General features: G+C 49.1%; 60 protein-coding genes and 2 pseudogenes (1 of these 62 only partly in view). 26 read left to right on the forward strand and 36 right to left on the reverse strand.

Annotated elements, in window-relative coordinates:
- The 5 genes in view from METMK1DRAFT_RS05040 to METMK1DRAFT_RS05060 are tightly spaced (at most 35 nt apart) and all read left to right on the forward strand, a layout consistent with a single transcriptional unit that may run on beyond the window.
- Nucleotides 1–361 carry the 3' portion of a MoaD family protein gene (locus METMK1DRAFT_RS05040; RefSeq protein ID WP_009071443.1) on the forward strand. 338 nt of this gene lie to the left of the window's left edge, so 361 of the gene's 699 nt are visible here — the last part of the coding sequence; the start codon falls outside the window, past its left edge; its stop codon occupies nt 359–361.
- A complete protein-coding gene (gene thiD / locus METMK1DRAFT_RS05045; RefSeq protein ID WP_009071444.1) occupies nt 358–1,698 on the forward strand; it encodes a bifunctional hydroxymethylpyrimidine kinase/phosphomethylpyrimidine kinase in 1,341 nt (446 codons plus the stop codon). Before METMK1DRAFT_RS05040 ends, thiD begins: the two co-directional genes overlap by 4 nt.
- On the forward strand, nt 1,695–2,234 hold the full coding sequence (locus METMK1DRAFT_RS05050) for an HD domain-containing protein (RefSeq protein WP_009071445.1): 540 nt from the start codon (nt 1,695–1,697) through the stop codon (nt 2,232–2,234). Before thiD ends, METMK1DRAFT_RS05050 begins: the two co-directional genes overlap by 4 nt.
- A 35-nt stretch (nt 2,235–2,269) precedes the next feature.
- Nucleotides 2,270–2,785, forward strand: a complete 516-nt coding sequence (ppa, locus tag METMK1DRAFT_RS05055; RefSeq protein ID WP_009071446.1) for an inorganic diphosphatase — start codon at nt 2,270–2,272, stop codon at nt 2,783–2,785.
- Between the two features lie 35 nt (nt 2,786–2,820).
- A complete protein-coding gene (locus tag METMK1DRAFT_RS05060; protein WP_245544555.1) occupies nt 2,821–4,041 on the forward strand; it encodes a glycosyltransferase family 2 protein in 1,221 nt (406 codons plus the stop codon).
- On the opposite strand, the gene METMK1DRAFT_RS05065 is transcribed toward METMK1DRAFT_RS05060, so the two are convergent.
- From METMK1DRAFT_RS05065 to METMK1DRAFT_RS05095, 7 genes are all read right to left on the reverse strand, one after another.
- On the reverse strand, nt 4,031–5,689 hold the full coding sequence (locus tag METMK1DRAFT_RS05065; protein ID WP_048087635.1) for a type II/IV secretion system ATPase subunit: 1,659 nt from the start codon (nt 5,687–5,689) through the stop codon (nt 4,031–4,033). The two genes, METMK1DRAFT_RS05060 and METMK1DRAFT_RS05065, sit on opposite strands and share 11 nt — an antisense overlap.
- Before the next feature lie 94 nt (nt 5,690–5,783).
- Entirely contained in the window at nt 5,784–7,622 is a 1,839-nt protein-coding gene (locus METMK1DRAFT_RS05070) for a type II secretion system F family protein (protein WP_009071449.1), read from the reverse strand.
- 545 nt (nt 7,623–8,167) lie between these two features.
- A complete protein-coding gene (locus tag METMK1DRAFT_RS05075; RefSeq protein ID WP_009071450.1) occupies nt 8,168–9,241 on the reverse strand; it encodes a TGS domain-containing protein in 1,074 nt (357 codons plus the stop codon).
- Nucleotides 9,231–9,869 (reverse strand): ribonuclease HII, encoded by a 639-nt coding sequence (rnhB, locus tag METMK1DRAFT_RS05080; RefSeq protein WP_009071451.1) that lies wholly within the window; start codon nt 9,867–9,869, stop codon nt 9,231–9,233. The genes METMK1DRAFT_RS05075 and rnhB overlap by 11 nt, the downstream gene beginning before the upstream one ends.
- Nucleotides 9,866–10,567, reverse strand: a complete 702-nt coding sequence (locus METMK1DRAFT_RS05085; protein ID WP_009071452.1) for a 60S ribosomal export protein NMD3 — start codon at nt 10,565–10,567, stop codon at nt 9,866–9,868. The genes rnhB and METMK1DRAFT_RS05085 overlap by 4 nt, the downstream gene beginning before the upstream one ends.
- A gap of 5 nt (nt 10,568–10,572) precedes the next feature.
- Nucleotides 10,573–10,869 carry a DUF424 domain-containing protein gene (locus tag METMK1DRAFT_RS05090; RefSeq protein WP_009071453.1) on the reverse strand — a complete coding sequence of 99 codons (297 nt, stop codon included), beginning with the start codon at nt 10,867–10,869 and terminating at the stop codon, nt 10,573–10,575.
- A gap of 4 nt (nt 10,870–10,873) precedes the next feature.
- Complete coding sequence (locus METMK1DRAFT_RS05095; RefSeq protein ID WP_009071454.1) at nt 10,874–11,296, reverse strand: translation initiation factor IF-2 subunit beta; 423 nt, start codon at nt 11,294–11,296, stop codon at nt 10,874–10,876.
- A 47-nt stretch (nt 11,297–11,343) separates the two neighbouring features.
- Between METMK1DRAFT_RS05095 and METMK1DRAFT_RS05100 the strand changes: the two genes are divergently transcribed.
- The 6 genes from METMK1DRAFT_RS05100 (at nt 11,344) to METMK1DRAFT_RS05125 (ending at nt 16,818) form a co-directional block, all read left to right on the forward strand.
- Complete coding sequence (locus tag METMK1DRAFT_RS05100) at nt 11,344–12,600, forward strand: tRNA (N(6)-L-threonylcarbamoyladenosine(37)-C(2))-methylthiotransferase (RefSeq protein WP_009071455.1); 1,257 nt, start codon at nt 11,344–11,346, stop codon at nt 12,598–12,600.
- Between the two features lie 33 nt (nt 12,601–12,633).
- A complete protein-coding gene (locus METMK1DRAFT_RS05105) occupies nt 12,634–13,824 on the forward strand; it encodes a thiolase family protein (protein ID WP_009071456.1) in 1,191 nt (396 codons plus the stop codon).
- Between the two features lie 162 nt (nt 13,825–13,986).
- Complete coding sequence (locus METMK1DRAFT_RS05110) at nt 13,987–14,310, forward strand: translation initiation factor aIF-1A (protein WP_009071457.1); 324 nt, start codon at nt 13,987–13,989, stop codon at nt 14,308–14,310.
- A gap of 90 nt (nt 14,311–14,400) precedes the next feature.
- The gene (locus tag METMK1DRAFT_RS05115) at nt 14,401–15,063 is read left to right on the forward strand and encodes a serine protein kinase RIO (RefSeq protein ID WP_009071458.1); all 663 of its coding nucleotides are present in this window, start codon (nt 14,401–14,403) and stop codon (nt 15,061–15,063) included.
- Nucleotides 15,064–15,067: 4 nt separating this feature from the next.
- Nucleotides 15,068–15,616: a KH domain-containing protein gene (locus METMK1DRAFT_RS05120; RefSeq protein ID WP_009071459.1), complete on the forward strand. Its 549-nt coding sequence runs from the start codon at nt 15,068–15,070 to the stop codon at nt 15,614–15,616.
- A 92-nt stretch (nt 15,617–15,708) separates the two neighbouring features.
- Complete coding sequence (locus METMK1DRAFT_RS05125) at nt 15,709–16,818, forward strand: transposase (protein WP_009071460.1); 1,110 nt, start codon at nt 15,709–15,711, stop codon at nt 16,816–16,818.
- A 73-nt stretch (nt 16,819–16,891) separates the two neighbouring features.
- On the opposite strand, the gene METMK1DRAFT_RS05130 is transcribed toward METMK1DRAFT_RS05125, so the two are convergent.
- From METMK1DRAFT_RS05130 to METMK1DRAFT_RS05140, 4 genes are all read right to left on the reverse strand, one after another.
- Nucleotides 16,892–17,416, reverse strand: a complete 525-nt coding sequence (locus METMK1DRAFT_RS05130; RefSeq protein ID WP_009071461.1) for a hypothetical protein — start codon at nt 17,414–17,416, stop codon at nt 16,892–16,894.
- A 23-nt stretch (nt 17,417–17,439) separates the two neighbouring features.
- Nucleotides 17,440–18,042 (reverse strand): DUF1152 domain-containing protein, encoded by a 603-nt coding sequence (locus METMK1DRAFT_RS05135; protein ID WP_009071462.1) that lies wholly within the window; start codon nt 18,040–18,042, stop codon nt 17,440–17,442.
- Complete coding sequence (locus tag METMK1DRAFT_RS16255; protein ID WP_009071463.1) at nt 18,018–18,218, reverse strand: hypothetical protein; 201 nt, start codon at nt 18,216–18,218, stop codon at nt 18,018–18,020. The genes METMK1DRAFT_RS05135 and METMK1DRAFT_RS16255 overlap by 25 nt, the downstream gene beginning before the upstream one ends.
- An 80-nt stretch (nt 18,219–18,298) precedes the next feature.
- On the reverse strand, nt 18,299–18,706 hold the full coding sequence (locus tag METMK1DRAFT_RS05140) for a DUF1152 domain-containing protein (RefSeq protein ID WP_009071464.1): 408 nt from the start codon (nt 18,704–18,706) through the stop codon (nt 18,299–18,301).
- Nucleotides 18,707–18,843: 137 nt separating this feature from the next.
- Here METMK1DRAFT_RS05140 and METMK1DRAFT_RS05145 point away from each other — a divergent pair, with 137 nt between their 5' ends.
- On the forward strand, nt 18,844–19,386 hold the full coding sequence (locus METMK1DRAFT_RS05145; protein ID WP_009071465.1) for a hypothetical protein: 543 nt from the start codon (nt 18,844–18,846) through the stop codon (nt 19,384–19,386).
- Nucleotides 19,365–19,679 carry a hypothetical protein gene (locus METMK1DRAFT_RS05150; protein ID WP_009071466.1) on the forward strand — a complete coding sequence of 105 codons (315 nt, stop codon included), beginning with the start codon at nt 19,365–19,367 and terminating at the stop codon, nt 19,677–19,679. Before METMK1DRAFT_RS05145 ends, METMK1DRAFT_RS05150 begins: the two co-directional genes overlap by 22 nt.
- Here METMK1DRAFT_RS05150 and METMK1DRAFT_RS05155 read toward each other — a convergent pair.
- The gene (locus tag METMK1DRAFT_RS05155) at nt 19,676–21,031 is read right to left on the reverse strand and encodes a vWA domain-containing protein (RefSeq protein ID WP_009071467.1); all 1,356 of its coding nucleotides are present in this window, start codon (nt 21,029–21,031) and stop codon (nt 19,676–19,678) included. The genes METMK1DRAFT_RS05150 and METMK1DRAFT_RS05155 overlap by 4 nt on opposite strands.
- Nucleotides 21,028–22,173, reverse strand: coding sequence for an AAA family ATPase (locus tag METMK1DRAFT_RS05160; RefSeq protein WP_216586089.1), 1,146 nt, complete (start codon nt 22,171–22,173; stop codon nt 21,028–21,030). The genes METMK1DRAFT_RS05155 and METMK1DRAFT_RS05160 overlap by 4 nt, the downstream gene beginning before the upstream one ends.
- A gap of 390 nt (nt 22,174–22,563) precedes the next feature.
- Here METMK1DRAFT_RS05160 and METMK1DRAFT_RS05165 point away from each other — a divergent pair, with 390 nt between their 5' ends.
- Genes METMK1DRAFT_RS05165 through METMK1DRAFT_RS05185 form a run of 5 tightly spaced genes read left to right on the forward strand, consistent with a single transcriptional unit; the run spans nt 22,564 to nt 27,119 of the window.
- Nucleotides 22,564–23,031 (forward strand): single stranded DNA-binding domain-containing protein, encoded by a 468-nt coding sequence (locus tag METMK1DRAFT_RS05165; RefSeq protein ID WP_009071469.1) that lies wholly within the window; start codon nt 22,564–22,566, stop codon nt 23,029–23,031.
- 53 nt (nt 23,032–23,084) lie between these two features.
- A complete protein-coding gene (locus METMK1DRAFT_RS05170) occupies nt 23,085–23,366 on the forward strand; it encodes a PqqD family protein (RefSeq protein ID WP_009071470.1) in 282 nt (93 codons plus the stop codon).
- Between the two features lie 28 nt (nt 23,367–23,394).
- Nucleotides 23,395–25,041, forward strand: coding sequence for a molybdopterin-binding protein (locus METMK1DRAFT_RS05175; RefSeq protein ID WP_009071471.1), 1,647 nt, complete (start codon nt 23,395–23,397; stop codon nt 25,039–25,041).
- A gap of 34 nt (nt 25,042–25,075) precedes the next feature.
- Entirely contained in the window at nt 25,076–26,011 is a 936-nt protein-coding gene (locus METMK1DRAFT_RS05180) for a homoserine kinase (RefSeq protein ID WP_009071472.1), read from the forward strand.
- A complete protein-coding gene (locus tag METMK1DRAFT_RS05185; RefSeq protein WP_048087646.1) occupies nt 25,995–27,119 on the forward strand; it encodes an aminotransferase class I/II-fold pyridoxal phosphate-dependent enzyme in 1,125 nt (374 codons plus the stop codon). The genes METMK1DRAFT_RS05180 and METMK1DRAFT_RS05185 overlap by 17 nt, the downstream gene beginning before the upstream one ends.
- A gap of 89 nt (nt 27,120–27,208) precedes the next feature.
- Here METMK1DRAFT_RS05185 and METMK1DRAFT_RS05190 read toward each other — a convergent pair whose 3' ends face one another.
- Genes METMK1DRAFT_RS05190 through METMK1DRAFT_RS05215 form a run of 6 tightly spaced genes read right to left on the reverse strand, consistent with a single transcriptional unit; the run spans nt 27,209 to nt 32,205 of the window.
- Nucleotides 27,209–27,553, reverse strand: coding sequence for a hypothetical protein (locus METMK1DRAFT_RS05190; RefSeq protein ID WP_009071474.1), 345 nt, complete (start codon nt 27,551–27,553; stop codon nt 27,209–27,211).
- On the reverse strand, nt 27,550–28,422 hold the full coding sequence (locus METMK1DRAFT_RS05195) for a CoB--CoM heterodisulfide reductase iron-sulfur subunit B family protein (protein ID WP_009071475.1): 873 nt from the start codon (nt 28,420–28,422) through the stop codon (nt 27,550–27,552). The genes METMK1DRAFT_RS05190 and METMK1DRAFT_RS05195 overlap by 4 nt, the downstream gene beginning before the upstream one ends.
- Nucleotide 28,423: 1 nt before the next feature.
- A complete protein-coding gene (locus METMK1DRAFT_RS05200) occupies nt 28,424–29,392 on the reverse strand; it encodes a succinate dehydrogenase/fumarate reductase iron-sulfur subunit (protein WP_009071476.1) in 969 nt (322 codons plus the stop codon).
- A gap of 1 nt (nt 29,393) precedes the next feature.
- Nucleotides 29,394–31,094, reverse strand: a complete 1,701-nt coding sequence (locus tag METMK1DRAFT_RS05205; RefSeq protein ID WP_009071477.1) for a succinate dehydrogenase flavoprotein subunit — start codon at nt 31,092–31,094, stop codon at nt 29,394–29,396.
- A gap of 48 nt (nt 31,095–31,142) precedes the next feature.
- Nucleotides 31,143–31,931 (reverse strand): HAD-IIA family hydrolase, encoded by a 789-nt coding sequence (locus METMK1DRAFT_RS05210; protein WP_009071478.1) that lies wholly within the window; start codon nt 31,929–31,931, stop codon nt 31,143–31,145.
- The gene (locus METMK1DRAFT_RS05215; protein WP_009071479.1) at nt 31,915–32,205 is read right to left on the reverse strand and encodes a hypothetical protein; all 291 of its coding nucleotides are present in this window, start codon (nt 32,203–32,205) and stop codon (nt 31,915–31,917) included. The genes METMK1DRAFT_RS05210 and METMK1DRAFT_RS05215 overlap by 17 nt, the downstream gene beginning before the upstream one ends.
- A gap of 29 nt (nt 32,206–32,234) precedes the next feature.
- On the opposite strand from METMK1DRAFT_RS05215, the gene METMK1DRAFT_RS05220 reads away from it, so the two are divergent.
- The gene (locus METMK1DRAFT_RS05220) at nt 32,235–33,833 is read left to right on the forward strand and encodes a DUF2070 family protein (protein WP_009071480.1); all 1,599 of its coding nucleotides are present in this window, start codon (nt 32,235–32,237) and stop codon (nt 33,831–33,833) included.
- Here the strand turns inward: METMK1DRAFT_RS05220 and METMK1DRAFT_RS05225 are convergent.
- Entirely contained in the window at nt 33,804–35,165 is a 1,362-nt protein-coding gene (locus METMK1DRAFT_RS05225; RefSeq protein WP_048087650.1) for a digeranylgeranylglycerophospholipid reductase, read from the reverse strand. The genes METMK1DRAFT_RS05220 and METMK1DRAFT_RS05225 overlap by 30 nt on opposite strands.
- A 41-nt stretch (nt 35,166–35,206) precedes the next feature.
- Nucleotides 35,207–35,584: a DUF5751 family protein gene (locus tag METMK1DRAFT_RS05230; protein WP_009071482.1), complete on the reverse strand. Its 378-nt coding sequence runs from the start codon at nt 35,582–35,584 to the stop codon at nt 35,207–35,209.
- Nucleotides 35,585–35,691: 107 nt separating this feature from the next.
- Here METMK1DRAFT_RS05230 and METMK1DRAFT_RS05235 point away from each other — a divergent pair, with 107 nt between their 5' ends.
- A complete protein-coding gene (locus tag METMK1DRAFT_RS05235) occupies nt 35,692–35,925 on the forward strand; it encodes a hypothetical protein (RefSeq protein ID WP_052300188.1) in 234 nt (77 codons plus the stop codon).
- Here the strand turns inward: METMK1DRAFT_RS05235 and METMK1DRAFT_RS05240 are convergent.
- Together METMK1DRAFT_RS05240 and METMK1DRAFT_RS05245 are read right to left on the reverse strand one after the other, a co-directional pair.
- Nucleotides 35,915–36,454, reverse strand: a complete 540-nt coding sequence (locus METMK1DRAFT_RS05240) for a metallophosphoesterase family protein (protein WP_048087437.1) — start codon at nt 36,452–36,454, stop codon at nt 35,915–35,917. The genes METMK1DRAFT_RS05235 and METMK1DRAFT_RS05240 overlap by 11 nt on opposite strands.
- A gap of 2 nt (nt 36,455–36,456) precedes the next feature.
- Nucleotides 36,457–37,266 carry an isoaspartyl peptidase/L-asparaginase gene (locus METMK1DRAFT_RS05245; RefSeq protein WP_048087651.1) on the reverse strand — a complete coding sequence of 270 codons (810 nt, stop codon included), beginning with the start codon at nt 37,264–37,266 and terminating at the stop codon, nt 36,457–36,459.
- A gap of 58 nt (nt 37,267–37,324) precedes the next feature.
- On the opposite strand from METMK1DRAFT_RS05245, the gene METMK1DRAFT_RS05250 reads away from it, so the two are divergent.
- The 3 genes from METMK1DRAFT_RS05250 to METMK1DRAFT_RS05260 are packed head-to-tail and all read left to right on the forward strand — an operon-like array spanning nt 37,325 to nt 39,293.
- A complete protein-coding gene (locus METMK1DRAFT_RS05250) occupies nt 37,325–37,825 on the forward strand; it encodes a hypothetical protein (RefSeq protein WP_009071486.1) in 501 nt (166 codons plus the stop codon).
- A gap of 11 nt (nt 37,826–37,836) precedes the next feature.
- Nucleotides 37,837–38,829, forward strand: coding sequence for an NAD(P)/FAD-dependent oxidoreductase (locus tag METMK1DRAFT_RS05255; protein ID WP_009071487.1), 993 nt, complete (start codon nt 37,837–37,839; stop codon nt 38,827–38,829).
- A complete protein-coding gene (locus METMK1DRAFT_RS05260) occupies nt 38,826–39,293 on the forward strand; it encodes an Lrp/AsnC family transcriptional regulator (RefSeq protein ID WP_009071488.1) in 468 nt (155 codons plus the stop codon). Before METMK1DRAFT_RS05255 ends, METMK1DRAFT_RS05260 begins: the two co-directional genes overlap by 4 nt.
- A gap of 48 nt (nt 39,294–39,341) precedes the next feature.
- Here METMK1DRAFT_RS05260 and METMK1DRAFT_RS05265 read toward each other — a convergent pair whose 3' ends face one another.
- From METMK1DRAFT_RS05265 to METMK1DRAFT_RS20015, 8 genes and pseudogenes are all read right to left on the reverse strand, one after another.
- Complete coding sequence (locus tag METMK1DRAFT_RS05265) at nt 39,342–40,238, reverse strand: ATP-grasp domain-containing protein (RefSeq protein ID WP_245544557.1); 897 nt, start codon at nt 40,236–40,238, stop codon at nt 39,342–39,344.
- Between the two features lie 16 nt (nt 40,239–40,254).
- Nucleotides 40,255–41,103, reverse strand: a complete 849-nt coding sequence (gene gdS-2, locus METMK1DRAFT_RS05270) for a hexaprenyl pyrophosphate synthase (RefSeq protein WP_009071490.1) — start codon at nt 41,101–41,103, stop codon at nt 40,255–40,257.
- A 6-nt stretch (nt 41,104–41,109) separates the two neighbouring features.
- Complete coding sequence (locus METMK1DRAFT_RS05275) at nt 41,110–41,886, reverse strand: hypothetical protein (RefSeq protein WP_009071491.1); 777 nt, start codon at nt 41,884–41,886, stop codon at nt 41,110–41,112.
- Nucleotides 41,856–42,662 (reverse strand): S-methyl-5'-thioadenosine phosphorylase, encoded by an 807-nt coding sequence (locus tag METMK1DRAFT_RS05280; RefSeq protein WP_009071492.1) that lies wholly within the window; start codon nt 42,660–42,662, stop codon nt 41,856–41,858. The genes METMK1DRAFT_RS05275 and METMK1DRAFT_RS05280 overlap by 31 nt, the downstream gene beginning before the upstream one ends.
- Before the next feature lie 45 nt (nt 42,663–42,707).
- On the reverse strand, nt 42,708–43,220 hold the full coding sequence (locus tag METMK1DRAFT_RS05285) for a class I SAM-dependent methyltransferase (protein WP_009071493.1): 513 nt from the start codon (nt 43,218–43,220) through the stop codon (nt 42,708–42,710).
- 234 nt (nt 43,221–43,454) lie between these two features.
- Nucleotides 43,455–44,513, reverse strand: a pseudogene (locus tag METMK1DRAFT_RS20010) (IS701 family transposase).
- A gap of 248 nt (nt 44,514–44,761) precedes the next feature.
- Nucleotides 44,762–47,971: a S53 family peptidase gene (locus METMK1DRAFT_RS05295; protein ID WP_009071495.1), complete on the reverse strand. Its 3,210-nt coding sequence runs from the start codon at nt 47,969–47,971 to the stop codon at nt 44,762–44,764.
- 293 nt (nt 47,972–48,264) lie between these two features.
- A pseudogene (locus METMK1DRAFT_RS20015) lies at nt 48,265–48,450 on the reverse strand (hypothetical protein).
- Nucleotides 48,451–48,881: 431 nt separating this feature from the next.
- Here METMK1DRAFT_RS20015 and METMK1DRAFT_RS05300 point away from each other — a divergent pair.
- Entirely contained in the window at nt 48,882–50,114 is a 1,233-nt protein-coding gene (locus tag METMK1DRAFT_RS05300) for an NADP-dependent isocitrate dehydrogenase (RefSeq protein ID WP_009071498.1), read from the forward strand.
- Between the two features lie 351 nt (nt 50,115–50,465).
- Here METMK1DRAFT_RS05300 and METMK1DRAFT_RS05305 read toward each other — a convergent pair whose 3' ends face one another.
- Complete coding sequence (locus tag METMK1DRAFT_RS05305) at nt 50,466–50,657, reverse strand: hypothetical protein (protein ID WP_009071499.1); 192 nt, start codon at nt 50,655–50,657, stop codon at nt 50,466–50,468.
- Nucleotides 50,658–50,845: 188 nt separating this feature from the next.
- On the opposite strand from METMK1DRAFT_RS05305, the gene METMK1DRAFT_RS05310 reads away from it, so the two are divergent.
- Nucleotides 50,846–51,655 (forward strand): slipin family protein, encoded by an 810-nt coding sequence (locus METMK1DRAFT_RS05310; RefSeq protein ID WP_009071500.1) that lies wholly within the window; start codon nt 50,846–50,848, stop codon nt 51,653–51,655.
- Between the two features lie 77 nt (nt 51,656–51,732).
- Here the strand turns inward: METMK1DRAFT_RS05310 and METMK1DRAFT_RS19435 are convergent, their stop codons facing one another.
- From METMK1DRAFT_RS19435 to METMK1DRAFT_RS05320, 3 genes are all read right to left on the reverse strand, one after another.
- Entirely contained in the window at nt 51,733–51,864 is a 132-nt protein-coding gene (locus METMK1DRAFT_RS19435; RefSeq protein ID WP_009071501.1) for a hypothetical protein, read from the reverse strand.
- A gap of 138 nt (nt 51,865–52,002) precedes the next feature.
- A complete protein-coding gene (locus METMK1DRAFT_RS05315; RefSeq protein WP_245544560.1) occupies nt 52,003–52,323 on the reverse strand; it encodes a DUF6788 family protein in 321 nt (106 codons plus the stop codon).
- Nucleotides 52,304–53,494 carry a Cdc6/Cdc18 family protein gene (locus tag METMK1DRAFT_RS05320; protein WP_009071503.1) on the reverse strand — a complete coding sequence of 397 codons (1,191 nt, stop codon included), beginning with the start codon at nt 53,492–53,494 and terminating at the stop codon, nt 52,304–52,306. The genes METMK1DRAFT_RS05315 and METMK1DRAFT_RS05320 overlap by 20 nt, the downstream gene beginning before the upstream one ends.
- Before the next feature lie 452 nt (nt 53,495–53,946).
- Between METMK1DRAFT_RS05320 and METMK1DRAFT_RS05325 the strand changes: the two genes are divergently transcribed.
- Nucleotides 53,947–54,234, forward strand: coding sequence for a 4a-hydroxytetrahydrobiopterin dehydratase (locus METMK1DRAFT_RS05325; RefSeq protein WP_048087655.1), 288 nt, complete (start codon nt 53,947–53,949; stop codon nt 54,232–54,234).
- A gap of 230 nt (nt 54,235–54,464) precedes the next feature.
- Here the strand turns inward: METMK1DRAFT_RS05325 and METMK1DRAFT_RS17460 are convergent, their stop codons facing one another.
- Nucleotides 54,465–54,641, reverse strand: coding sequence for a hypothetical protein (locus METMK1DRAFT_RS17460; RefSeq protein WP_155812301.1), 177 nt, complete (start codon nt 54,639–54,641; stop codon nt 54,465–54,467).
- Nucleotides 54,642–54,926: the final 285 nt, after the last annotated feature.

Raw genomic sequence — 54,926 nt, forward strand, 5'->3', positions numbered from 1 at the left:
CTCAATGGTCGTCTACATAGGTTTCGTCAAGGGAAAGGTAGAGGGACATACAGTCCACGAGTTACGCTATGAGGCATACCAAGAGTACACTGCCGCGAGACTGAAAGAGATCGAGGAGGAGATCAAGAGGAAGTATAATGACGTTGTATCCATCAGGATAATTCACGCCGTTGACGAGATGAAGCCTGGAGACGACGTGATCCTTATCATGGTATTGGGGAAGGGCAGAAAGGAGGCTATAAGGGCCGTTGAGGATTCCATCGAGTTGGTTAAGCATACTACGGGGATCTGGAAGCTGGAAGTCAGAGATGACGGAGAGTACTGGGTGGTAGCAGGGAACACCAGGGTGAGAAGAGAGTGAAGAAGAAGGTCAGCATGGCAGTAGGAGGGTTCGATACAGGCGGTGGGGCCGGAATAGAGAGTGACATTAAGGCGATGGAAAGCGTAGGGGTTCACGGAGTCGGAGCCATAACTGCCATAACGTCTCAGAACACCTTGGGAATAAGGGAGATATTACCGGTCAGTCCCAAGTTCCTGGCCTCACAACTCAGTGCCATACTGGAGGACTTTGACGTGAGGACCGTGAAGACAGGCATGATACTGGATGCTGACCAAATGAAGGTAGTGTCCGATCTACTCTACCACAAGCCGATGGTCGTGGACCCTGTCATATATGCCAAGGACGGCACCAAATTAATAGGCGACTTGGACGCTTTCAAGAGTATCCTCCTCACAAAGGCCAGAGTAGTGACACCAAATGTGCCGGAAGCTGAGGCACTCTCAGGAGAGAAGATAAGGAGCGTGGAAGACTCAAGGAGAGCTGCCAAGAAGATCCACGAAACGTACTCCGTTCCTCTCGTAGTAGTAAAGGGCGGCCACCTCCAGGGAGAGGAGGTGGTGGATGTGGTGTACGATGGTTCGTCCTACCTTGTCTTGAAATTTCCCAGGATAGAACAGAGGCACACCCACGGGACTGGAAGCGTCTTCGCCTCACTCATGGCAGCGTTGATGGCTAAGGGTCTAGATGAGTACAGGGCCTTGGAGAGGGCCAGTTCGCTGATCAAGGATGCCATATACTCTGGACTAGAGATAGGTAAGGGCGTAGGGCCTGTTGACCCTATGGCGAGACTGGAAATAGAGGCGATGAAATATAGGGTATTTGAGGAGATGAGGGAGTTTGCAGACTTCGTGGAGAGGAGGGAGAACTTCCATAGGTTGATCCCAGAAGTTCAATCAAACTTAGCCCACGGAGTGACGCCGAACTACGTGAGGGGATTACAGGACATCGCTACGTTCAGGGGAAGAATAATCAAGAGGTGGGATGGAAGGGTAGTTGTAGGTCTACCTCCTGTTTTCGGCTACCCCACCCACACGGCAAGGTTACTACTTTCAATAATCCAAAAAGGCGAAACGGCTGATACCCTGATGAACATTAGGTACGATTCTACGCTAGTTGGAATATTCCGAAAGATCGGTTATGATGTAGTAGAGGTGGACAGAACTAAAGAACCCCCTCATGGAGAGGGGAAAACAATGGGTTGGCTCGTGGAATACGTATACTCAGAATACGGCAGAATCCCAAACGTAATTTACGATAGAGGAGCAGTAGGTAAGGAAGCCATGATAAGGTTCTGGACCAGTTCCATCCAGGAGATGATGGACTCATTGGACTCATTACTAAAGGAGTGGAAGCCATGAGACTGGAGAGAGCTTTAGAGGCATGTAAGAACTTGGTGAGGACGGGCTGGATGCAGAGAGGGGTCCCCCCAGCACTGGGAGAGACTGTTGCCTCCCATAGCTTCGAGGCCGCAGTGATAGCCTACCTAATTTCTGAGGAGCTGAAGGAGATAGGAGTAAATGTTAATCCAGAGCACGCAACTGTCATAGCACTATTTCACGACATAGGCGAGAGTGTATTGGGCGATCTCCCCAAGTGGGCCACACAGAGAATAGATAAGAACCGTGCTGAAGAGGAGGCTTTCGTTCACCTGGGAATGCCGAGAGATCTCTTCGCAGAATATCAGGAGAGGAAGTCCTTGGAAAGTAGGATAGCCAAGATGGCTGAGGAAGTGGCTACCCTAAAGCAGGCCCTGAGATATAAGGCCATGGGTTTCAAGGTAGAGGAGATAATTAAGACGTATGAGGATTCTCTCTCGAAGATGTGGGAGGAGGAGCCCTTCAAGTCCGCTAAGCCCAGGCTTGAGAAGATTCTCTTCAACGATTCAGAAAAATAATTTAAAGGCTTTGATACCATTTCATGGTGATTAGTATGAAGGTAGGTCCAGGGAAGAAGGCCCCTGACGTCATTAATGTCCTGATAGAGATACCCATGGGATCTAACATAAAATATGAGTACGACGAGGAGGAAGAAATAGTGAAGGTAGATAGAGTGCTTTACACCTCAATGGTTTACCCATTTAACTACGGATTCGTACCAGGGACGTTGGAGGAAGACGGCGACCCTATAGACGTACTGGTTTTAGGTAACTACTCGTTGATTCCTGGGACAGTAATAGAGGCCAGACCCGTTGGGTTAATCCACATGCAGGATGAGGAGGGTACAGACGAAAAGATAATTGCAGTACCTAAGGATAAGACGGATCCTTCGTTCAGTAGGATAAAGGACGTCACAGATATAGATGAGCCCACGAAGAACAAAATAGTCCATTTCTTTGAGCATTACAAGGAATTAGAGCCAGGCAAGTGGGTTAAGATCTCAGGGTGGGGAACGGCTTCAGAGGCGAAGGAGAAGATCATGAAAGCCGTTCAGAGGAAGAAACAGTAATGGATTTTTTAGGAGCTATCCTTATCCTTAGTTCTTTGATAACCTCATCGTGGTTGATACTCCAGGCTTTATATTCACCCCATGATGAGCGAGTGGAGAGATGCGAGGATAAGAAAATTACTTATTCCATAATTATTGCAGTAAAGGACGAGGATCCTGAGGTAATTGGCAGTTTAGTTGAGAACCTAAAGGGTCTGGAGTATCCTGAGTTCGAAGTCATCATTGTCTCAGACGACAGTCCAGAAAGATTTAGAGAGATAGAGAAGCTGGAGGTACCCAAGAACTTCAGGATAGTCAGGAGAGAAGCTCCCACAGGAAGAAAGGCTGGGGCATTGAATTATGGGGTATCTCTAGCCAAAGGTGAGGTGCTGGTCTTCCTGGACTCTGAGGCTAGGGTCGAGAGAGATTTCCTTAAGATACTCTCTAGAACGCCCTGGGAGGATGCAGTGGCCCTAAGACTGAAGGTTAGAGAATCCAAAGGGAGACTTCAAAGGCTATATAGTCAAATGACCGACTACTCAATGGAACACCTATTCTTAGGGAGAGCCGTGAGGGGATTCCCAATATTTCCCAACGGCTCGGCTTTCGCTATAAGGAGGGAAGTCCTTGCGTCTCTGGGAGGATGGAATGAGGGGAAAGTCGCCGAAGATCTGGACATGGGAATAAGGCTCTTTCTACACGGCTATCAAGTACGTTACATACACGACATCGTCGTGGAAACACTGGCTCCCTTCACGTGGAGAGACCTTTTCCAACAAATTAGGAGGTGGGCCTATGGATCTGGAGAGCTTTTGGGATCGAGTCTCAAGATGCTGACTAAAGGAGGTAGGGGTCTAGAGGGATTTGTTTACGCTAACCAGTGGGGAATATATCCCTTGTTCCTTTTAACTGCACTGGTGGTGGGTGCACTTGATATATGGTTCAGACCCTCGCTTTTGGCAGTTGCAACGTCTTTTGGCATCTACGCAATCTCAGCCCTAATATTCTCCCTTAGTTCGAGGACAGTCGAAAGCGACCTTAGGCTGCCAGTCATGATACTTGCAGCCTCACTTATAGGGTACCTTTCGGGCTTGCTCAGGATCAACTTCAAGTGGAGTGTAACTCCGAAAAGGCCTAAAGGAAATGAAGAGACGCCTCTCATATTGAAGGTAATATCGTGGACATATTACATTATAGGTATATTCTCAATCAGGGACGACGTTATCATGGGGTTGGTCTTGGTGGTAGTCTCACTACTCATGCTGTCTATACCGTAACCTTCAGTGACGACATTCTGGCTACCTCTCTCATTGCCTCCTCTGGTCTTAAGCTGTACTTGATTATATATTTTTTAACTAACTTATAACTATCTGGACTTTGAACTATATCCCTAGACGCCGCCATGAGTTTGAGATAAAGTGCCCTCTTTTCAATCTCCTCCTTAACCTCAGACAATGCCCTTCCAGACTCCTCTAACCTAGTCTTCATGACCTTCGCGTTATCTAGATCTACTGTCTGGGTGTCCACCTTTGGATCCCACGTCACTACTCTCCTGAAATCTGAGGATGTGACTACCTCGTCCACAGCAACCACTCTCCTTTTCAATAACAGCTTATCACCCACAAAGACTGGTAGCCTCCTAACGTTTATGACAATGTTGTTCATGGGTATCCACTCCTGCGGGATGTTAAGGGGCGGATTCATCAGCCTCTTCACAGCACTCTCTGTATCGTATGCATGGAAGGTAGTGGCACCTCCGTGTCCTGTGGAGAGAGCTTGGAAGAGGATATAGGCCTCAGCACCCCTTATCTCACCTACAACGATTATATCTGGCCTATACCTCAAGGATAACTTCAGTAAATCCATGAGGGTTATTTCCTTGCTCGTTTCCCCATAGGCTTGTCTAGCGTAAAGCTGTACCCAGTTCTCTTGGGCTAACCTTATCTCTGGGATATCCTCAATGGAAACGATCTTCATGGACTCCTTAGCTAAGTTAAGGATGGAACCTAGAACTGTGGTCTTTCCTGCTCCAGTTACTCCTATAACCATGAAGGACATCCTTAAGTCAATAGAGTACCAAAGGTAGGCGGCAGTCTGCGGAGACATTACACCGCTATTTATCAAGTCCAGGATGGTGATAGGCCTCTCACTGAACCTCCTGATCACGAAGGATGACCCCCTGGCACTAACTTCGTATCTAAAGGTAGCCGCTATCCTATCTCCCTTAGGGAGTATGCCATCCGAAATGGGATTAGCAATTGAGAGGGTTTTACCAGAGAGTGAGATCAATCTGAGAACTAGCTGGTCAAGTAATTCCTGACCGCTTATATCTTTGTCCAAGACCCTCATTGTAGGGCTTATGATGAGGTTCGTGGGTACATAATCGTATTCCCTGTGATATACAAATAAAGGTAAACCGATACCGCTACATGAAATGTCTTCCACCTTAGAGTCAGCTAAGAGTGGAGTTAGGACATTATACCCGAACATATTCCTCAGAAGGTAGTAAAGGGCCACTTTCCCCTTAGTGGTGAGTTTATAAACTCCTCCCACCTGGCCTTGAATGAGCTCTGTGGAAGGCATCTTGGAGTGTGTCTCCAAAACGATCCTTGCTACGTCTATCTTCTCCTCTTTAGAGAGGAGGGCCCTCTCTATCTCCTTAATTAGCGTTAGGTAAGCGTTGAAAACACTATGATCTATTGGTGGTTCAACTAACACATATTTGTATATCCCCTTGTCTTGATCAAAGACAATGAACGTGTGAGGATTGGCTATTGATAGTTCCAAGTTATTGTTCACGAACGTTTTCTTGACGTCTTCCGGGATTATGCCCATCAGATCTACTTCGTATTCGGAGACTATCTCTGGCAACTCCTCGTAGGGTAAAGTTATGGGATATAGACTTATAGGAAGGTTATAATCCATTGAGCTAATAGATTTGGAAGTAGACCTGTCCCCGAACTTAGGTAAAGTAAGTTTCACATTAGAAAAATGGTGGTTTATTCTTTATAAACTATTCCTATCCTGTGGGAGGAACTGCAGGACCGAAAGTGAAATGCACATGAACAATTATTAATATCAGAATGGCAGTCATAATTGTCATAACTCCAGCGTGAAAGAACCCTGACGCCACTTTTCCTCTCCCCAACTTTCCCACCAACAATCCAGCGAAGAATGCATTGATTATTGAGGCTATTGAGGTAATGAAGACTGCCTCTGGGAGGAGCACCCTCGCCTGACCCAAAACCCCTGTGGAGAACGCGTAGGCGTTCCCGGTGATGAGACCGAGGATCGCGGCAGACAGGAGGTTCACAGCTATTATTGAGATGATTACCCCAATGTAAGGTGTATATAGAAGTATCTTTACTTTACTTTCGTATTCTCTCTTTATTTTTATCTGATTACTGATCTGATCTGCTAAACTCTCTATACTATCTGGCGTTAAACTACCTATTTCTATCATATCAGCCAAGGAAATTATGGAGATCCTAGACGAGAAGTCCATTATCTCCTCAGCACCTTTCATGAACGCATCCTTTAGTGGGTAACCTAGAGAAATGTAGGCATATATTCTCTTTAGCACCGTTGAAAGCTTGCCCATCTCTCGGCTGTCCTTAACGTTCCTTATTATTGCCTCTGGTGATAGGCCCGCCCTTATGCCCTCAGAGATGGCTCTGAGTAAGTTCACCACATAGGGATCGTATCCAGTACCCTTCTTGAGTTCTCTTGAGGTTATGATAGCTGGAGGAAGGGAAGCTATTAGCAAACCGATGGTCATAGCTATGGTTACAGGCGTAACATCAGACAAACCTCCACTTAAGGTGAAGAAGGTTCTCAGCTCCCTAGTAAGACCTAAGAGTATTATCATAACCACAATTCCAGCACCCACTGAAATGTAGAAGACCTTATATGAGGATAGCTTCTTCTCGGGAAACCTCAGTTGGGACTGTTCTGCCAATAGGATGAAGACTCCGTCCACAAGCGGAAGAATTAGTATTAGAAGTGCCCCGAAAGCCGGAACTGGAATTGAGCCACTTAGACCTGGGAAAAGGGCTTGTAGCAAAAGAATCAGAAAGAAGGTTATGTAACCAGAGGCCAACCATATTACGTACGTCTCTCCAACTCCTGAGAGCTTATCAGCTGCTATGCTGGCTGCGAGTTCCAACTGCCTCAAGATGTCCCTGGATTTAGCCTCAACAGTCTCAACAACCGGAGCACCAGTCCTTACTGCCGTCACATAGCTTACAAGAAAGTCATTAAACATCTTGGAAGGTGAGATCTTTATTGCATTAAGTAGGGCATCTTCTACACTCTCCCCCAGATAGTTTATTCTCTTGGAAACATACAATGTCATTTGAACGACATAGTTGAACGCAGCAGTCTTCGATATCCTCTCAAATAGTATCCTAGGACTCAGTCCGCTCTTCAAGAAAATAGTGAAGACTGCGGAGAAGGCTGCCGTCTCAGCATCTATACCAACTCTCCTGTTTTCGATGGACTGGGAGATATTGACGATGAGCAGAAGATAGGTGACCAGAGGTATTATTATCGCAAAGACGAGGAGCATGAGGCCCAATACGACGAACTTAGCGAGTCTGAAGACCAAGTAAAGCTTCACAAGCACGTAGATGCCGAAGAACGCCAATATACCTGAAAACGCGGTTGAGAGTAATAAATAAAAGAAGGTCTGTGCAGCGAAAATCCTCGGATCTACATTCATCCCAGCTAGGAGTAACTTTCTCTCGACCGACTTGGCCATCGACTGAACTATACCCAACCCGTAAAAGCTAGCCAGCAATCCACCTCCAGAGTTGACCATGTTGTTTGTCTTTCCTCTCTTGGGTAGCTTAAGGGCCATAATTAACTAAATTAATTGTGTACTAAACAGCATTATAAATAATGATGTCCTCACGGTGCTCCCTTATACAGCCCTTAAGAATCAACTATATTTCTCTCTAATAATTGTAAACCTATTGATTAGAGAACTTTTACATTTAATTCTATTATCAATTTGACTGAAAAATGAATACTGTATCTTTCAAACAGAATCATAATTTAATTGGACTACTCAGTTATGCTTACTCTCATCCTCGGTGAGCTGAATTAGGGTCTACGGTAATGGAGTGGGGGCAAACAACGTTAGGGATACATCCACAGTAAACGGTTCACAAACTTATGCACGTAATCCCTAACACGGTTCCTCTTACGACGAGAGTGTTTCCTCATCAGGCTGGTTTGACTCAGTTACGAGATGAAGCGGAGGAGATCGGGCTCGAATTTTCCTCACAGCCCAAGGGAAGTTAATTTCCATTGAAGGTTTGGGAAGCTAGAAAGCGAGAGAGGGACCCTAAGGTACTGAGTATGAAACTCCCTAGGTGAAGAACAGACCCACTTAATGGTCTCTCACTTAGTGTGAATCTCAACTATGTCCTTATCCTCGAGCACGTGATCCTCTCCGACTCTTTGGCCGGGGAATTTGGCTGACTTGCCCCACACCCTAGCATATTTGAAGTTTTCAGAGAGGGCACTATGAAGTTTCTTGGCAACGTCGAGCACTGTAGAACCCCTCTTCATGATCATGGGATCCTTGGTTGGTTCCTCGAGGGGCTCCTTAGTGTACACTCTTATGATGTCGAGGCTCACGAACAGCTCACGCCTGAGGTCGTCCAACTTGTCAAGTTGAACTACAGGAACTTGAGGAAAAGAGAAGGAGTTTTGAGAGGCCACGACTGCAGGCTTGAAGGAGATTGCCTCAAAAAGAGATTTCTCAACGTCATCAAGGGTAACTTCGCCCAAAATTTTAACTATTGCGGATTTTATCCCAAAACTCTCCAAATAATGTTTTACCTCGTTCTCATCTGTCCCCACCAACTTTCCCATCATCACGATCCTTATACCCTCTTTACTACTTCTGGAACGTTCCACTACTACCCTACCTTTGGGTCTTCCTAGTATTATGTTATTGTTCTCCAGGAACTCCTTCATCTTAGTGAACTCGTCCCTGTCCTCTACGACGAACAGGATGGAATCCGCGTTCCTCACCAGGCCCAAGATCTTGCTCACTATCAACCTGGAGTCAAGGATGAGCTGTGGCGGATTGACCAATTGAATGGCTACGTCTTCATAATACGTCATCGCCGGAACTGGCAGGTCTCTTGGCTCTGCCTTGACGTTCGTGAGGGATCTCATGAGGGAATTCTTGAGGTCTTGTCTCCCCAGAAGTAATACCTGACCTGCGCCTTCCTTCTCAAGGAAAAAGGAGATGCCTCCCCCCTTTGACTTCTTTCTCTGCTTCTCTGCCTCCTCCCTCAGCTCCGCTAACCTTCTCTTGGCCCAATAGACTAGGTTCTCGGTCCCCTTATGCTTAGGTACACTACTGAGGAAGTCCTGTATGGCACGGATCTTCTCCTCAGGTGTCTTGGCCTCCATAACTCGCAACCATTTGCTCCTAGCCTCTGCAGGTAAGTTAGTTACCAAGTGAAACCACCTTCTCTAGGTAATACTGGGGGGCACTCTTCTGTAATAGTTTCCAAGTCCTCCTTATAATGGTTGGTGGGGGTTTTCCTTCCTTTGCAAGCCTCTCCACCCACTTCCTTGTCTTGGGATCAGATGGATAACCACTCCCGAAATCGCCATATTGCTCCCTAAGCTCCAATACTATCCTGTCCCTGACGACTTTGGCCACAATGCTGGCCGCGCTGGCCTCCAGGAAATTCTCGTCAGCATGATACACTACATTTGGTCTAAGCCCTAACCTGTATATCTCCTCTATGACCTCAACTTCCTTCCCTACTCTGTCCACGGTCACAGTGTCTATGGGAAAGGCAGATAAGGCCCTCATGACCTCCAAGACCTTTCTGTAGGTTAACTCGTTCAAGTTGTTGGTGTCTATTTCATCTGGAAGGGCCTTAGCTATTGCTACTGCTTCACTCTCCTCCAAAATGAGGTGAAAGAGCTCCTCCCTCCTTTTCCTAGTAAGCTTCTTGCTATCCTTTACTCCTACCGCCCTGAGCCTACCCATTCCCTTCTCGCTTAGCACAACTCCCGCTACCACCATGGGGCCTATGAGGCATCCTCTTCCTGCCTCGTCTATCCCCAACCTCATAGCCTCAGGGATATAACTAATTTGGCGTCCCTTTTACCCCTTTTGATCCTCTCGTTTTGATAGCTCTCCTTTACCTCAACTCTGACCTCACTCATCACCTTCGTCACGAGCCTCTTGGCAACCGTCTTGCTGATGAAGTAGTAGTCAACTCCTTCCTTTCCCTCCACTACGTCGGATAAGTTGGACATCTCGTCTTTTGAGAAGAACGACTCAAAGAACCTTCTCACGTCCCAGCTCATGACGCCATCCCTACCCCTCAGTTGGACTATGGCCTCGTAGTATTTTCCCCTTCTCTTGATACAGGAGTCACAGAGCACGTAGTCAACCTTGAGCGGTACCTCCTGATAAAGGTTGAACTTCTCTCCCAGGACAGTCCCCTCCACCCTCACAGGGAGACGCACCCCAAATTTATCAGAACGCTGGGTTCCTATCTCCACTCTATAATCGTTGATGTTGTGGTCAAGTTTTAAGGAGTTCATCAGGGCATCCTCAGCGGCCTCAGTCACTGGGTCTGAATCGGGACTAGGTGTAACCCACCTTCCGTATTCCTTCCTGGCACCGCACACTCTGCACACTTCGACCCTCAGGAATTTCGGGAACATCACGACACTCCTGTTCTTAATGTAGCAGCTAGGGCACATCCTATCGATTAAGGGCACGTCCTCAGCTCCGCACATTACGCAAAACTTACCCGCCATTTCCATCACAGATTGTATATCTGAGCAAATTTGATCCCCGACACTGATAGAACGGAATCCTTATGTACAAGTCCCCTCCTTATGGCCTCTTCAACCAACTGATTTCCCACTAGGCTTACCACAGTGGCTTCCTCTACCAGATCGAAGGCAAAGTTGACGTCTACCTCTTCTCCCCCATAGAACTCATGGTTCACATTTAGGATTGCCCTACCGTCCCTGAACACTTTTCCCAGCACTTCCCTTTCACAGATGTTTACGAAAACGTGACCTTCTCCCCTTATTACGTTAAGTACAACCCTCATTGTCTCACAGTGGCTTCACTGGGGTCTTAGCACCACAAGCCAAGCACTGGATGTACCATATCTTCTTCTCCTTGACCAAGACTGTATCATAGCTCTTGCAAGTGCTACATTGTACGTAAGTCTTCAGGAATCTGTCCATGAAGGTGTTGACAATGGCAGAGGAGAACTTCCCTTGGATTATTAACTGGCCGTTCTCTCCTATAGAGCCTGCTGCAGCGAGTTCCTTAAGGAGGTATCTCATGCAGAGCTTATCCTCTCTCCGTATCCTGTCGCAATATTCTCCGAAATTCCTTATAATGGTAGTATTCCCGACGTTAATGATGCTGAGGGTTGGAAGGGTTTGGGTCTCACTTGCCCCACCCTTCTTCGGCAATTTGACGTAAAGCCTCTCCAGCAGAGCCTGATACCTTTTTCTGTTCTCTGACATGAAGTTCAACAACTCTATATAACTACACGATTAAATGTGTAACGAGCATGAAGGTATACTTCGAGACCTACGGTTGCACATTGAACAAAGGGGATACCCTGACCATGATGTCCCTACTTAGGGAGAGAAAGCATCAGCTTACCAACGACATAAGTTCAGCCGACGTGATAGTCATCAATACCTGTACTGTGAGGATGGAGACCGAGGAGAAAATGAAGAAGAGAATTAAGGAACTCGTATCCACCGGAAAGAAATTGGTAGTAGCAGGTTGTCTTGCTGGAGCGGAGCCTGCACTGGTCACCTCCCTGGCCCCATCGGCTTCACTGATAGGGCCGCAGAGCCTTGAGAGCGTAGTGAAGGCTGTTGAAGGGGACTCCAGAGTAGTAGAGATAGGAAGCAAACCTCCCACTTTGCTCCCCAAGGTTCATGAGGGTCTCATAGCCGTGATACCGATAGCTGACGGTTGCGCGGGCCACTGTAATTTTTGCATCACGAAACTCGCCAGGAGGATCCTGAGGAGCTACTCCATGAGGGCTATAAAGGAAGCGGTGCAGGAGTCCGTTAGGAGGGGAGCTAAGGAGATAGAGTTGACGGGGCAGGATACTGCAGCGTACGGACTTGATCTAGGGGGGTTGGTGGGACTGCCAGACCTGGTGAGGGAGATCTCTTCGGTGGAAGGGGACTTCATGATAAGGGTGGGAATGATGACCCCTGATCTGGCCATGAGACGTTTAGATGAGATCATAGAAGCCTGGTCTCATCCGAAGGTCTACAAGTTCTTCCACATCCCCGTTCAGAGCGGTAACGATAGGGTCCTCAGACTCATGGGCAGAAAATACACAGTGGAAGAGTTCAAGGCTCTCGTAAAGGAGATAAGGTCCAGAATTCCTCAAAGTAACATTACAACAGACGTAATTGTGGGCCATCCCGGTGAAGATGAGGATGCGTTCAAGGACACGCTAGACCTCATGAGGGAGCTCAAGTTTGAGAGGATACACATAGCCATGTACTCCCTGAGGCCCAACACGAGGAGTTCCATGATGCCACAGGTTCCAGGGGACGTCAAGAGGAGGAGACTAAAGGAGGCAGTGTCGCTCTACGAGGAACTCTCCCTTGAGGTTCACAAGAAGTACGTTGGAAGGGAAATGAGAGTTCTAGCCCTCGAGAGAGGGAAGGGAGAAAGCGTATTAGCCAGGACGGAGAATTATATACCGGTGGTCCTCGACATGGTGGAATTGGGGAGGTGGTATGACGTGAAGATAATAGACTCCTCGTTCTTTGACTTGAGGGGGATGATTATTTAAAAAGTTTAAATTGTTCTATACAGGGATGTTGTTATGCCTGAAGTTTATGTGGTTTCAGCTGTAAGGACACCAATAGGGAAGTTCGGAGGATCGCTGAGGGAGGTAAAACCACAGGAGTTGGGAGCACTTGTGATTAAAGAGGCCCTAGAGAGGTCTGGTGTGAAACCTGAGGAAGTGGAGTTAGTAGTAATGGGGAACGTACTCAGGGCGGGACACGGGCAAGATCTGGCGAGACAAGCCTCTCTTAAGGCAGGTATCCCTTGGAATGTGGACGGTTACTGCGTTGACATGGTCTGCTCCTCGGGTATGATGAGTATTTCCAACGCTTATCAGATCATCAAGTCAGGTGACGCGGACTTGGTGGTGGCTGGCGGGATGGAGAGCATGAGCCAGGCCATGTTTGCCCTGAGGGCTGACCTAAGGTGGGGAATTAAATCACTGCAGGGGAGGAACGTGGAGTTTATAGATACCATGTTATTTGATGGGTTGACTGACCCTTTCAACCTCAAGCTCATGGGGCAAGAGGCAGACATGGTGGCGAAGGAGAGAGACATATCTAGGAGAGAGCTGGATGAGGTGGCATATGAGAGCCACAGGAGAGCTGCCAGAGCCTGGGAGAAGGGTTTCTTCTCTCATGAAACGGTTCCCGTGAGCTTGCCTCAAGGGAGGCTCGAGAGGGATGAGGGTTTCAGGCCAGACACTAGCTTGGAAAAGTTGAGTTCCCTTAAACCAGCGTTTAGTGAAGGAGGTTTGCATACAGCGGGCAACTCTTCGCAGATCTCAGATGGGGCGACAGCACTGGTGCTCATGAGCGAGAAGGCAGTGAGGGAGAGGAGGATTGAACCTATAGCGAGGATAATGGGGCACTCGTGGGTGGGGATTGAGAGTTGGAGGTTTACCGAGGCTCCAATCCAGGCAGTGAGGAAGCTCCTGACTAAGCTGGGCATGGAACTGAAAGACTTCGATTACTTTGAGAACAACGAGGCCTTTGCGGTGAATAACGTGTTAATGCACAGATTCCTCGGAGTTCCCTATGAACGGCTAAACGTGTTTGGGGGAGCGATAGCTCTAGGTCATCCCATAGGGGCCAGCGGAGCTAGAATAGTTACCACTCTCATAAACGTGTTGAGCAGGATGAAAGGTGAGAGAGGCATAGCCAGCATATGCCACGGTACTGGAGGTTCTACTGCAATAGGGATAGAGCTGATTAAACCTCTCCCCTGAACCATCGAGAATTACTCCGTATGTAGCTCAGGTTTTTCGTGTCTGCTGTTCTTGACGCAGGAACGAGGAGCCGATCCCTCAGGGCTGGATGACTCACAAGACCTGAGCTAATGTAAGCTTTAATACCTGACCTTCCCTTTAAACGCAAAGGTGTCGAAGTAGTTGCCTAAGAAGGACAAGAACGTTCAGTCCACCAGGGACGTCCCTAAACCGGGGGAAGGAGAGGTCATATGTGTAGTGAAGAAAATGTTAGGGGCAGAGCACATAATCGTGTCCTGTCTCGACGGTAAGGAAAGAACTGCAAGGATACCTGGGAGGATGAGAAAGAAGACTTGGATTAAGGAGGGAGATGTTGTTCTGGCAGCACCGTGGGATTTCCAGCCGAATAAGGCAGATATAGTGTACAGGTATATGAACGACGAAATCAAGAAACTAGTGGAGGAGAAAGTAATAAACAGGGAGATCATAGACCAATTGAGAGGCTGAAGACCCATAGAGAGAAGGAAGGAGGAGAAGAGGAGGAAAGATGAGGATCTTTTCAAGACGGTAGATTCGACAATAGACTCTACTACTTATATGGCAGTACTCCAGGTAAGCAGGAGACTGAGAATAGATGTAGTACTGGGTTCCTTAGCTTCAGGAAAGGAGGCCAAGATATATCCAGCGAGAACCCTTAAGGGCGAATACATAGCCTTGAAGATATACTACACGTCGACGGCTTCCCATAAGAGAGCTGTAGTCAAGTACACCACATCAGACGCTAGGTTCAAGAATCTGAAGAGCAAGGGTACCAAGGAACTCATATACACTTGGGCGAGGAAAGAGTTCAGCAACCTCAAGAGAATGTACGAGAACGGAGTGAGAGTTCCGAAGCCACTCCTCTTATACAAGAACGTGCTGGCGATGGAGTTCTTGGGCGAGGACGGTATTAGAGCCCCACTACTAGTTGAACTGGAAGATGAGGAGGTAACCGAGGAGCTCTACAGGGAAATTTTGAACCAGGTGGAACTCTCAGTGAAGAGATCTGGACTAGTCCACGGTGACCTGAGCGAATACAACGTAATGATAGTGAACAGATTGCCCTATCTCATAGACGTAGGCCAAGCTATCCTGGTTGAGGACGAGACGGCGAGGGACTTACTGCGTAGGGATATTGAGAACGTCAATAGGTTCTTCTCTTCCAAGGGAGTAGATGTACTGGCCGTGGAAGAAATATTAGCCAGGCTTGGCTTTGAATAACTCGATGTTCGTTTCTGTTCCGGACGAGAAACTAGAGGACGTGAAGAGGTTGATCCCTAGGCTTAAAGAGATAAGTGGAGTTGATGTGGAGTATGAACCTAGGGGGAAAAACTTCATTGTGGACGCTAAGAACGTAAGCCCCTATGAGGCCATGAAAGTCGTGAGCGTTATAAAGGCAGTGGGATATGGAGTGCCTTCAGAGGAGGCTTTAAAGCTCATGGGGGAGGACTACATACTTGAGGTAATAGACCTCAAGGAGAGCCTCGGGTCGAAGGAGTCCCTAATCAGGGTCAAGGGACGAATAATTGGAGAGGATGGCAAAACTAAGAGGATAATTCAGGAGTATACGGGGGTCAGAATACACGTGGGTGACCACTTCGTGGTCATGCTGGGCACGTACGAGCAGTTACCCATAGCCAGAAAGGCCATAGAGCTCCTGATAAAGGGCAGGGAACATTCCACGGTTTATAAGTACCTCAACAAGGCCGAGGAGGAACTCATGAGGTACAGATTATCGAAAGTGAGGACAGGTAGGGAGAAACTCATCAAATGATCAGCAGCAGTTATGGGAATCTTAGGGAGGTAATACGGGAAAGTCGGTATTAGCGAGAAGTTTTTAATTTTCGACGTCTTCCTGCTGAAAAGATGGCAAACCGGAAGGGACAGGTCGAACTGGCTAAGGAGGATCTGATCAAGGCGGTCAACCAGGTCCTGGGCATAGTGAGGAGGAACGGGAGGAGCAGGAAGGTCGGGTTGGCACTCGTCTTGATGGTCCTGCTAGGTGGGAGGGCCAGCGTGAGGAACGCTGTTGAGACGTTCGGGTTGGACTACGCAAACCTGCTGGAGGCGTTGGGAGAACTCGACGGCGCGTGGAGGGACTACCTGGAGGTCCTGTCGGGGCTGGTGAAGGGTCAGGTGGCCGTCATCATAGACGACACCGTGGACCACAAGGAGTACTCCAGGGGGAGGGACGTGAGCCCCCACGGGAACTACTGGATCTACTGCCACGCCCACGGGAGGTTCGAGAGGGGCGTGCAGCTCCTCACGGTCGCCATAGTGGACCTCTCCACGGGCAGGACGTTCATGATGGGAGCTTTCCCCTACGCCGTGAGGAAGATGTTGGACTTGGGGATGGTCACCGAGTTCAAGACCAAGATCGAGATGGCCAGGGAGATGTTGGACGTGCTCAAGGGGTACTTCCGCGTGTCCAGGGTCGTCTTCGACTCGTGGTACTGGTCAGAGAAGCTCGTGAAGGAGAACGTGGTGTCTGAGCTCAAGTCCAACCGGAGGCTCCTCAGGGTCGAGTCGGCCCAGGGGACCCTCGAGGAGGTGGAGGGGCACCTCCGAGTGGGAGACCTACCCCCCGGACTCTACTACGCCGACCTGACCCTGGGAGGCCGACCCATTACGGTAAAGTTGCTAGTCCGGGAATATAAACGTGACTCCGGGACACAGGCCAGGTGCCTCTACACGACCGACCTCTCGCTCAGCGAGGAGGAGATCGAGGAGGCCTGGAGGATGAGGTGGGAGATCGAGGAGCTCCACAGGGACGTCAAGGCCTTGGGACTGGAGGACTCCTCGTTCTGGAGGAGGGAGAGGCTCCAGGGCTACCTCGCGATCTTTACCATCATGACCAACGTCGTCAGGGAGCTGATAGGGGCTCTTAACCTGAGGAGCGTGGAGGCGTTCCTCAGGTTCGTTGAACGTCATTTAGGCGGATCGCCGGGGCTGATGAAAATCTTTAAGTTACGTTAAAGTCCCATAACTGCTGTGATCAGGAAAGACCATCATACCCCATTACTTGACAATAGATGAGTGTAAGATGTCTCTAGTAAAGAGATTCCGTTCTCAAAGGCGTGTCATGTAGGTATGCTTGAACCACCTTATCATAAAACATTACTATCTTCTTATTCTTTTCGTCCTCCATGAACCTCCTGAGGTCTTCTAACTTGTTATTTAGGGCAAGTTTGAAAAAGTTCAATAAGATCCTTTTGGGCTCGCTCAGGATCTCCTCGGTCAGAAGCAAACTAGGCCTAGGAGTCATGAGAAGAGTAAGGTGTGTGCCGTTGAGTCTTGCTATCATGGCCAGCTTGTAGGCACTGTACTCTTTCGTAGGTGATCTCTTGCTGGCCTTAACCTCAACGAAGTACTTGTTCCCGTCCCTCTCAGCTTCGAGGTCGTGGGTGGGGAGATCCACTGACCTTATGTTCACGAAGTTCATCGACTCTAGGACCATTCTCGCCCTGTACTCCATGGCAAACCCCATGATAATACCTCTGGCCCTGTTGATTGCGTACTCCAATTCCTCCTCAGTGAAACCGTACTGTTCCTTAAGGACCTGAAGGGTGTTCACAGTGAGTATGGTTCCTTCATTTGTTAAAAACGTTTCTGAACTCTCCTACTTCTCAACGATTTAACGACTTCAGGGGGTATTTCGGAGGCCTTCTCCCCGAACATGGCGTAGATGTCCCGCTCCAGGTCCAACTCGGTGTAGAGATTGAGCCTATTGAGGGAAGTGTCAGCTTCGTCAATCGAGTTGGACTCGTATACTGCCTTTGCCGTCATGGAGTCCCGTATGACAACTTCAGGATCTAGAGTAAAGGAAACGGCCTGCAGAGGAGATACGAACACCTTTGCCAATCCCTGCCTGATGGTGATCTCCCCGTATGTGCCCCTGAAAGCCAGAAGAGGGATCCTAGATGCCTCAGTATTAACGTTAGCGAGAACGTCTTCCAGTAGGAGTGCCATGTCCCTGTCCAGTCCTCCCACCTCCAATAAACCTCCCATGGAGGCTATCTTGCTGATCCTGGAAAGCAAGTAAGCTGGATCTAGTTCGCCATCAGCTCCTAAGCCTACTACCTGTAGGGAGGTGTTCAGTCCTTCCCTCTTCAGTCTGACTAGGGAGGCCAACGAGATCGAATCGGCCAAAGGACTACTCAGACCTTCCTCATCTCCTATTGCAAGTACGTGTTTACCCATGGTGTAACTTTTCCTTTTACTTCTAATTCCACCACGGGCACCCCTCTTAAGGGATCATACACACTCACCCTTAACTCATTGGGGCTGGTCGAGGGAAACACCGCTACCCTCCCATCCACACTTTTATCACTCCCCAAACCTCGTGAGCAGTGCCCGTCATCAGTTAGGGGGATCATCAATAAAAACTACTTCGGTGATACTATATAAACACAACTTGTCAAAACGATATTTAGAAGTGATTAAAAATAACGAGTAGTTACGTAGAAGCGTTACAGTCTCCCCCAGCGTCGACACCTATTATGGCGTCCAAACTGTGACTTTGGGAAATTTCCCTTAGTGCAGTGAAAAGACCTTTAGATCCACCCTCGAGACAAAGGGAGAAGAGCTTTGTCCCAAGAGCCTTGGCGACCCTAACTATTTGTGGTATTATAAGCCGACCTCCTCTTACCGCGTAACTCTTCTCATTCACTAAAGAGACCCACCTATTTATAACCTCCACTTCCCTCCAGGAGTCGTTACATATGGGTCCTGGAATGGAGTCCTCAACTCTCCTCTCCCAAACTACGCTTCCCAGATAAACTACGTGACCTCTCCGGGCCAATTGTCGATAGGGGATCAACGCTGAGACTACATCTCCCCCTCCACCAAATATGAAGACATTCATTAGTTTCCTTAAAATCGATTTTCCTCTTTATACCTTCCACTGAACTTCCTGGCTAAGCGATCTAAGTCAGTGGGTTCTGAACTAGGACGGGAGGTATTATACGTTCATCACTTTAAACGTGTGGAGTCTAGAACAACATGATTAAGTGGGTAGGATTGAGCATAGATATTGAGAACAGGAGTAACCTGACCTCAGAGTTTGAAGCCGGAGCAGGAGAAGCCGCAGCCCATATAATGGCCGCTGCTTCGATAATCAAGGGGCTGGGTGAGTGGTCCCTTCAAGTCTCAGAGACCGTCAGGAAATACGTGGATAATTGGATCTTGACGCTGGTTCCATTGACGTACGTGCCTGGGATGGCGGAGGCGGTAGGCTCGAGGCTGAAGAGGCCTATATTTGATATCTTTGACGAGGTGGGTGAAGAGGAACTGGCAACCACCCTTGAACTGGTGACCGAAGTGAAGAGGAGTCTAGACGAGGGAAACGTACCCTATAACTTCCCCGAGATGGAGGTGAGGGTCGAGAGGGTTATGAGGGCTCTGGGTCTCGACGTTAATGAGTTCGGCGGTTTCCTGGAAGCCAGCGGAATAATCATTAAGATGCAACGCATGGTAACTCTCTTCGCAATTGTGGTGGGAATCTCCTCGGTATGGGATAGACAATGGATAGCGGAGTCTCAATAACCGCGGATAAGCTCGTGGAGTTGGCCGCGAAGAGGGCCTCGCGTATTCAGGTTAAAGAGGATGAGTTTATCAGGGTCATGGGATTCTCAGGGAAGGATATGGGGAAAAGAGTAGTCGATAGAGTAAGTTTCTGGATTGTGACACAGGAGAACTCTCTCCTGTATTGCAGGCTCTGTGGAAAGGGCCCTTTCACGAAAAGGGGCACCTTCCTTCACCTCACAAGGATACATCGTTCCGAGATAAAGCTCATGCTCGAAGAGGAGCTCAGAAAAGAGATAAAATCCGTTCTCTAAGACTCGACTACTCTCAGTAGATCGTTTTGGTCTAACTTGTAAACAACCAAGTATGTGTCTGATACCCTCCTCAGATCGGAGTTGTCTCCCCTTATCATGACGCTGACCAATGTTGCGTTAGCCTCCCTTAGCGATCTCCTGACCGTGGTCTCAGCTATCTTGTCCTCACCGTCAGTTAGGATTATGACTTCACTTACACCCTTTACGTGCCCGTCCTTAATATCGTCACACGCAGACATCACAGACCTCGATATGTCAGTACCTCCGCCTCCCCTTATCTTTCCTATGTATTCCACCATCTTAAGGACGTCCTTGCTTTTGGCGTTCTTTATGACCTTGATGAGGGGGTAGGGAATGTTGTCGAAGAACCTTAAGTAGAAGTCCCTGTTCTCTCTTCTCGCCCTGCTATAGAGGGCAAGTGCGACTGCCTTCGCCCAGAGGATCTTCTCACCGTCCATACTACCCGATTTGTCCAAGAGTAGATATATGGGTCCTAAAGTCTCCTTAATCTGCTTCTGGTATAAGAGAAGCTGGCTCTCAGCTAACTTCACATAGAACAGCTCCTCAGGTAGAGCCAGCTCCGACGGAACGATACGCTCTAGATCAGAGCCCTCTTCATACCCGTAGAGCTCCCCCCTGGAATACCTGGCGGTCTTCTTCTTCGAGAAACTACCTAACCTAGGTATTCCACTCAGGAATTCTAAGATCTTCCTTACCTCGGTATTCCTCGCCAGCCTTAATACCTCATGAACGTCGCCCTCGAATGTCATCACGGATCCTGTGCCCGCACCGTTACCTCCCACTATCCTCTGCATACTCCTGACAGAGTTAGCGTCCTCCGTCGCCTTGGCCATGGCCTTCTCGTGCACCTGTTTCATTAGTTTGTTCATAGCCTGATTCTCCTGTTGCTGGCTCTCGTTTCTCCTTCCCTCTCTTCCTGAGCTACCCCTCATGATTCCGTTCAAGATTTGCTCCGCCGCCTCCCTTTCCTCCTGAGATTGAGATGTTCTCCTTATCCTCTCCAGCTCCTCAATCAGGTTCTGGACGTAGCTCACCGAGAGTGCCATACTGACTGCCGAGTTGGCTACAGAGTAATTCCTATTCCTGTTCACTATCTCTGACGACATGGTCATGTCCACTAAGGAGTACTTTATGTTATCGCTGGGATCTATCTCAGCTTTAGATTTTGGAATAGGAAGGGGAAGATAATGAACGTAATAAGTGTCAATGAGGAAGTTGGGATCTATATTGGTGTCTCTCCCAGATACCTTCTTCAGTGTATGAAGTATTCTCTCTCCCCTGTACTTCACGATCGGGCTATCATAATCCACCCCTCTGAGGAGCCCGCTCATGTGTAGATCCCCAGCTTCCTGCCCACCTTCTCCACTAGCTTATCGATCTCAGAACCTACCTCCCTAGAAAACTCTTCCACCTTCTCGTCCCCGCTCTCTTTGCCTAGGGAGATTACCCTATCCTTAGTGGCCCTCAGACTCCTAATAAGGTCGATGAGCCTCGGATCCGACTCTGAAGCTGCTTCCACATATTTGCCGGCCTCCCTTATGTTGTTGTAGATCTCGTTGAGTTCCCTCATGTACTTTATGGGCGTCTTCAGTTCCTCCGAAAGAAGAGCTGACACTTTCTCGAAGTCGTCTATTTCCTTAGGGGCTATGTACTTTAGCACTATAAGGTCCTCCTCTGTCGCCTTAGTCCTAGCGTTAAGGAGGGCATGTGCAGAGACTATCTTTAGCACTTTCCCTTTCCTTCTATCCGTTAAGTGTACCCCCTTCTCCTCCAGCATGGCGTAAAGTTTCAGGAGCTTCCCCTTGATCTGACTCAAATCTACCTCGGGCAACATGGAGTATATCCTGTCCAAATCCTGAACTGACATTATGGGTTCTCTCACCTTCCACCTCTCCGTGAACTCGATCTCCCAAGAGGATTCTATCAGATCCTTCCACATGTCTTCTCCCACCGGCTTTGCGTAGTGCCTCAGGAGTAGCCTATCGTAAAGGGCCTCTAGTTCAGGCTCGTCTGGTACCCTGTTGCTCGCGGATATGAGTGTCCTGAGGGGAACCTTTATTACGTTATAACCATCATAAAGCACTCTCTCGTTGAGTAGCGAGAGGAGCGCGTTGAGTATCGCTGAGTTGGCGTTGAATATCTCATCAAGGAAGGCAAGTTCACTCTCGGGCAATCTGTCCTTTGTTATCCTTTTATATATCCCCTGTTTCAAGGCGTTCACATCTAGAGCTCCGAAGAGCTCTGCAGGTTCAGTGTATTTCGTGAGGAGATACATGAAGAACTTTGCGTTCAAGAGCTCCGCTGCCCTACGTGCTAGGGCCGACTTTGCTGTACCTGGCTCCCCTATGAGCACGACGTGTTCCTTAGTAAGGAGAGCCAAAGTGAGGACCTTTGCCTCTTCTTCCCTCCCCACGAAAGGTGCGTAAAGATCCTCGAGGAACTTTTTGGGGAGCTCAAGGAGCCTATTACTCACTATTTCTCCCAATTATGACTATACTCTGGTAGCTTATAAACAGAGGTTAAGAGTCGTTAACCCACGATGATGGTAACGTGCCGACGTTCGCCGTCAAGGTCAAACTCCGAGTCCTCAGCTCGAATCGCTGGAGCTCGTAACGTATTAAGGAGATCGAAGCGTTATGTGTCATAGAAGACGTAACTTTTTCTGTCAAGGTGAACTACCCTTACGGATGGGGTCTTCTGCCCCCAAACCCTGATAACACAAAGTGATCTTTGTATAGCCGTCATATGCGATGATACTAGTACCTAACTAGGCTGTAATCAAGAGGGTCGCATATGTTACCAACTAATTTAAATACCAGTCCTTTCAAAATAAAACCTAACAAATACGTGTGAGTCGAGATACATGGAAGAGAAGATAGGTAATCTGAAGGGCGGTATGGAAAATATAGAAGTAACCGCCCGAGTTCTCGAGGTAGGAGAACAAAAGGTCGTTCAGACCAAGAATGGGCCTAGAACAATCAGAGAAGTCATGGTTGGGGACGATACCGGAAGAGTTAAGCTGACGTTGTGGGGAAGCCAAGGCGATACCGTAAAGGAGGGTCAAGTCATTAAAGTTGAGAACGCCTGGACCACGGTTTTTAAGGGCCAGGTACAACTGAACGCAGGAAGTAGATCCAAGATCAGTGAGGCAAGCGAGGCCTCAGTCCCAGAGGCAGACCAAGTGCCGGAGACGAGTCCCACCGACGACTCTCCTCCACAAAGAAGGGGTTTCAGAGGAAGAGGCAGAAGGAACTACGGGGGAGGTGGATACGGTAACTTCGGCGGTGGTTATAGGAGAAGGCCCAGAGAAGAAGGAGAGGAAGAGGAGTGAATGAAGAGGGAGATCAAGGAGGACAAGGCCCCGAACAAGGATTCGAGTCTACCATGTCATACGACGACATAAAGGATAGGAAGCCTAGAAGGGAAGGAGAATACGTAGACAAGAGCGAAGATGGAGAGAAGTATATCATCAAGTTGTCTGACGACAAGATATATGAGGTCGCTGCTGTAGCCTACTATATCTGGGCAATGTGCGATGGAGATAGGACGGTGGGACAGATCATCCAAGAAATTAGCAAAGAGGCTCAGATAGAGGAGGAGCAAATCAGGGGGCCTATCGTAGCGGTCTTAGAACAGTTGCAACAGGCTGCCCTAATATCCATTTAAAAGTTCGTTTTGCACTTTTTCCTTTGTAATGAGGACTTTTGTACCTGAGGAGAACCTTCCCACTATTGGGGATGCTCTAAGGAAGTTCATGGATCGTCTTCCTCCTAGGAAGGAAGAAGTAGAAGTGGGTTTACTGAGGGCCGTGGGAAAGGTAGCCTCTAGGCCAGTGAAGTCTCCTGTCGACAACCCCCCCTTTGCCAGATCCCTTGTTGACGGTTTCGCCTTGATGTCCTCGTCGACGCCCGGAAAGTTGAGGATCGTAGGCAAGATCTCCATAGGTGAATGGAAAGACCTGGTAGTGGGCGAGGGAGAAGCGGTTGAGGTCGACACTGGGTCACTACTGCCTCAAGGTGCTGACAGTGTAGTGAAGGTTGAACACGTGACTAGGGAGGAAGATCGAATAGTAGTGAATAGGGTAGTACGATTTGGATCCAACGTGGCGTGGCCTGGTAGCGACGTACCTAAGGGGACTGAGTTGTTGTCCCAAGGGCAGGTCATTTCACCTGAAGACGTAGGAGCGTTGGCGTCTGTGGGAATATCCAAGGTAAGGGTTTACGCTAAGCCCAAAGTTTACGTAATTGCTACTGGAGATGAGTTGGTAGAGCCGGGTTCAGAGTTACCGCCTGGGAAGATATATGAAAGTAACATCCAGTTCCTGAGGACCAGGCTCGAGGAACAGGGATATGAAGTGGTGGGAGCAGAGCTTCTGCCTGACGAGAAGGATAAGATCGAGGAGACACTTTTGGAGGCTACGAATAAAGCCGACGTAATAATAACCACTGGAGGAACCAGTGCAGGAGAGAAGGATTACGTCCACCAAGTCCTGAGGGAGAAGGGGGAGTTAATAATTCATGGAGTGAACTTCAAGCCCGGAAAACCCACCATCTTGGCCGTCCTTAACGGAAAGCCCGTTTTCGGACTGTCGGGAAACGTTGTGGCTACCGTCATGATATTTGATTCAATAGTGATGAGTTACCTTAAGGCTATGGACGGCACCAGTGAGGCAATGAGAACTCCCACAAGAGGAAAGATACAGGCAACCACCATACTTCCACTCGTAGCTGACAGACACAGGACTACTAGTCTGCCGGTCTATGTCTTAAAGAGGGGGGACGATTTTTATGTCATCCCAATTCCCTTCGAAAGTTATATGATAGGAACCTTCTCCCTCTCAGACGGATACGTGACGTTGCCTCCCAATACCAAGGTTAAGGAGGGTGAGAGGGTAGAAGTGACCATTAAGGCCCTGGATAGGAGACAAGTCATAATAGGAGAGGACGATGCTCGATGGAGAGACGTCCCTGGAAGGAAGATACTGCTTGGAACAGTGCCTGCGTGTCAGGCCCTTAAGTACGGTGTCGGTGACGTTCTCCTGGTCAGTACCCTGCTATGCGACAATGTGGAGGGGGAGGACGTGGAGAGATGGATCTTAGTTAATGGGAAAGGCCCCAAGATAGGTTACGAAGAGTGGGTTGGGCTCTCCTCACTGGTGAGGAACCCATCTGTAAGGCTGAAGTCTCCCTCCACTGCCTCGATTTTCGTAGGTAGGGCGGAAGTGGTTGCCCCAGAGGGATTCATACATGGGAGACGGCTCACAAAGGAGAGACTAAAACTGGTGATAAGGGACGAAAAAATGAAATTCTTGAAAGGAATATTTTCTGAAGGTCAAACCTAGCAAAGCCTTTTACCTCACGCAGAAGTTTAACGCTATGTCCTCAGTGGTTGCAAGGGCTTACTCCTCCTCCGCTAACCTAGGGGCAGGTTTCGATATTCTCTCTTTGGCACATAAAGCGTACCATGATGAAGTGGAGGCGGAGATAGTTAATAACGAGGGAAGGGGAGTCCTAATAGAGACGTCGGACGGTATTCCAAAAGAAACCCATAGGAACTCTGCAGGGGCAGCAGTACTGTCTATGCTCGAGGACCTGGGCCTCAAAGTCACTGTCAGACTTAAGGTTAAGAAAGGAGTTCCCTTCGGGTTAGGGTTGGGGAGTAGTGGGGCCTCGGCCTCAGCAGCAGTCAGTGCAGTCAATGAATTGCTAGGGTTGGGTTTGAGAAGGGAAGACCTAGTCAAATACGCCATGCTAGGAGAGGGAGCAGTGAGCGGTTCCCCTCATCCCGATAACGTAGCTGCCAGCCTTTTTGGTGGAGTGGTAGCCGTGGTCTCAACGTCTCCCATTAGGGTGGCTCAGATCCCAGTTAGGGTTGCCTTCAATCTTCTCCTAATAATTCCGAGGGTGAAGCCCATGGAAGGAAAGACCAGGAAGGCCAGAGAGCTCGTTCCCAATAGGGTGAACCTCAGCGATGCCGTGCAAAATGCTAGATTCATATCATCTCTGATCCTAGGCCTTGAAAGTGGAAACCGAGAACTCATAAGGTTAGGGCTTAACGACGAGATAGTGGAGAAGGCAAGGACCCCCATGTATCCCCACTATCCTGAGGTCAAGAAAGTGGCACTGGAGAGCGACGCCATAGGAGTCTGTGTGAGTGGAGCCGGTCCCTCCGTTCTGGTCTTCTATGATAAATATACTGACATCATGGGATTGAAGGACAGGGCAGACAATGTATGCAAGAAGAACGGTTTCGCTTGTGACTTCATCGAGACTGAGCTTGCAGGAGGTGTTCAGATTGAGAGAATCAACTAAGTCCGTCAGAGAGTCCATAGATCCAACGACTGGAGCAATAACAACTCCAATATATCAGACTACCGCCTTCTTATACCCAGAGGGAGAGAGATATAGATATTCCAGAGAGATCAATCCGACTGTCCTAGAACTGGCCAAGAAGATAGCTGAACTGGAGGGAGCAGAAGCAGGATTAGCGTTTTCCTCGGGGATGGGAGCCATATCTACGTCTCTTCTCACCCTGTCAAGGCCAGGGAGCAAGATCCTCGTTCATGTAGATATGTTCGGTAGGAGCGTCAGATTCGTTAAGGATTATTTGTCCAGTTGGGGAGTGAAGGTGAGCGTTGCCCCTGCAGACAATGAATCCATGATCGAGATGGCGAAGGACAAGCACGACATAGTTTTTGTGGAAAGCATAACTAACCCTCTAGTGAGGGTGGTGGACTTGGAGGAGCTTGGCAAGACGTGTAAGGACTTGGGATCTACCCTCATAGTAGACTCGACTTTCGCTACGCCGATCAATCAAAAGCCGCTGGAGTTCGGGGCCAAACTAGTGATCCACAGTGCCTCCAAGTTCATCGCAGGACACAACGACGTGATAACAGGTCTCTTGGCAGGTGATGGAAACTTAGTTAAGGCTATAGATCAGATGAGGAGGACCTTAGGAACCTCCCTGGACCCTCACCCGGCCTTTCTCGTGATTAGGGGCATGAAGACGCTGAAGATCAGAATGGACGTGATAAACAGGAACGCCATGGCCATAGCTGAGTTTCTCGAGTCTCACCCTAAGGTTCAGAGGGTCTACTATCCTGGGCTAAAGAGCCACGAGACGCATGAGGTTGCCACCAGGGTTCTGAAGGGTTATGGGGGTGTAGTCAGCTTTGAGGTCAGAGGGGGTACAGAGGCCGCGGTAAAGGTTATGAAGTCCACTTCGGTAATAATTCCGGCTCAGAGCCTAGGTGGAGTTAACTCGTTGATATCCCACCCACCCACCATGAGCCATAGGACTCTATCGCCTGAGGAGAGGAAGGCCTCTGGTATAACAGATGGTCTCCTTAGACTGTCAGTTGGTATTGAGGACGTAGAGGACCTAGTGGAGGACTTGGACAGGGCACTCTCCAAGATCTAAAAATTTTTAAGTTGACGGAAACAGGAAAGTCAGCCATACCTAGCCTACAGCCATGGAACCATGGCAGAGTGAAGCTAGGGCCTCCTCTCCTATTTCCTTTCACCCTTGACTTTCTCGAGGTAGTCCCTAAGGGTCTTGAAGTCTTGCTCTAACCACTCCTCTTCCTCCTTGATCCACATCACTCCACCGGCTGCATCTACTACCTCCCCCTTAAGCTTCATATCCTTTAGCCTCTCTTTCCAGTTAAAGGGTATCTTAGAGATGACCAATACGTAAAGGTCGCCATCATTTCTCAGGTGGAACTTTCCCCAGAAGACGTCTGAGACCCTATACTCTGCTTCCTTGGCGAACGGATCCCTTCCAGGTCGTTCGTAAACCTCTCTCCACTCCTTGACCTCAATTCCGAGTTCCCTAAGCTTCTCCAGAGAGATCAAGTTATCCCCCTCTCCTCCAGGGCCTTCAATGCTATCCTGCTCAACCCAAGTTCCTTAGGACTTATCCCGAAGGCTATGGCCAACAGTTGAGTGACATAGATGGTAGGCATAGTCCATCCAGTCTTGAACTCCTCCATGACCTTAAACTGCGTTACGTCCATCTGAAGATGGCAAAGACTGCAGGGATGAACCACCAAGTCCGCTCCAGCCGATCTAGCTGAGGATAAGACGTTGTATGCCAGCTTCAGCCCTCCCTTAGGGTTACTACCCATTAGAGGAAAACCGCAACAGGAGGTGGACATGGGAAACCTCACCGGAGTTGCTCCAGTGGCTGATATCAGGTCCTCGAGGCTGTGAGGATTATAAGCTGGCTCGAAGCCCATTATCTGCTCTGGCCTCAGCATTTGACAACCATAGTACGCTCCTACCTTGAGGTTGGTCAGAGGTCTCTTGACCATGGACTTTATCCTCTCGACTCCTACGTCTCTCACCAATACCCAGACTATGTGCTCAGCGTCCACTGTACCGTTATACTGAAGTGAAGCTGATTGAAGTCTCTGGGTTACCTCCTTCCTGATCTCCTTATCTTCGCTGAATTTTGCAGTTGCTAACCTGTGACTGTTAAGACAGACACTACAAGGGGTTGCCATCTTCTTCAGTCCCATCTTCTCGACCTTAGAGAGGTTCCTCAGGTTGAGTGCTACGTGGGCCCTCTCATCATACTCGTCCAGAAACCCACCGCCGCAGCAGTTCCAATCTTCTACCTCCACCAACTCCAGTCCCAACAGTTCTGCCACCTTCTTGGTCGCTATATCAACGTCCTTGGAGAGGCCGTGAGTTGCACATCCTGGATAGTAAGCTACTTTCATCTCAATCACCCAGGAGCTTCCTTATCTGTTCTATCTCATTTACCTTCTTCTCCCTTATTAGCGCGTACTTCATCTTCCCATTTCTCATGGTGTGAAGCATGTCTGTAATGGCTGTGGCAAGACCATACGTGGATATGTATACCTTGGCCTCCTGTAGTATCCCGGTCTCCTTGATGCTCTCATATATTGCTTTAACGTGTCTCTCTCCTGTACTCATCACATCTGTCTTCTCCTTGGAGAACTTCGTGTGAGCCCTGGTCTTCTTTATTGTGGTCACGGGCTCTACGTCCCTTGGGCAGACGTGGAAGCATTGATAGCAGTAAGTACATCTCCAGGAGCTGTCCAGAAGGATCTTTAGTCTCTCCTCATACAATGTGTCCCTTGGGTCCGCCAAGAACCTGTAACCTTTAGCGTGAGCTGCTGGTCCTAAGAATCTCTCATCCTCCTTCACAGCCGGACAGGCCGAAACGCATAGACCACACCATATACACTGGGCGAACTTCCATAACTCCCTTTGATCCTCTGGCTTCAGCCTCTGCTCTGCAACTCCTTTGACGACCTCCTCTGCTGGATATAGCCTGGGCTTGACCTTGAACATGCGTGTGTAGAAATCCCCCATGTCCACAATGAGGTCCTTCAAGGGTTTGAAGTAGTCCATGGGCTCTAGGGTTATGACGTCGGTGTTGAATTTCTTTACAACGTCTAGGGCTAAGGTCTTACACGCAAGCCTGGGCTCTCCGTTAATCTTCATGGAACAACTACCACACACAGCCATATGACACGATGCCCTGTAGGCTAACGTTGGATCCTGCTCCGTCTTTATCCGTCTAAGTACTTCGGTGATCTGAGTGAACCTATCCACGGAGAGCTTATACTCGCTCCAGAACTCTCCCTTGTCCTCGTTAAACCTTTTGACCCTTACCGTTATTTCCCTCTGCTCCAGGTTCGTAGCCAAGGTTTGAGCCTCCATCTTAATACACCCTTGCCTCCGGCTTCCATTTGGTCATCCTTACCGGTTTGAAACCTATTTCCACTTGATTACCTTTCAGGTAAGCTAAGGTATGCTTCAACCAGTTCTTGTCGTCTCTCTCAGGAAAATCTGTTCTGAAGTGAGCCCCCCTAGATTCCGTCCTCATGAGGGCTGACTTAGCTATGACTACGGCTAAATCCAGCATGTTCCTGAGTTCCAGGGCGTTATAGAACTCAGTGTTGTATGTCTTGCCCTTATCGGTCACGTACATCTCCCTAACTTGTCCCCTTAGTTTCTCTATTTCTGTCAATGCACTCTTCAACATATCCTCATCCCTGAATATTCCCACCTTGTCCCACATGACTCCTCTCAGTTTGTTCAGGACTTCCCCGAAGTGAACTCCACTCTCGCTCTTGACAAAGGAATAAGCCTCACTGAGTAACCTCTCTGCCTCCTTGTCCAAGGAGGGAGAGGAGACCTCTTCATGTTTTCTGAGGTACTCCACTACGGTTTTACCGGTCTCCCTGCCGAACACCAGAGTCTCTAGCAGGGAGTTTGAGCCCAGTCTGTTAGCCCCGTGTACGGAAACACAAGCTGCCTCTCCTGCTGCAAAGAGGCCCTGAAGGTCGGTATTGATCCCATTGGTATCCACGTCTATACCCCCCATGTAATAGTGTTGTGCTGGCCTCACCGGTATAGGCTCCTTGGTTGCATCCACTCCAGCAAAGTTCATTGCTGCCTCGTAGGCTAGGGCCAGCCTCTCCTTTATGTAGGACTCCCCCAGATGTGTCAGATCCAATCCGACATAACCACCGGGAAATCCTCTCCCTTCCCTTATCTCAATCATGATGGATCTGGAGGCAATGTCTCTGGGTGCAAGATCCAACTTCTTGGGAGCGTATTTTGCCATAAATCTCTCTCCCTTGTTGTTCCTCAATATTCCTCCCTCACCCCTGGCAGCCTCACTTATTAGGATGTCCGACGGGTAGAGGGCCGTAGGGTGGAACTGAACGAACTCAGGATCCTTTATTGCGGCACCTGCCCTCAAGGCCATACCATATCCGTCACCCGTGTTTATGTAGGCGTTAGTGGTATGAGCGTAAAGCATTCCCATCCCACCGGTAGCTGCTACTACCGCCCTAGCCTTGAAGAAGGCTGGATCCATGTTTTTCATGTCTAAGGCCAGCACTCCAGTTACCCTTCTCTCATCTGTCACCAGATCCACTGCGAACCACTCATTGTAGAAGTCCACATCTAAGCCTGAGACCCTTTCGAAGAGCGTGTGAAGGAGTGCCATCCCAGTCTTATCCCCAACAAACCTCGTTCTGGGGTAGGTTTGGCCTCCGAAGTACCTCAGGGCAACCCTGCCGTCTGGTTGCCTATTAAATAATGTCCCCCACCTCTCCATCAAATCCACTATCTCCCCAGATTTGACTGAAAGCAGCTCCGCCGCGTCCTGATCTACCAGATAATCTCCGCCCTTAACTGTGTCGTAGGTCATGTAATCTGGGTCATCGTTGGGATCGGAGTTGCCAGGCACGTAAGCAGCTATCCCTCCCTCGGCGGAGCTAGAGTGCGACCTCGTTGGGAATACCTTAGAGACCACCGCGACCTTAAAACCTGCAGTGGCGATCTCGTGCGCAGCCATGAGTCCCGCGAGTCCTCCCCCGAGCACTACTGCGTCATAATGGAGTTTATCCATACAAAAAACGTAACTGGTGCAATTATAAGAATTGCTTAACTTCCCTCTTCACAGGATCTCAGATAGCGTTCTCACGGCGTATTTAGGCCTTATCCCTGTAGCTTCTATGTCTTGAAGCGAGGAGATCCCTGTTAGAACTAAGACAGTGTCTGCACCCATTTCGTTCCCCATCTTCACGTCCGTCTCCAGCTGATCCCCTATCACGACTACTTTGTTTAGATCCTTTAGCTCAGCCATCTCCATGGCCACCTGGATGATCCACTTATTAGGTTTACCTGCAACGAAGTCCGGCTCTCGCCTTAGGGAGTAGATGATAGCCATGGCTAACGCCCCAGCTCCCAGTCTCAACCCGTCACGGGAAGGCCAGAGTCTATCCATGTTAGTCACCACAAATTTGGAACCCTTCGATATACATCTCATACCAACGGAGAGTTTGTCGTAGGTGGCCAGCCTGTCTAGTCCAAGTACTACTGCACCTGGTACCTCCCTCTCCGCCTCAGAACTTGTTAATACCTCGAATCCTTGGGATTTCAACTCCTCGACTAGCCCTTCCTCTCCTATGACGAAGACCCTCCGAAAGTCCCACGTCCTCCTCATGTAGAGGGCGGCGGCGAGGCCACTGGTGATTATTCTTCCAGGGCTCACTGGCAACCCGAGGTAGCTGAGTTGCCTGGATAGGAGGATTCTACTGAACCCAGAGTTATTGCTCACCAGGATAACGGTCTTCCCCTCGACCATCAACTGTCTGAGGGCGAATATGTTCTCCCAAATTGGTTCTCCTTCCCTTATTATTACTCCATCAACGTCGCTTATTATCAGTTCATAATCCCTCAGCAACTCCTATCGCCTCCATTTTCTTACGAATTACCTCCAGGAAGGGCCCTCTTCCCAGATCGTAGGCAAACAGTCCCGAGGGATTATAGAGAGCGTTGAGACAGTCCCATTTTCCAGGGAACGGCCTCATCACTTTAACGTAATCCACTCTCCCTCGGAAGTGAAATATCAGGAAATCTCCTAACCCGCTTAAGCTTACGTAAAACATAGAACACTCGCCCAGATCGTTTCTGACCACCTTCTCGGGCTTGAGAGATGACCAATCTAGTTCGGTCATTTTTTTATCCGCCCCACCTGTTTTACCCTGTGGATTCAGAAAAATTAACCCGGAGTTACTATTCCAAGCTTATAAGACTGCCATCGACGCAGAACCTAGTCCTTTGGGTAAGTGGCGAGTCTTTCCTTGCTATCCTTAGGTCTTTTTCAGACGGTCTGAGCTACATCCTAGGATTCGTCATCTACGCTGGACTATCCCTTTTAGCCTTTAGGAAGAGGATTAGGACCTCCCTATTCCTGACCGGTTTATTTGGAATACTCTACCTGTTGCTCTCATTCTTCCCGGCTACCCTCCCTTACTCCTTCGGTCTCTTCTCCCCCCTGGTTGCCTACACTCTGGTAATAGATTATGGGGAGAAGGCCTCTACAGTCATCTCGGTGTTCACAGGGCTAATTCCTGGATATACCCTCGTTGGCCTCAGCCTGGATATACCACTCCTAGTCTTCTACTTGTTGGTGGGAGCTTTCTCGTTTGTTTACTTTGACTTCATCAATAGACAGGGAACGAAGATAACTGGATTCCCTTCACTGAACATAGTGAGACCGTTCCTCAAGGCCTTCAGCTACAGAAGGGAGGACGAACTTGAGGCGTTCCTCGAGAGGATCTCCACCGGCTTCCAGACTTCAGTTCTCTCCTTAAAGCTGGGAGAGGTAGTGCTCCTGGTACCCAGGATCCATTACGGGATGTACGGAAGGGTAGGTAGTTCTGGGTTCATATATCAGCTTGAGGATCTCCTCAAGGACAAGATCTTGGTATTTCACGGACCGGGAAGTCACGAGCTGGACATCCCCTCAAGTAGGGAGTCCATGAAGGTCGCTCAAGCTATAGCCTCCGGGCTGAACGATGGCTGGACGCCGTTGAAGTTTCAGGGCCTGAGAATCTTCAATGAATCTCAGTTCGTCTTCACATCGCTGATCTTCGACAAGATATCCCTTTCGTTTGCGGAGAGGCCCGGTAAGGGGATAGACGACCTCCCTGGAAACCTTTGGGACGAGTCCCTAATAACTGGAAACTTCATCGTTGATTGTCATAACGAATCGCTTAAGGAAGAGATAGGACACAAGGACGAGATTGTACTCAAGTCTTTCCTGTCTAAGAAACTTATCCTGGACGAAAAGGAGCTACAGGTTGGATACGGAGAAACTAGGATCGGTGCAAATTGCGAAGGCGTGTGCGACAACAGGGTGAAGGCACTTGTAATAGGGGACGGGGCGAAGAGGATCTTAGTCCTCTACGTTTACGCCAACAACGCGGATGAAGAGACTAGCAGAAAAGCGCGGGAGTTGTTTAAGGACAAGTTTGACAGGGTCATCCTAGTCACCCCAGATGACCACTCCTGTACTGCCAGCGTTTGGGGGAACCTGTATAGTCCGGCTCGCCCCTGTAACGCCATGCTGGAGGCGTTTAAGGAAGCTACAGAGATGGCTCTCTCCAACATCAAAAAGGTCGAAGCGAGTTATAAAATAATAACTATAAAAACCAAAATAATTGGGAAGTTCGTCTCAGTGATGGTTCAAGGATTGGAACAGGTAGGGAACACCGCAATGAAGACCTTTTGGATACCCATCATCTTTCCGTATTTCCTCTTATTCCTGATATTACTTGGACATGGCCTTTTCAAAATCTGATATCAGGCCCTTAACCTGAGCGTTCCACCTCTTCAGACCCTCCGGCGATTCGGGATAGTTCTTGTACAGCTCCTTTATCTCCTTCATGTATTGGGATACGTTCTTGAGCTTGTAAAGAAGAGATGGTCTTCCTATCCCAGCTATAACCCTCATGGCCTTCTCAGCAACTGACAGGTGGAGATCACCAGTCGTGCTTGCCTCCAGCAGGTCCTCCTCCTTGATTACCTTCTTTCTCATGCCGTAGTTTATGTCCTCGTCTGTGAGCCTTTGAAGGAATCTCCTGAAGAGCTCCAGGCTAGCCTGTTTCGCCCCATATCTCTGGTTGTAACATATGTTGGTCTCCCATAAACTGGCTGAGGAGAAGTCTCCCCTCTCGAAGGCATCAAGCACAGTCCTGGCGGCACAAAATCCCGATATCATGGCTGATCCTTTTCCTCCACCGTGAACCGGATTAGCTGTATAGCCGGAGTCGCCCACTACTATGATCCCGTTCCACACCAAGGTATCTAAGGGTCTCCTGGTGGGAACTAGGGCCCCTCCCTTGACTATCATCTTGTTCCTATCTACGTCAGGTCCGTATTGACTCCAGTACTTTTCGTAGAATGTGTATATGCTCGGATAGCCCATCCCTCCCTGGATGCCCAATCCTATATTTACCTTATCCCTCCCCTTGGGGAAATACCACCAATAGCCTCCTGGGGAGGTGGTCTGATTGATGAATATCTTGAGGTACCCAGGCTCCTCTATGTCCTCCTTAGTGTAAGCCACTTCCCTGTAGGCTATGTCTGCATCCCTTTCGTCAAGGTCCTCCGTGACTGGAAACTCTTGAGGGAGCTTACTCCTGAAGCTCTTGGAGTACCCTGTGGCCTCTATAACTACCTTAGCTCTCACCTCCGACTGTTCGTTTGACCTCCTGTCGAATATCACTGCGCCCCGTACATGCCCGTCCTCGAATATGGGCCTCATGGCTGTCGTGAGGTCCATGACGTCGACCCCTCTATCCCTGGCCTCCTTCAGGATCCTCTGGGTGTACAGAGGGGCATTGATCTCAAATCCCTCACCCCTGACTGTCCATTCTGTGGACATGTCGGGGCTGTAAAGCTTTATCCCCTCTATCTTCTGCTCCAACTGCTCTCCCTCGGGATAGGGCATTCCGAGATTGTCAAAGTGTTCCTTGCTCACTGCGTCTCCACAAGGTTTATCACCGATTCTATTCCAAGGTTTGCTATCGATGAGGAGAATCCTCAGACCCTTTCGCGATAAGTGCCACGCCGCCGTGGAACCTGCGAACCCTCCGCCTATTATCAGGATATCATAGCTAAGTTGTTTCAAAAATATCACTTGCATGGATACTCTTGGCCCAAAATAAAAAACTACTTACAGGAATTCTTCACGATATTGACCTTAACGCTGTCAGGAAGAGTACCTATTATCTTGTTGAGCTGATATTTATGGCCTTCATCACAGTACAGGGAAAGTCCGTCAGCCTCATAATACTTCTTCCTTTCCAAGAATGAGGCGACCTCCTCCGGGTTTACCGTATATATCTCTAGTCCCAGCTCTATATTATCGAGTATGGCCTCCCTACTGTTGGCTAGAACTTGCCAGTGAGGTAGTTGAGAGAGGACGTTCACGATCACCTTTCTGAACCCAGACGTTCTAGCATCCCTGAGGACTCTCCTCAAGGTCTCAGTTAGTTCCTCTTCGTTAACGTACACGAGGACGAGCAGTCTCTTTGCAAGATGATCCATGGGGAACCCTATGAGGAGGAAATAATATTAGTAATGGAAGTTAGTACGAGATCATACCTCCCACGTTCTTCCCTGACCTTTTAGGCTGTCCACGCCAAGAGTATATTGTGATAGTTCAGGTATTTTATAATAAATTTACGCCAGAACTCGCTAAGGCTGTCATGAAGGTCAGGAAGACACCCTTCGTTCAAGAAGTTCTCTTCTGCAAGGGGGAAAGGAACATGATGGTAGCAGACAACTACGTGGTCTGGAGGGAAGGAGACGGGGACCCTCTGGACGGTCTCTACGACGCTAAGATCATTGAAAGAGTCAGAGCTTCGACTTATCCCTTCAGTGGCTGAGGCTCCTGGTATAATGAGAGGAGTCCGTTATGACGACATATCCACGGGCCTCAGGGGGATAATCCCTAGTTATGCCGCCCGCATATATGACTCTAGCCAACTTGTCCACCTCTAGCCTTTTATGCTGGCCTATGACTAACCAGTCCCATGGGCCGGCACCCACACTTTTTCTCAGCTGATCTATGTCGCCCTGATGCCCGTGAATTATGTAATACTTCGCCGAAGAGACGTCTGCAATATACATGGTGGTGCCTATTATCTCCTCCCTGTACCTGGGTTCAGCCATGATACACTTTATGGCGTGCGGGTCCATGTCCCCCTGAATGTAAACCAACTGGGCCCACGGGGCTATACTCCTTATCACGTAAAGCACATCTATCACCCTCGGACACTCGTAGTCCCAATAGCATTGCGTAGTATCTCCATTGAGAACTATGGTCTCTGGTTCCTCCTTCTTTATAACGTTTGAGAGAACGCTCTCGATGTGTGGTTCGGGGAACCTTATGTTGCTTATGACCAGGATCTTCAAGGCTAGCTTCCCTCCCAAAACATGACTCTCTTACCCTGGTTCCACCTTACCCCTCTGGGCATAGCCTCGGTGTTGAAACCCCACGAAGAGTTACCCTGATAGTCTAAGGCGATGATACCGAAGTTACCACTCCCGAAAGTCGAGGTCATCTTGCCAACCACTGCTCTAACTGCCTCTTCAAGCGGAAAGTCCATCCCCCTCAGCATGTCGACTTCCTTTGAAGGAAGGATCTTCAGGATCAGTTCCCCTACACCTGTACACGAAACAGCTACCCTTGAAGTCGCGTAGAACCCAGCTCCAGGGATGGGAGAGTCCCCCACTCTACCTGGGAGTTTTCCCCTTATTCCCCCAGTGCTCGTGGCAGCACTTAAACCACCTTCAGCGTCAAGAGCCACTGCTCCCACAGTATCGGAACCGTGCTCTACCCCTTCAATTCTCAGATCCTCCCATACTGTCCTCACCATGAGGGCGTGCTTCCCATCCCTCAGTACCTTCAGGGCCTCCCTCACTGGGTTCTTAGCTCTCACCGATGCTACAGCTCCCACTGACATGTCCCTCCCGTACATGACCCCGGCGTCCATTTCCACTTGACCTTCAGAGTTCTTTACGCTACCAATCCCAGCGTTAAAAATTCCAACGTCCTCCATGTACGACACAGCCTCCACGACAGCCTCCAGCGAGCTCCCCGTTCTGAATTCGGCATAACCTCTGTCCAGAGCTTCCCCTATCTCTCGTCTCACTCTGTCCTCTGCCGAGTTCCTCCAAGACCCTGCTCCCCCGTGGATCACGAGCACTGGAACAGTGAACTTCACAACAAGCATGTTAGCATTAGATATTTTATTTTTTAACAACACCTATTAGGCGGTTAGCATGAAGGACTGGGAAGTGGCTGGAATCTCGCTTCTGCTCATACTCCTACCTGTCATCCCTGCACTGGTTGAGAGTTTCCTAGCTTTCGCTGTGGCGTCTACGGTGGGGTTTGTCATAGTCTCATATCTCCTCATGAGTTATAAGCCGTGGGAGAGCAGGACAAACAGCATAATATCGCTTTATTTCTCTGGCGTCTTCTCCTTCGGCCTAGCGTTCGGTGTCTTCTTAGCACTACCCCTACACTCGAGGCTTTACGGTCTCGTGGCGCTGATCGAGTCGATCCCGTTCTTAGTTTCGTTCTACTTCGCCACTAGGGGCGTGTGGAAGACAGTACTGAGCAAGGAGGTCCTCAGCTTGGGTGACGGTTACCTAGCTCTGGTTCTCGTGGTCCTTATAGGGGCGATAGTGGGAAGGTTCCTTCACAATTTCTATGAACTAGTTATACTCTATTCAGGTTTTCTCACAATGGGTTTCCTGGCCTTGCTCTACTTCAGGAAGTAGGTGCCTTTCTTATGAGGTTGGGGATAGTAGGGGGAGGTCCTGCAGGGATATCCCTAGCCTGGTTCCTTAAGGGGACTAAGATACAGGCTACCGTCTACGAGGGATTGGAGGACGTGGGGAAGAAACCTTGCGCCTGGGGCGTACTGAAGGGAATAGAGAGCTACCTGGAGTTGCCGAAGGAGGCTATATACAGCGAGATAAGAGGATTCAGGATATTTTTGGACAACAAGCTGGTCTCCGAGGTGAGGGGAAGGGAAAGATTGGGATACATAGTGAATAAACCCCTCCTTCTCAAGAGGCTCGGGGAGAAGGTAGAGCTAAGATTGAACTCCAAGGTAGTTTTTGATAGAGAAGGGAAACTCAAGGTGAACGGGAAGGTGGAGGAGGTGGACAGGGTAGTTGTGGCGACGGGACACTATAGCCTCGACAAGGGGGCTACGATCCCAGCAATTCAGTACATAACGGACCTTCCTTTCGACCCTGAGATCGTAGACATGTACTTCTATTCCGACCTCCTGGGCTACGGCTGGATATTTCCTGACCCAAATGGAGCTAAGATAGGAGTTGGAGGATACGCTGAGATCCCCTTCCTCATGGAGAAACTGAAAGGACTGACCAGAGGGAAGATAATGTCCTTCCACGGAGCTAGAGTTGCGGACAACGGGATCATAGAGGATAGGTTGAACGGTAGGTACGTTGGAGAAGCCCTTGGAGCCGTGTACGCCGTGACTGGAGAGGGGATAAGACCTTCAATAATTACGTCCAAGATAATGGCGGACTCTCTCCTGGAGGGGAAGGACTTCGGAAAGGAGATGAGGAGGAGTAAGATCTACTGGACACTCAAGGTTCACGCAGACGTCATCAGGAGAGCCAAGGCGAGTAACTCGGTGAAAGGACTAGAAAGAGTATTACTCAAGGCAGATCCCAAGTTGGTGATCAAGTTCGCTATGGGCGATTTTGGGAAGCTAGATCTTATTAAACTGTTCGGAAGTGCTATAATATGAACGAGCATTACTATTTAGACGACGTAGACAGGAAGATAATAAAAATATTACAGAGGGACTCTAGGACTCCCTTCTCCAGGCTAGCCAAGATGCTCAACCTCAGCGAATCAACTATCCACATGAGGGTAAAGAGGTTAGTTAACGAGGGAGTGATCAGGAACTTCGGGATTGACGTTGATCTGGACAGGATCGGGTTAAACGTGCTCGCCTTCGTCCTCATAAAGGCTGAGCCCAAGAAGTACGAGGAGATACTGAAGAAGCTGTCAGAGAGTAAAGAGATTTTTGATATTTACGACGTCACAGGAGAGTTCTATGCTCTACTTAAGGTTAGAGTGAAATCCAGGGAGGAACTCGCCAAGGTATTGGATTTCGTCGGTAAGTTAGATGGTGTAACATCTACGTATACCATGGTTGTCCTGAGGACCATTAAGGAGAAGAAATTCTTGGACGACGATCCCACGTAGGATCAGGGCGAGAGCTCCACATCACAGCTCAGACGGTTTAGCTTGTCCTCATTTCCTGATCCTCTCTACGAGGAGGTCAACTATGTGCTTTGCTGGGTTTATGGATGTGGCTGCCTGGAAACCCTTCCATAGAGGGGCTGCGTTGACTTCCAAGACTTTGTAACCTCCCTCCAGGTCTTCCACGATGTCTACTCCCGCGTACTCCAGGCCTAGGATCTTCGTCGCCTTTACGCTTATTTCCTCCACCTCACTTAACTCTGGGGGACTCATGGCCTGCACGAGAGCGCCCTGTGCAACGTTCGTCTTCCAGTTATCCTGAGACATCCTGTATATACTCCCCAACATTCTCTCCCCGACCACGAATGCCCTTATGTCCCTGTTGGGCTTCTTCACGTATTTCTGGACGTAAACCGGTTGATTCACAGATAGAATGGACCTGGCTATCCTGAAGGCCACATCTGGGTCGCTCACCTTAACCGAGCCCAACCCCAAACTCCCGATGAGGGGTTTTATGACTACCTCACCCCACTCCTGCACTAGCCTCATTATCTCCATGGGCTCCTCGACAATGGCCGTAGGAGGGACGTCTACACCGTGCTTTGCCAACGTGGATATGCTAGCGAACTTGTCCCTGGCCAGTAACATGGAAGAAACCGAGTTCATCATCTTCACCCCAGAATTCTCAACTTCCCTGAGCATATCGATCCTCCTGACCATCTGCTCGATGGTCGTGAGGAAACCGAGGTTCCTCAGGAGAGCCCCATCCAGTTCCAATTTCCTCCCAGAGTAACTAGTCTTGACTCCTCCCTGCACATAGGCGTTGATTCTGGAAACTCTAATGTAGTAGGCAGTATGACCCCGGGACTTTATCTCCATAAGAAGTTGCTTGGAGGCCTCCGTGATCTTCTGAGACTCATGTATTACTGCTATTTTAAGCAATTGCACTCATGTGGAAGGGCTTCTAAAACATTTTATACTTTATTCCGGCCTCTCCCAACAGACCGAACGCCAAAAAGTCCGGAAGAGCTACAAGCCAGTCCCCATATTCTCCAGTTAAAGGAAGGGATTTGATTATGCCAAGGTAATGGTTCTTTAACCTCTCGTAATTCTGTCTCACGAAAGGCTCCACTTTACCAGATGTGAGGTTGAACAGCTGTCTCGCACTTCCCACCAACTTTTCCGTATCCTGGGTCACGCAATCCACGTAGTCATCCACGATCTGATATATTATTCCCAGATCCTTGCCTGCGTCCAGTAGTCTCTCTAGAAGATCCACCCTATTTGAGGAGAACGAAGAGAGCATAGCAGGCAACTTGAAGAGGGAGGCCGTCTTCAGCTCCACAGTCTCAAGATAGTCGCTGTCCTTTCCGTACATATCCTTAAGGGCGCCTATCGCTGTATCCTTCCAGAGCTCTATGCTGATCTTCAGGGCCTTATCTCCATAGGTTGATATAATGTTTAGGGCCGTAGGGATCAAGTAATTGGACACGAATATGACCTTCCTGTTTGTGTAAACTGCCCAAGCAGCCTTTGCCCCCCTCCTCACCTCATCGTAATCGACTATGTCGTCCAAGGCAAGTGAGGCCGAGTGTAGGATCTCCGTGGCGAGAGCTCCGGCGTAGGCCTCGCTCTCCTGTCCTCCTAAGGCACCGTTAAAGAGGAACATTAAGGTACCCCTGAACCTCTTCCCGTCCCTCATGATATACTTTGACATCTCCATGACTTCCCAATCCTTGGAGTCCTTTACGAACTTGTCAACCAACTCATCTATGATCGTCCTACTCCTGAACCAATATTCCAGAAGATCCAAGACCCATCAGCTTCCTGAACTGTTTTTTAAAATGTAAAACATTATACTTAAATATATAGGAGCAGTGAGAGGATCAGTATTCAGCTGTAGCTCCCTCACGTTCTTTCCTTCGCTTCTCAGTTTAAAGATCAGTCTTCTAGCAGTCATAGAGTCCACACCAGTATAAATTACGATAGGGTCAGAAAAGTACTTATCGTAAAATGTCTTTACTGGGAAACCTAGCTCTGATTGTATTACTGACCTCGCTGGCTGGAGAACCGGAGAGAGCACGTATTCTCCTCCTCTCAGGGCCGTGATCTTGTCTGAGAACCAGTCCCAGGAGTCTGAGAGGTTCAATTCCTCTCTAAGTCTTCTCGCCCTCGGGGTCTCACTCGTGGAGGAGACCCAGGAGAGGAGGGAGAGGGCCATGTTCACCTGGCAAGCCTCTCCGTGGAGAGTCGTGACCTTGAAGTCCCCTCTAACCTTCACCTCCTTTAGGCAGGTTAGCAAGTAACCCTTAACGCCCAGGACGTGATAGTTGTCCACTACCTCCCTCACTTCGGCCTCGTCACTGACCATGAACACAACGTCTTCCTGATCAACGTAAGGGGAGTCCAGGAAGGCGAAATCGTAGAGGCTCATGGTCTTGACCGTCCTTCCCAGAAGTGCCACAACAGCTCGAGATAGAGTATAGGCTGGGAGATCCATGCCCACCCCGTAAACCACCACACCAAAGTTCCCAAGGGAGAGCTTAGATGAGGAGAACTTCCTAATCACATCAGGGCCGTCTTCAGGGAATTGCAACAGGAACACTCTCCCTCGTCTGGGTTCTCGGGCAGGGAACCTATCACCTCTCTCAGTAACGACTTAGCCTTAGCCGTGTTCTCTGCCATTACCTTCGATACTTCCTCTGCCGTCACAGGTCTGTCGGCAAACACGTCGTAGTCTGTAACCATGGCCAAGGTGGAGTAACACATCTGTGCCTCACAGGCCAGGTTGACCTCAGGGACTAACGTCATTCCTATGATGTCTGCCTTAAACACGTCTTTCCATAGGATACTTTCAGCCCTAGTGGAGAACCTTGGGCCTTCAATACAAACGTACGTTCCCCTCTCGTGAACAGTGATTCCTTGCTTCCTTGCAGACTCTATCACTAACTTTCTAAGATGATTGCAGAAGGGGTTGGCCATGGAGACGTGAGCCACCACTGGACCGTCGTAGAAGGTGTAATCTCTACCCTTTGTCATGTCAATGAACTGATCCGGGACCACGAAGTCACCCGGTTTATAGTCCATTCTTAAACTTCCCACGGCAGAGACCGAGATTACCCACTTAACGCCGAGTTCCTTCAAGGCCCACATATTAGCCCTGTAATTTATCCTGTGAGGGGGAATCCTATGTCTCCTGCCGTGCCTGGGAAGGAAAGCGACCCTCCTGCCTTCAAGTTCACCTACGGTGACGAAATCGCTTGGCTCACCGTAAGGCGTGTAAATCTTCAATTCCTTCACATTGGAAAATATCCCGGGGTCGTAAAGCCCTGACCCGCCTATCACCCCTATTAGTACCTTACCCTCTGACATCCTGATAGAGCAGTAGTGTGCGGTTAAAAACCAAATCCCTCGTGCTCACCCTTTCTTGCTTAGGAGATAGAAGAGGGCATTTTCCTCTTGGTAGCTCACCTGCTGGAACCCCACCAGTTCTCTCCTCTCCCTTCTCACTATGACTGGATCTACCAGTAAAAACAGGCCTTTGTCGCTCAAGACCCTACTAACTTCTGAGAACAGATTCTGTCTCTCCTCTTTCCTGAGGTTGTAGACGAACATGACGGAGTACACGAAGGAAAAACTCCCATTAGGGAAGGGGAGCCTCAGGGTAGGTCTCTCGATCTTCCCCACCTCGATTGAAGCCCCCTCCTCCCTAGCGTTTTGGAGGGCCAGCTGCATGGGGAACTCGTCCCACAGATCAACAGCCACTATCTTCTTTCCCCAAGTCTTCGACAGCCTGTTAGTTATGAGGCAGTTACCACAGCCCAGGTCAAGTATACCATCCTCCGTTCTGTATTGGGCGAGCTTCCTGGCTATGAACTCCTCCTCATCTAGGGTTATCCCCATCCTCCTTACTGGGAAATACGTGGGCATCGAACAATATAACTGATAGCAACACTTATTAGATTTCACCCTTACTTATATGGGGTTCAGGCTTCATAGGATTTCATAATATTTAATGTCAATTCTCAGCCCTTGGGCTTCACCGGAGTCACGGGGAAACCAGTTACCCCCCCCCCAGCTGGGTAACTCCAACCCACCTACTCCCAGTGAGAGTGAGAGAGGTGGGGAGACCCGCACATTTTAAGGTACAGCAGTTATGGGACTTTAACGTAACTTAAAGATTTTTATCAGCCCCGGCGGTCCGCCTAAATGACGTTCGAGAGCCTGAGGAACGCCTCCACGCTCCTCAGGTTCAGCTCCCCCACCAGCTCCCTGACGACGTTGTTGACGGTGAAGATCGCGAGGTAGCCCTGAAGCCTCCTCCAGAAGGACGAGTCCCAGGGCCTTGACGTCCCTGTGGAGCTCCTCGATCTCCCACCTCATCCTCCAGGCCTCCTCGATCTCCTCCTCGCTGAGCGAGAGGTCGGTCGTGTAGACGGTCGTGTAGAGGTACCTCCTTGCGTGTGTCCTGGAGGAGTCACGTTTATGTTCCCGGACTAGCAACTTCACCGTAATCGCTCGGTCTCCCAGGGTCAGGGAGACGAAGTAGACTCCGGGGGATATCCCACTGGGAGGTGTCCCTCCACCTCCTCGAGGGTCCCCTGAGCCGACCCTGAGCTCGGTTGGACCTGAGCTCCGACACCACGTTGTCCGTCACGAGCTTCTCGGACAGTACTGGGGTCGAAGACGACCCTGGCTACCGGAAGCGCCCCTTGAGCACGTCCAACATCCGGCCACCTCGATCTTGGTCTTAAACTCGGTGACCCTCACAAATCCAACATCTTCCTCACGGCGTAGGGGAAACCGTGAACGTCCTGCCCGTGGAGAGGTCCACTATCACGACCGTGAGGAGCTTGACCCGCTCAAACCTCCCGTGGGTGTGGCAGTAGATCCAGTAGTTCTCGGGGGCTCACGTCCCTCCCCCTGGAGCGTCGTGGTCCACGGTGTCGTCTATGATGACGGCCACCTGACCCTTCACCAGTCTGACAGGACCTCCAGTCCCTCCGCGCGTCGTCGAGTTCTCCCAACGCCCCCAGCAGGTTTGAGTAGTCCAACCCGAACGTCTCGGCCGCGTTCCTCACGCTGGCCCTCCCACCTACCGGGATCATGAGGACTAGCGCTAATTAACCTTCCTGCTCCTCCCCTGACCACGCCCAGCCTGTTGACCTCCCTGACCGGCCTCTCCCTAGCGAACTCGATCGATCCCTTTCCGCACCTTCTCAGCAGGACGACGTCAAAAAACTTCTCGCTAATACCGACTTTCCTGTATTACCTCCTTAAGATTCCCACAATTGCTGACCAGAGAAAATTGAGGGTCACATCACTTTTTAGATTTTGTCTTGGTTTCAAGGCCGTTAACGAAAAGCCCCGTACTGCTGGATCACAAACCCCCGTCCATTGCATTCTCAGGTCCAGGACGCGAAGGATGGACAGACGTGTAAGTCACCCTTCCCCACTAGATAGTATCGCTCTCAACCTTTCCTCCTCTCACTTACCCAGATGTACAAAGCCACCATTAGTCCCACAATTAGTATTGCGATACTCACGTACACGTTACTCTGGTTACTTTGAACTTGTGAAGTTGGGGAGGGCGTGTGTTGAACTTCATTGGATGTCGTCAGGATCTGTGATGGCGTTATTGCCGTGTTGTTTAGAATCGATCCGTTTACAATTGAATAGTGGAACACTTGGGTATTGACCAGGCTGACTGTGGCGTTTATCACAGTGAGATTATAGACCATGGAATTGACAAGCGTGGCATTATGCCCTATGATTCTGGCGTTAACTACGTAGAGATTGTAGCCAGAGGTTCCGTTGAAAAACGGTGTATAGACGTAGGGCATGAGGGTAAACGAGGCTAGGGGTCGAGGAACCACATTTAATGTCACGTAGTCCAAGACAGATGACGTGTTCGTGGGAATGCCATCATAAGAGACGCCATCCAAGTAGATTTGCCACTCGCCAGATAGGGCATAAGGGGAGAGTCCCAAACTATTGGCAGTAGTACCCGAGGGCAGGGTAAAGTTGCCCACCCAGGTTCCGTTCACATACTCCATTGGTACAGAGAAGCCTATGCTGAGGGTGTCGAATGAGTCCTGAAGGTAGGAGGGTATCAGAAAGGCTGTTAGAGTGCCATACTTGACTGGGGTTCCGTTGGAATACGTAATCTCGGCATTGACGGTATAGGTGGAGTTCTGAAGTGCGGTTTCCTGAAGTCCAAGGAGAGACACCCTAAGTGAGGAGGGAGCCACGTAGATCTGGGCTACACCTACTCCCGTCGCAGTATAATTCGTGAAGTTATAACTGGCTCTGGCTACCAGGTAATAGTATCCAGGTGGAACACTGCTGGGCAAGGACATCTCCAACACGTAAAATTGGCCGAAGTTAGTCTCAACGGAGTTCACTGTGGTATTGAAAACGCTCCTGTTATTGCTCACGAACTCTACCGTGACGTTCGGAGATCCCAAGGTCTCCGCGAAAACTACCAACGTGAAATTCTGTCCCGGCGTCACGACTACCGGTTCGGTTGCAACCCCAGGAACTACGTAGGGGACGACGTATATACCACCTACGAACTCGTCGAACCCGAACACCCCTGGGACCCTCACCACGTAAATGCCTCCCACCATTGAGGAGTTGAAATTAAAGGAGCCAAAGACGTAATTTGAAGCGTTAGAAATTTGCACTCCATATCTCGTGAAATTCAAGGTCAAAGGATGGCTGAGTACGACGCTACTTACCTCCTTCTGGGAATTTGTGACCGGATCATAGGAGTAGAGTACTGCCCTGAACTGTGCACTCGAGGTGGCTACGGACCCGTTAGGATAGGTCAACTGAACCAACACGGGGAGATTGCCAGGTTCTGGGTATATTGCAACCTGAGGAAGGAGGAAGAGGCCCTGCAAACCTACGGTGAAATAGGCACCTGCTTCCTGGGTTCCCTGCTGTACTACAACCTCTTGGACTCCAGAACCCGAGGCCTTGAACTCCCCGATCCAGTAGGTGCCGTTAAACACTAAGTTGATCTGTTCCCCCTTAGTACCGTTGAAGATGAAGGCAGTTAGGGGACCTTGACCAGTGGCGTTAACTATAACCCTAACCGTTTGACCGTCTAGGTAAGTCGTGTTATCTACAGCGACGGAGAGTCCTCCACTCCTCGTTATCATTTTCACAAAGTATCCTGCGTTTATGTAGCCCAGTCCAGTCACGGGGTTAGGTACTCCCTCGGCCACATATGGGGTATTGTAACCATAGGTTACCGGTACCAGGGCCTTAGTCCCGTTGAGCTTATATATCAAGGGGTTTACGAACCCTAACCTTCCATGTATTTGATCGGCCAAAGCTATTATGCTAGAGACTAGAGGTGAGGACAGCGAGGTTCCGCCAACAAGATACGTGTTGTTGTAATAGTAAAGGACGGGGACACCGGTGAATGGATTACCGTCAGCCACCACGTCTGGAACCATCCTTTGACCCTCCAGTCCTTGATACCAAGGTGAAGGGAAAATCACGCTGAATCCCCCAGTGGTGGCTCCGTACACGCTCTCTCCGCTCCACGCGGATTGAACAGATCCCTGGTCTGTGTAATACACAGACGTTCCTCCCACGGATAGAACGTAGGGATCTGAAGCTGGAAGGATCAGGTCTCCCAGAGGAGAGAGGTAAAAGTTATACCCGTTTCCTCCGGCGTCTCCGCTGGAGGCAACGAACGTTATTCCCTCAACTTCCCCTAGCCAATATTCGTATGTGAGGGACTGAATCATGGACAGTGGTACGAGGCCTAAAGCTACGTATATCTCAGGTATACCGAAGCTCTGAGACAGCACTGAAACCCTATCCTGTTTATCCACGTAGGCTATGGCTGCAGGGAGGGAGACGTTGGGGTTGGCGACGTACAATATTATACCTGCACCTGGGGCTAAAACGTGGGCGTACTCCACGTCCAGGGAGATCTCCAGGGCCCATCCCGTAGTTATCCCGTCATTGGGGTTGTAAGCCCCTATGCTCTGCACCTGGAAGAATGGAGGGTTGCTCAGGTTATAGATGGAGTCGAAGTCCTTCAGTTGCTGTTGGATGTAGGGATCTCCGTAGAAGTCCAGTATCCCTATGGTAACGTTAGTTCCATTCACCCCCCTTGACAGGAGCGGAGTAACGTTATAGACTTTCTGCAGTTGCTTAGGTGTGACCTGAGAGAAGGCTACGGCCTGAGTTATATTATACAGGGTCACAGGTCTCTCCAGTAACGCCTGTGTAACGTTAGACGAGAACACCAACGAGTTTGATACTAAGGGAGACGTGACTCCTTGATACTCGTAGAAGGTCTTATCGTGAAACTTGATCACCACGAACTCTCCACCCAATGCCCTCTCAAACTGTCCCACAGTGCCCGTCGCCTCTATGACGTTGAGGTAAGAAGTTGTGTATATTCCGAACTTAGAAAGATACGATGTGACAGACGAGATCTTGTCCCTGGGAATAAAGAGCTGTTCCATTTGCGATTCGTTCAGAACCTTATGTTCCTGAACGTACATTTGCAGAAGAGCTAAGTTGTTAGGCCTCTCCACTATGGTCACGCTAACCAATTGGTTATGGGGAAGAACGGAGACGTAATCAGAGTGAGGACTGAAGAGTGGCATCGCCTGTGAGAGAAGTAGGGTAATTACCAAAATCTCCTTTAGCATATCCGTCTAGCGGTATATGGATAAGAAAAACTTTTTCCAAGTTGATGGAGCAATCGGGAACCCACGTGGAGATTTTCCTGATACCTCTATCCTCATCTCTAGACAATTGTCTATTAAGTACCCTTGCAAGTCCTTTTAAAGTTAAGACACTATAGACAGCTTAAGGTGAAAGAGAAATGATAGTAAAAATGGGATACGAGATGGACCTGGAGATGTATCTGGTAATTTCAGCCATGGGTTAAGGAGCTAGAGTGACAAGTTATTTTGTAGATTGGTTCAGGGTGGCGGAGTGTTTACCCGTGGCGTAACTTATCCTTTAGTCACTTCTAATTCTGCCACGGGCACCCCTCCTAAGGGATCATACACGGTCACCCTCAAGTGCTTGGGGCTAGTCGAGGGAAACTTCAATACCCATCCAACTTCTCCCATCCTCGTGAGCAGTGCCCGTCATCGGTTGGGAGATCATCAATAAAAACTATTTGTAATACTACATGAACATTACTTAATCAAAACGATATTTAGAAGTGATTAAAAATAACTAGTAGTTACGTAGAAGCGTTACAGTCTCTATAACGTAGGGAATTTGACTGACTCCCATTGTGGTTAATATTAAGTCCCAGAGTTCGTATACCCCTTTCGTTCTTCTCTCAGCTCCCAGATACTTAGTCAGTTTTATGCTGAATTCATGAAAAACTGTTTCGTTTATCGACCAAACTACCCAGCGATCATTCCCCATGATTATGCCAGGAGACGCATAAGTTGGCAGAATTGGGTACACAGACCCATTTCTGGTTCACTGAGCCTTATAGATCCTTGGTGCCAGTGCTAGTCTTAAATCAGCTGAGCAGACATGCTATATGGGGCATCAACCCATAGCAAAGGTTAAAACTTAGGTAACTTCCTTAAGCCCATGAAGACTCCTGAAGACGGGAAGAAGATCACATTTGAGGGAGGTAAATGGAAGGTTCCTGATAAGCCAATAATCCTCTACGTTGAGGGAGACGGAATAGGGCCTGAGATAGTCTCGTCTGCCATCAAGGTCATAAACGCTGCAGTGGAGAAGGCGTACAAATCCAAAAGGGAGATAAAGTGGATGGAAGTGTTGGCAGGAGAGAAGGGGGAGAAAGTGAAAGGTGACCGATTTCCCAAGGAGACACAGGAGGCTCTCCTCGAGTACCGAGTGGTCCTCAAGGGTCCCCTAGAGACCCCAATAGGAAAGGGATGGAAATCGGTCAATGTGGCCATAAGGATGATGTTGGACCTCTACGCAAACATAAGGCCGGTGAAGTATATAGAGGGGATAGAGAGTCCTCTCAAGGAGCCCCAGAAGGTGGACATGGTAATATTTAGGGAAAATACGGACGACCTCTATAGGGGGATAGAGTACCCTTATGACACCCAGGAGGCCAAGAAGATAAGGGACTTTATGAGGAGGGAACTGAAGGTTGAAGTGGAAGACGACACCGGAATAGGTATCAAGCTGATAAGTCGTTTCAAGACGGAGAGGATAACCAGGATGGCCATGAATTACGCCATAGCCCACGGAAGGAAGAAGGTGACCATCATGCACAAAGGGAACGTCATGAAGTATACGGAGGGTGCCTTCAGGGATTGGGCCTACGATCTCATTAAGAGGGAGTACAGGGATAAGGTGGTGACCGAAGAGGAGATATCTAAGCAGTATAACGGTCAGGTTCCGCCTGGGAAGATCCTGGTAAACGACAGGATAGCAGACAATATGTTCCAACAGATAATAACCAGACCGGACGAATACGACATAATCCTAGCCCCGAACGTCAATGGAGATTACATATCCGATGCTGCAGGTGCATTGGTAGGGAACATAGGATTGTTGGGTGGTGCAAACGTCGGTGACTCAGGTGGGATGTTCGAGGCCATACACGGCACCGCCCCCAAGTACGCAGGGAAGAACGTGGCGAACCCCACAGGTATAATAAAGAGTGGGGAGCTAATGCTCAGGTTTATGGGGTGGACTGAAGCTGCAGACCTTGTGGAGAGGTCAATACTCACTGCCATTTCCTCCAGAAAAGTCACCCAGGATATAGCGAGGTTCATGGGAGTGAAGCCATTAACTACCAGCGAGTATACCAACGAGCTTATAAACATAATACACACCCTCTGAGACGCGTCCTTTTTCCGTTTTACAATTACCGCCATAGTTTCTAATATATCATGAAGTTTATATTATTAATTTAATGAGAAATAAATATACGATCACACCAGATGAAGTGGAAGTACCCTGATTGGGTGTGACAGTAACCCAAAGTGTGCGGGTTTCCCCAACGAAGTACACGTTGAGTGGGGTCATCCCGCTAAGGGAGGTGTGAACGGGCCAGCCGCGACTCAGGTGAAGCCTAAGGGCTGAGGATTGACACGAAATACTATGAAATCCTATGAAGCCTAAAACCCCTTTAATCAAGTTCTGAGGAGTCTGGACGTCGTCCCAAAACGATCGTTATTATAGAGCCTGTGTTTACCCGTGGCGTAACTTATCCTTACTTTTAATTGCTTCTAATTCCGCCACGGGCGCCCCTCTTAAGGGATCATACACAGTCACCCTTAACTCATTGGGGCTAGTCGAGGGAAACACCGCTACCCTCCCATCCACACCTTTATCACTCCCCAAACCTCGTGAGCAGTGCCCGTCATCAGTTAGGGGGATCATCAATAAAAACTGCTTCGGTAATACTATATAAACACAACTTGTCAAAACGATATTTAGAAGTGATTAAAAATAACGAGTAGTTACGTAGAAGCGTTACAGTCTCCCTCGACCTCGAGATCCCTCTTCAACTTTTTTATGAACCTCTGCTATTAGCGAATATTTTTTAATTCTAGGACGACAGATAAAGTATGTCTCTAATATCTGACGTCGTCGGTTTGGTATTCCTTTTAGTGATAATACTGATTTTCGTGGCACTCTCCTTCAGGATAGTCAGAGAATGGGAGAGAGCAGTAGTGCTCAGATTAGGTAGGATACTGGCGCTGAAGGGCCCTGGTATAATCTTCCTCATACCTTTTGTAGATAAACCACTAGTGGTAGACCTGAGAGTTAGGACCGTAGACATACCCCCTCAGACTACCATAACGAGGGACAATGTCACCGTTTCCATAGACGCCGTAGTTTACTACAAAGTGGTTGATCCTCTGAAGGCCGTGTCAATGGTCTCCAATTACAATCAAGCCGTTCTGAACATATCCCAGACCTCCCTAAGGGACATAATAGGTCAAATGGAGCTGGACGAGGTCCTCAGCAAGAGGGAGGAAATAAACAAAAGACTACAGGAGATCCTGGACTCCTACACGGAGGCCTGGGGAGTCAAGGTCACTGCAGTGACAGTGAGGGACATAAGGTTGTCACCAGACCTCCTGACAGCCATAGCGAAACAAGCTGAGGCGGAGAGACTGAGGAGGGCAAAGGTCATACTGAGCGAGGGCGAGAGACAAGCCTCTACGATTCTCGCCGATGCCTCTAAGTCTTATCAGGCCAATCCAGTTGCCCTCCAACTTAGATTTCTGGAGACCCTCTCTGATATCTCACAAAAGGGAGGTCTGATAGTGGTTGTACCTGCGGAGAGGGAGATATATCCCACCCTGTCCACGGCCTTAGCCTTGATGAACAGTGCTAAGAAGGTTGAAGGAGGAGGTCAACCCAAGACCTAGGAACCCCATTCAATATCGTTTGTCCCTACGCTTTGATTTCAATCATTTTGTCTTCATTCATGATGGAGTGTAGGGGCTTAGCCCTCAAGCCACCTACCCGATTTCAAGGTAGGCGGGTCACGGGACTCCTTAGAGCCCAACGGCAAGGGATTCACATCCCGGATCACTCCCACCCTTTTGGGCAGAGCCCACATTAAGTGAGAGGCCATCCTTTGTCAACAAAAAAATTATAAACAATACAAAAAGATTTCTATTAATGTGAAAAAGGATTCAGTCCATAAAAATGGAAACGCCAAAACTGCTGATCAAGGATAAGAGCTCAATTAACCCCCCGGTTAATCGGCCTTTCACTTTGACTCCTCTACTCCCAGAGCGTCCAGTATCCTCTCGAGAACCTTCTCAAGACGCTTCTCCTCCTCCCTTAACACAGATATCTCTCTCCTCATTGAGTTAGTTTTCTCTAACATTGCCAAATGCTCCTTAGCATCTTTGCCCAGGTACTTACTCTTCAGCTTACCTTCCTCCCAATACCTGAGGTAGTAGTACGTCCTCCCGTTAACCAGTTTACTCTCTACGTGACCTGATGGGAGGCCCTTAAGCTCCTTTTCCAACGTCTCTCTCCTCTTCCTTACCTCTTCCAATCTCTCCTCAACCTTCCTTACCATCATCCAAACTGGCGTCCTCGTAGCCATATCCCATCTCCTCGTTCAGATTCTCGTCCAACACCTTGATCACCTTATCCCTGTCCTGCACCTCCACATACTTCTTTATCCCGCCCGCCCTCCCCCTATTCATTATCTTGATCTTTATGATCCCGAACATGTCCAGTTCAGAAACTATGTCGGAGAACCTCCTGTAGGACAGGGGCTTCTGCCTGAGCTTGTCGCAGAGCTTGGTGTAGATCTTGTGGGCTGTCACCACGTCGTCGGACACGACTATGGCCCTGAGGGCCAACTTATAATGGAAGGGAAGCGACTTGATGGCTTCCAATAGCCTTTCCTGCTCATATTCCACTATGGCCTTATCCACATGTTCCTTCCTGATGAACCCTATCCCTGAAGCGAGCTGTGCAGCCCTGAAGAGGAGATTGACCGCCTTCCTGGCATCCCCGTGCTCCCTCGCCGATATTGCCGCGATGTAGGAGAGTATCTCATCGTCGTAGGTTCCCCCTATTAGCCCGTACTCAGCGTACTTGGCCAATATCTCCTTGAGCTGGATCGCGTCGTAGGGTTTGAAGATAACCGAAGGACCCAGAGACGAAAGGACCCTCGGCTCCATGTAGTCCCTGACGTTAATGTCGTTGCTGATCATGATCACGGATATGTCTGCGTCGGCCCTGAGGAGTTGATATAGCACTATGTCACCCCCTCTCCTCTTTACGAGGGTGTCTACCTCATCCAGGTAGATTATGGCCTTCTTTCCCCTCATGACTCCCTTGATCTTCTCCACGTATTCCCCCAAGTTCACGCCGTGTCTAGGGACGATACTGTTGGTGAGCTTCTCAGCTATGACCGAGAGGACCGCCTGCGGAGTTCCCCCAACCTCCCTGGAGTTCAGGTAAACTTGCCTAACCTTGCTGTACTCCTCGTCCTCCTTCTTGACCTCCTCTATTTCGTTGTAGATGTACTTTACCACGAAAGTCTTCCCCGTACCGGTTAGCCCCAGGAAGAGGTTGGAGAACTTGACCTCGTTTTTTACGAAATACCTCACCGCTATTGCAGTCTCCCTTATGACGTCCTCACGAAAGGGGATCTCGGTGAACACGGAAAGGGGATCTATGAACACTTTGGGGTTCTTTATAACCTCACCCTTCCCTCCCTTCAGAGCCTCTCTGATCACGCCGTTTCATACGTTTACCTAGTTAAATGTAGTTTCCTCTATTTCTCAGTAATATCCCCTTTAAGTCTCAATGCGTTATTACCAAATCAATCTATTACAGTATAACTGCAGTGTTTCCACTGCCATTTATACTCCAATATCCAGAGAGAGACCGTGAATTTCCGTCGTTTCCTCTGATGACGTGAAGTGAGGTTCTGGACGGACGTGACATTGATATACAAACTAGTAAAGTGAGAGCATATGATTAGGGGAGTGAGAAACGCTGCTTGAATACAGGGACAGGATCACAGGACGTTAATACCATCGAAACCGGTCATACTTATTCTTTATTTATGAACATTTGTTCATTTAAAATTTCAGGTCACTCATATTAGGGTTCGTAATACGCTAGAAACACTGCATATATACTGTATCTAGGAAACCCTAATAAGTTACTACGTCTAATGCTCTACATGGTAAAACTTTCTGAGGAGAATATAAGGGAGTGGTTGAAGTTACTCCAGGGCTGGAAATACGAGAACAGCTCTTTGGTAAAGGAGTTCAAGTTCAGGGATTTCTCGGCGTCGGTCAAGTTCGTAGACCTCGTCAGGCCCGTGGCGGACTCCATGGATCATCACCCCGACATCTGCATCTCCTATAACAAAGTTGTGGTTACTCTCACCACCCATGACGAGGGAGGAGTCACTGAACTAGACGTGAAGCTAGCTGAGAAGATTGAGGAGCTCCAACGTTACGTCTAAAAATTAACCGGGGAGTTAAACAAAGTCACGTACAAACTGAAGGGGTAAAGTACTTTGGTTCATCTGAACTTGACGTAGTAGGGTATAAGCGATCAGTCACGTAGAGAAACGATATCCCGAGGACTAGGTAGCTAACTCAGTCAATTAACCGGGGAGTTAAACATTCGCTTTTCAGATCTCCCGGTGGAGCTACTTGAGCTCATAGGCAAGGAACCTAATGGGGCTGGGCCTCATTGAAATTTCATGAATTCCCGTTTAACCCTCGGCCCTGGGCCACCTGGATCCGGGAAGACCCATTCCTCCTCTGCCCCTTTATCGGGACAACCCCCGTCCATTAGGTGAACCTGATGAGGAAACCCGAACATCTTGAGGTTATCGCCACACCGTTTAGGAAAACCCATCCACATCCGGTCTGGTAGACTTTGTTTAATTTCAAGGACATAAACTTCACAGTTTATCGAAACTGTTAGCAACGCCTTGCTCGTGAAAGGAGGCAGAACTCCACAGGCTCTACGGGCAGTTTCAGAAATGAAGACCAGGATGTAAGTCTCCTTGAGCGTCCTTCATAAGATTTACAAAGAGTCTGAGGGCTGGGAGGCCCCAGGTTGCGAAGGGATAGGCTAAGACCTACGGGTAATTTTACTCTTGCCTCATCCCTGATCCTGAGAAGACACCCTTGATCTGGGGAAGAT

Origin of the sequence: Metallosphaera yellowstonensis MK1 (assembly GCF_000243315.1) — an archaeon.
GTDB lineage: Archaea > Thermoproteota > Thermoprotei_A > Sulfolobales > Sulfolobaceae > Metallosphaera > Metallosphaera yellowstonensis.

Bases quoted from the DNA above. Each gene is read 5' to 3' on its own strand.
- METMK1DRAFT_RS05100 (WP_009071455.1), top strand. From the start codon at position 11,344: ATGAAGGTATACTTCGAGACCTACGGTTGCACATTGAACAAAGGGGAT.
- METMK1DRAFT_RS05230 (WP_009071482.1), bottom strand. From the start codon at position 35,584: ATGGATCATCTTGCAAAGAGACTGCTCGTCCTCGTGTACGTTAACGAA.
- METMK1DRAFT_RS05300 (WP_009071498.1), top strand. From the start codon at position 48,882: ATGAAGACTCCTGAAGACGGGAAGAAGATCACATTTGAGGGAGGTAAA.
- METMK1DRAFT_RS05085 (WP_009071452.1), bottom strand. From the start codon at position 10,567: ATGGCGGGTAAGTTTTGCGTAATGTGCGGAGCTGAGGACGTGCCCTTA.
- METMK1DRAFT_RS05090 (WP_009071453.1), bottom strand. From the start codon at position 10,869: ATGAGGGTTGTACTTAACGTAATAAGGGGAGAAGGTCACGTTTTCGTA.
- METMK1DRAFT_RS19435 (WP_009071501.1), bottom strand. From the start codon at position 51,864: ATGGCCTCTCACTTAATGTGGGCTCTGCCCAAAAGGGTGGGAGTGATC.
- METMK1DRAFT_RS05115 (WP_009071458.1), top strand. From the start codon at position 14,401: ATGGCAGTACTCCAGGTAAGCAGGAGACTGAGAATAGATGTAGTACTG.
- METMK1DRAFT_RS05180 (WP_009071472.1), top strand. From the start codon at position 25,076: ATGTCCTCAGTGGTTGCAAGGGCTTACTCCTCCTCCGCTAACCTAGGG.
- ppa (WP_009071446.1), top strand. From the start codon at position 2,270: ATGAAGGTAGGTCCAGGGAAGAAGGCCCCTGACGTCATTAATGTCCTG.
- METMK1DRAFT_RS05325 (WP_048087655.1), top strand. From the start codon at position 53,947: ATGGTAAAACTTTCTGAGGAGAATATAAGGGAGTGGTTGAAGTTACTC.
- METMK1DRAFT_RS05155 (WP_009071467.1), bottom strand. From the start codon at position 21,031: ATGAGCGGGCTCCTCAGAGGGGTGGATTATGATAGCCCGATCGTGAAG.
- METMK1DRAFT_RS05200 (WP_009071476.1), bottom strand. From the start codon at position 29,392: ATGGAGGCTCAAACCTTGGCTACGAACCTGGAGCAGAGGGAAATAACG.
- METMK1DRAFT_RS05205 (WP_009071477.1), bottom strand. From the start codon at position 31,094: ATGGATAAACTCCATTATGACGCAGTAGTGCTCGGGGGAGGACTCGCG.
- METMK1DRAFT_RS05195 (WP_009071475.1), bottom strand. From the start codon at position 28,422: ATGAAAGTAGCTTACTATCCAGGATGTGCAACTCACGGCCTCTCCAAG.
- METMK1DRAFT_RS05310 (WP_009071500.1), top strand. From the start codon at position 50,846: ATGTCTCTAATATCTGACGTCGTCGGTTTGGTATTCCTTTTAGTGATA.
- METMK1DRAFT_RS05070 (WP_009071449.1), bottom strand. From the start codon at position 7,622: ATGGCCCTTAAGCTACCCAAGAGAGGAAAGACAAACAACATGGTCAAC.
- METMK1DRAFT_RS05255 (WP_009071487.1), top strand. From the start codon at position 37,837: ATGAGGTTGGGGATAGTAGGGGGAGGTCCTGCAGGGATATCCCTAGCC.
- METMK1DRAFT_RS05125 (WP_009071460.1), top strand. From the start codon at position 15,709: ATGGCAAACCGGAAGGGACAGGTCGAACTGGCTAAGGAGGATCTGATC.
- METMK1DRAFT_RS05150 (WP_009071466.1), top strand. From the start codon at position 19,365: ATGGATAGCGGAGTCTCAATAACCGCGGATAAGCTCGTGGAGTTGGCC.
- METMK1DRAFT_RS05135 (WP_009071462.1), bottom strand. From the start codon at position 18,042: ATGGGTAAACACGTACTTGCAATAGGAGATGAGGAAGGTCTGAGTAGT.
- rnhB (WP_009071451.1), bottom strand. From the start codon at position 9,869: ATGAGGTTGGGGATAGACGAGGCAGGAAGAGGATGCCTCATAGGCCCC.
- METMK1DRAFT_RS05260 (WP_009071488.1), top strand. From the start codon at position 38,826: ATGAACGAGCATTACTATTTAGACGACGTAGACAGGAAGATAATAAAA.
- METMK1DRAFT_RS05175 (WP_009071471.1), top strand. From the start codon at position 23,395: ATGAGGACTTTTGTACCTGAGGAGAACCTTCCCACTATTGGGGATGCT.
- METMK1DRAFT_RS05095 (WP_009071454.1), bottom strand. From the start codon at position 11,296: ATGTCAGAGAACAGAAAAAGGTATCAGGCTCTGCTGGAGAGGCTTTAC.
- METMK1DRAFT_RS05140 (WP_009071464.1), bottom strand. From the start codon at position 18,706: ATGAATGTCTTCATATTTGGTGGAGGGGGAGATGTAGTCTCAGCGTTG.
- METMK1DRAFT_RS05165 (WP_009071469.1), top strand. From the start codon at position 22,564: ATGGAAGAGAAGATAGGTAATCTGAAGGGCGGTATGGAAAATATAGAA.
- METMK1DRAFT_RS05305 (WP_009071499.1), bottom strand. From the start codon at position 50,657: ATGATCCCCCTAACTGATGACGGGCACTGCTCACGAGGTTTGGGGAGT.
- METMK1DRAFT_RS05315 (WP_245544560.1), bottom strand. From the start codon at position 52,323: ATGATGGTAAGGAAGGTTGAGGAGAGATTGGAAGAGGTAAGGAAGAGG.
- METMK1DRAFT_RS05250 (WP_009071486.1), top strand. From the start codon at position 37,325: ATGAAGGACTGGGAAGTGGCTGGAATCTCGCTTCTGCTCATACTCCTA.
- METMK1DRAFT_RS05295 (WP_009071495.1), bottom strand. From the start codon at position 47,971: ATGCTAAAGGAGATTTTGGTAATTACCCTACTTCTCTCACAGGCGATG.
- METMK1DRAFT_RS05280 (WP_009071492.1), bottom strand. From the start codon at position 42,662: ATGTCAGAGGGTAAGGTACTAATAGGGGTGATAGGCGGGTCAGGGCTT.
- METMK1DRAFT_RS05285 (WP_009071493.1), bottom strand. From the start codon at position 43,220: ATGCCCACGTATTTCCCAGTAAGGAGGATGGGGATAACCCTAGATGAG.
- METMK1DRAFT_RS05120 (WP_009071459.1), top strand. From the start codon at position 15,068: ATGTTCGTTTCTGTTCCGGACGAGAAACTAGAGGACGTGAAGAGGTTG.
- METMK1DRAFT_RS05145 (WP_009071465.1), top strand. From the start codon at position 18,844: ATGATTAAGTGGGTAGGATTGAGCATAGATATTGAGAACAGGAGTAAC.
- METMK1DRAFT_RS05065 (WP_048087635.1), bottom strand. From the start codon at position 5,689: ATGGATTATAACCTTCCTATAAGTCTATATCCCATAACTTTACCCTAC.
- METMK1DRAFT_RS05170 (WP_009071470.1), top strand. From the start codon at position 23,085: ATGTCATACGACGACATAAAGGATAGGAAGCCTAGAAGGGAAGGAGAA.
- METMK1DRAFT_RS05050 (WP_009071445.1), top strand. From the start codon at position 1,695: ATGAGACTGGAGAGAGCTTTAGAGGCATGTAAGAACTTGGTGAGGACG.
- METMK1DRAFT_RS17460 (WP_155812301.1), bottom strand. From the start codon at position 54,641: ATGTGGATGGGTTTTCCTAAACGGTGTGGCGATAACCTCAAGATGTTC.
- METMK1DRAFT_RS05105 (WP_009071456.1), top strand. From the start codon at position 12,634: ATGCCTGAAGTTTATGTGGTTTCAGCTGTAAGGACACCAATAGGGAAG.
- METMK1DRAFT_RS05215 (WP_009071479.1), bottom strand. From the start codon at position 32,205: ATGACCGAACTAGATTGGTCATCTCTCAAGCCCGAGAAGGTGGTCAGA.
- METMK1DRAFT_RS16255 (WP_009071463.1), bottom strand. From the start codon at position 18,218: ATGATCCCCCTAACTGATGACGGGCACTGCTCACGAGGTTTGGGGAGT.